53 protein-coding genes, 1 tRNA gene and 1 pseudogene (2 of these 55 running past the window's edge) are annotated in these 55,749 nt (G+C 68.0%); 29 read left to right on the top strand and 26 right to left on the bottom strand.

The annotated features are described in order from the left end of the window. From ACFTE1_RS12660 to ACFTE1_RS12640, 5 genes are all read right to left on the bottom strand, one after another. On the bottom strand, positions 1 to 30 hold the 5' portion of the coding sequence (locus tag ACFTE1_RS12660; protein WP_380622742.1) for a hypothetical protein. It extends 690 nt beyond the left edge of the window; the window shows 30 of its 720 coding nt (coding positions 1–30); its start codon is at positions 28 to 30; its stop codon lies beyond the left edge, outside the window. 40 nt (positions 31 to 70) lie between these two features. Continuing rightward, positions 71 to 481 (bottom strand): hypothetical protein, encoded by a 411-nt coding sequence (locus ACFTE1_RS12655; RefSeq protein ID WP_380622744.1) that lies wholly within the window; start codon positions 479 to 481, stop codon positions 71 to 73. Continuing rightward, positions 478 to 1,587: a hypothetical protein gene (locus ACFTE1_RS12650; RefSeq protein WP_380622746.1), complete on the bottom strand. Its 1,110-nt coding sequence runs from the start codon at positions 1,585 to 1,587 to the stop codon at positions 478 to 480. The genes ACFTE1_RS12655 and ACFTE1_RS12650 overlap by 4 nt, the downstream gene beginning before the upstream one ends. 80 nt (positions 1,588 to 1,667) lie before the next feature. Beyond that, the gene (locus tag ACFTE1_RS12645; RefSeq protein ID WP_380622748.1) at positions 1,668 to 2,900 is read right to left on the bottom strand and encodes a class I SAM-dependent RNA methyltransferase; all 1,233 of its coding nucleotides are present in this window, start codon (positions 2,898 to 2,900) and stop codon (positions 1,668 to 1,670) included. A 38-nt stretch (positions 2,901 to 2,938) separates the two neighbouring features. Next, positions 2,939 to 4,906 carry an APC family permease gene (locus ACFTE1_RS12640; protein ID WP_380622749.1) on the bottom strand — a complete coding sequence of 656 codons (1,968 nt, stop codon included), beginning with the start codon at positions 4,904 to 4,906 and terminating at the stop codon, positions 2,939 to 2,941. A gap of 108 nt (positions 4,907 to 5,014) precedes the next feature. Between ACFTE1_RS12640 and ACFTE1_RS12635 the strand changes: the two genes are divergently transcribed. Both ACFTE1_RS12635 and ACFTE1_RS12630 read left to right on the top strand, forming a co-directional pair. After that, entirely contained in the window at positions 5,015 to 5,683 is a 669-nt protein-coding gene (locus tag ACFTE1_RS12635; RefSeq protein WP_380622750.1) for a potassium channel family protein, read from the top strand. Between the two features lie 34 nt (positions 5,684 to 5,717). Next, entirely contained in the window at positions 5,718 to 6,401 is a 684-nt protein-coding gene (locus ACFTE1_RS12630; RefSeq protein WP_380622752.1) for a potassium channel family protein, read from the top strand. Positions 6,402 to 6,525: 124 nt separating this feature from the next. On the opposite strand, the gene ACFTE1_RS12625 is transcribed toward ACFTE1_RS12630, so the two are convergent. Together ACFTE1_RS12625 and ACFTE1_RS12620 are read right to left on the bottom strand one after the other, a co-directional pair. Then, positions 6,526 to 7,215, bottom strand: a complete 690-nt coding sequence (locus ACFTE1_RS12625) for a hypothetical protein (protein WP_380622754.1) — start codon at positions 7,213 to 7,215, stop codon at positions 6,526 to 6,528. A 136-nt stretch (positions 7,216 to 7,351) separates the two neighbouring features. Beyond that, positions 7,352 to 8,365 (bottom strand): hypothetical protein, encoded by a 1,014-nt coding sequence (locus ACFTE1_RS12620; RefSeq protein WP_380622756.1) that lies wholly within the window; start codon positions 8,363 to 8,365, stop codon positions 7,352 to 7,354. 218 nt (positions 8,366 to 8,583) lie between these two features. On the opposite strand from ACFTE1_RS12620, the gene argS reads away from it, so the two are divergent. From argS to ACFTE1_RS12605, 3 genes are all read left to right on the top strand, one after another. Then, positions 8,584 to 10,221: an arginine--tRNA ligase gene (argS, locus tag ACFTE1_RS12615; RefSeq protein ID WP_380622758.1), complete on the top strand. Its 1,638-nt coding sequence runs from the start codon at positions 8,584 to 8,586 to the stop codon at positions 10,219 to 10,221. 297 nt (positions 10,222 to 10,518) lie between these two features. Beyond that, positions 10,519 to 11,661 (top strand): NAD(P)-dependent malic enzyme, encoded by a 1,143-nt coding sequence (locus tag ACFTE1_RS12610; RefSeq protein WP_380622760.1) that lies wholly within the window; start codon positions 10,519 to 10,521, stop codon positions 11,659 to 11,661. Positions 11,662 to 11,772: 111 nt separating this feature from the next. Then, complete coding sequence (locus ACFTE1_RS12605; RefSeq protein WP_380622762.1) at positions 11,773 to 12,393, top strand: TVP38/TMEM64 family protein; 621 nt, start codon at positions 11,773 to 11,775, stop codon at positions 12,391 to 12,393. On the opposite strand, the gene ACFTE1_RS12600 is transcribed toward ACFTE1_RS12605, so the two are convergent. Continuing rightward, positions 12,351 to 12,881, bottom strand: coding sequence for a GNAT family N-acetyltransferase (locus tag ACFTE1_RS12600; protein WP_380622764.1), 531 nt, complete (start codon positions 12,879 to 12,881; stop codon positions 12,351 to 12,353). The genes ACFTE1_RS12605 and ACFTE1_RS12600 overlap by 43 nt on opposite strands. Before the next feature lie 202 nt (positions 12,882 to 13,083). On the opposite strand from ACFTE1_RS12600, the gene ACFTE1_RS12595 reads away from it, so the two are divergent. From ACFTE1_RS12595 to ACFTE1_RS12565, 7 genes are all read left to right on the top strand, one after another. Beyond that, the gene (locus ACFTE1_RS12595) at positions 13,084 to 13,560 is read left to right on the top strand and encodes a hypothetical protein (protein ID WP_380622766.1); all 477 of its coding nucleotides are present in this window, start codon (positions 13,084 to 13,086) and stop codon (positions 13,558 to 13,560) included. A 3-nt stretch (positions 13,561 to 13,563) separates the two neighbouring features. Further along, positions 13,564 to 14,277: a class F sortase gene (locus ACFTE1_RS12590; protein WP_380622768.1), complete on the top strand. Its 714-nt coding sequence runs from the start codon at positions 13,564 to 13,566 to the stop codon at positions 14,275 to 14,277. A 9-nt stretch (positions 14,278 to 14,286) separates the two neighbouring features. Continuing rightward, positions 14,287 to 14,748 (top strand): PaaI family thioesterase, encoded by a 462-nt coding sequence (locus ACFTE1_RS12585; protein WP_380622770.1) that lies wholly within the window; start codon positions 14,287 to 14,289, stop codon positions 14,746 to 14,748. Positions 14,749 to 14,849: 101 nt separating this feature from the next. Continuing rightward, a complete protein-coding gene (locus tag ACFTE1_RS12580) occupies positions 14,850 to 15,308 on the top strand; it encodes a hypothetical protein (RefSeq protein WP_380622772.1) in 459 nt (152 codons plus the stop codon). A gap of 126 nt (positions 15,309 to 15,434) precedes the next feature. Further along, positions 15,435 to 16,421, top strand: coding sequence for a magnesium and cobalt transport protein CorA (locus ACFTE1_RS12575; RefSeq protein ID WP_380622774.1), 987 nt, complete (start codon positions 15,435 to 15,437; stop codon positions 16,419 to 16,421). Positions 16,422 to 16,802: 381 nt separating this feature from the next. Beyond that, on the top strand, positions 16,803 to 17,318 hold the full coding sequence (locus ACFTE1_RS12570) for a hypothetical protein (RefSeq protein ID WP_380622776.1): 516 nt from the start codon (positions 16,803 to 16,805) through the stop codon (positions 17,316 to 17,318). 11 nt (positions 17,319 to 17,329) lie between these two features. Then, a complete protein-coding gene (locus tag ACFTE1_RS12565; RefSeq protein WP_380623114.1) occupies positions 17,330 to 17,626 on the top strand; it encodes a winged helix-turn-helix domain-containing protein in 297 nt (98 codons plus the stop codon). Between the two features lie 322 nt (positions 17,627 to 17,948). Here ACFTE1_RS12565 and ACFTE1_RS12560 read toward each other — a convergent pair whose 3' ends face one another. From ACFTE1_RS12560 to ACFTE1_RS12535, 6 genes and pseudogenes are all read right to left on the bottom strand, one after another. After that, on the bottom strand, positions 17,949 to 18,749 hold the full coding sequence (locus ACFTE1_RS12560; RefSeq protein ID WP_380622778.1) for a family 1 encapsulin nanocompartment shell protein: 801 nt from the start codon (positions 18,747 to 18,749) through the stop codon (positions 17,949 to 17,951). Positions 18,750 to 19,102: 353 nt separating this feature from the next. Next, positions 19,103 to 20,155: pseudogene (locus tag ACFTE1_RS12555) on the bottom strand (Dyp-type peroxidase); the annotation flags it as partial. Positions 20,156 to 20,991: 836 nt separating this feature from the next. Further along, entirely contained in the window at positions 20,992 to 22,155 is a 1,164-nt protein-coding gene (locus tag ACFTE1_RS12550) for a winged helix DNA-binding domain-containing protein (RefSeq protein ID WP_380622780.1), read from the bottom strand. Positions 22,156 to 22,313: 158 nt separating this feature from the next. After that, positions 22,314 to 23,285, bottom strand: a complete 972-nt coding sequence (locus ACFTE1_RS12545; protein ID WP_380622782.1) for a helix-turn-helix transcriptional regulator — start codon at positions 23,283 to 23,285, stop codon at positions 22,314 to 22,316. Positions 23,286 to 23,356: 71 nt separating this feature from the next. Further along, the gene (locus ACFTE1_RS12540; protein WP_380622784.1) at positions 23,357 to 26,677 is read right to left on the bottom strand and encodes a S8 family peptidase; all 3,321 of its coding nucleotides are present in this window, start codon (positions 26,675 to 26,677) and stop codon (positions 23,357 to 23,359) included. 196 nt (positions 26,678 to 26,873) lie between these two features. Beyond that, positions 26,874 to 26,944 (bottom strand) — tRNA-Gly (locus ACFTE1_RS12535). Positions 26,945 to 27,317: 373 nt separating this feature from the next. On the opposite strand from ACFTE1_RS12535, the gene tig reads away from it, so the two are divergent. The 4 genes from tig to clpX all read left to right on the top strand — a co-directional run bounded on the left by tig (position 27,318) and on the right by clpX (position 31,816). Further along, positions 27,318 to 28,682, top strand: a complete 1,365-nt coding sequence (gene tig / locus ACFTE1_RS12530; protein ID WP_380622786.1) for a trigger factor — start codon at positions 27,318 to 27,320, stop codon at positions 28,680 to 28,682. A gap of 246 nt (positions 28,683 to 28,928) precedes the next feature. After that, positions 28,929 to 29,540 carry an ATP-dependent Clp protease proteolytic subunit gene (locus tag ACFTE1_RS12525; RefSeq protein WP_380622788.1) on the top strand — a complete coding sequence of 204 codons (612 nt, stop codon included), beginning with the start codon at positions 28,929 to 28,931 and terminating at the stop codon, positions 29,538 to 29,540. Positions 29,541 to 29,566: 26 nt separating this feature from the next. Further along, complete coding sequence (locus tag ACFTE1_RS12520) at positions 29,567 to 30,196, top strand: ATP-dependent Clp protease proteolytic subunit (RefSeq protein ID WP_380623116.1); 630 nt, start codon at positions 29,567 to 29,569, stop codon at positions 30,194 to 30,196. Between the two features lie 324 nt (positions 30,197 to 30,520). Next, a complete protein-coding gene (gene clpX, locus ACFTE1_RS12515; RefSeq protein ID WP_380623118.1) occupies positions 30,521 to 31,816 on the top strand; it encodes an ATP-dependent Clp protease ATP-binding subunit ClpX in 1,296 nt (431 codons plus the stop codon). A gap of 169 nt (positions 31,817 to 31,985) precedes the next feature. Here the strand turns inward: clpX and ACFTE1_RS12510 are convergent, their stop codons facing one another. After that, entirely contained in the window at positions 31,986 to 32,303 is a 318-nt protein-coding gene (locus ACFTE1_RS12510) for a PLD nuclease N-terminal domain-containing protein (protein WP_380622790.1), read from the bottom strand. A 222-nt stretch (positions 32,304 to 32,525) separates the two neighbouring features. Between ACFTE1_RS12510 and ACFTE1_RS12505 the strand changes: the two genes are divergently transcribed. The 3 genes from ACFTE1_RS12505 (at position 32,526) to ACFTE1_RS12495 (ending at position 35,028) form a co-directional block, all read left to right on the top strand. Beyond that, entirely contained in the window at positions 32,526 to 33,302 is a 777-nt protein-coding gene (locus ACFTE1_RS12505) for an electron transfer flavoprotein subunit beta/FixA family protein (protein WP_380622792.1), read from the top strand. Between the two features lie 9 nt (positions 33,303 to 33,311). After that, a complete protein-coding gene (locus tag ACFTE1_RS12500) occupies positions 33,312 to 34,241 on the top strand; it encodes an electron transfer flavoprotein subunit alpha/FixB family protein (protein WP_380622794.1) in 930 nt (309 codons plus the stop codon). A gap of 181 nt (positions 34,242 to 34,422) precedes the next feature. Next, positions 34,423 to 35,028, top strand: a complete 606-nt coding sequence (locus ACFTE1_RS12495; protein ID WP_380622796.1) for a biotin transporter BioY — start codon at positions 34,423 to 34,425, stop codon at positions 35,026 to 35,028. 74 nt (positions 35,029 to 35,102) lie between these two features. On the opposite strand, the gene ACFTE1_RS12490 is transcribed toward ACFTE1_RS12495, so the two are convergent. Then, positions 35,103 to 35,546 (bottom strand): PH domain-containing protein, encoded by a 444-nt coding sequence (locus ACFTE1_RS12490; protein WP_380622798.1) that lies wholly within the window; start codon positions 35,544 to 35,546, stop codon positions 35,103 to 35,105. A gap of 73 nt (positions 35,547 to 35,619) precedes the next feature. After that, positions 35,620 to 36,291, bottom strand: coding sequence for a DUF3159 domain-containing protein (locus ACFTE1_RS12485; protein ID WP_380622800.1), 672 nt, complete (start codon positions 36,289 to 36,291; stop codon positions 35,620 to 35,622). A 115-nt stretch (positions 36,292 to 36,406) separates the two neighbouring features. Here ACFTE1_RS12485 and ACFTE1_RS12480 point away from each other — a divergent pair, with 115 nt between their 5' ends. The 5 genes from ACFTE1_RS12480 to ACFTE1_RS12460 all read left to right on the top strand — a co-directional run bounded on the left by ACFTE1_RS12480 (position 36,407) and on the right by ACFTE1_RS12460 (position 40,695). Continuing rightward, on the top strand, positions 36,407 to 37,417 hold the full coding sequence (locus tag ACFTE1_RS12480; RefSeq protein ID WP_380622802.1) for a DUF6301 family protein: 1,011 nt from the start codon (positions 36,407 to 36,409) through the stop codon (positions 37,415 to 37,417). 35 nt (positions 37,418 to 37,452) lie between these two features. Continuing rightward, positions 37,453 to 38,463, top strand: coding sequence for a threonine aldolase family protein (locus ACFTE1_RS12475; protein ID WP_380622804.1), 1,011 nt, complete (start codon positions 37,453 to 37,455; stop codon positions 38,461 to 38,463). 105 nt (positions 38,464 to 38,568) lie between these two features. After that, complete coding sequence (locus ACFTE1_RS12470) at positions 38,569 to 38,778, top strand: (2Fe-2S)-binding protein (RefSeq protein WP_380622806.1); 210 nt, start codon at positions 38,569 to 38,571, stop codon at positions 38,776 to 38,778. Positions 38,779 to 38,905: 127 nt separating this feature from the next. Continuing rightward, a complete protein-coding gene (gene bfr, locus ACFTE1_RS12465) occupies positions 38,906 to 39,403 on the top strand; it encodes a bacterioferritin (protein ID WP_380622808.1) in 498 nt (165 codons plus the stop codon). 146 nt (positions 39,404 to 39,549) lie between these two features. After that, on the top strand, positions 39,550 to 40,695 hold the full coding sequence (locus ACFTE1_RS12460; protein ID WP_380622810.1) for an outer membrane protein assembly factor BamB family protein: 1,146 nt from the start codon (positions 39,550 to 39,552) through the stop codon (positions 40,693 to 40,695). Positions 40,696 to 40,743: 48 nt separating this feature from the next. On the opposite strand, the gene cimA is transcribed toward ACFTE1_RS12460, so the two are convergent. From cimA to ACFTE1_RS12440, 4 genes are all read right to left on the bottom strand, one after another. Further along, on the bottom strand, positions 40,744 to 42,381 hold the full coding sequence (cimA, locus tag ACFTE1_RS12455) for a citramalate synthase (protein WP_380622812.1): 1,638 nt from the start codon (positions 42,379 to 42,381) through the stop codon (positions 40,744 to 40,746). 329 nt (positions 42,382 to 42,710) lie between these two features. Beyond that, a complete protein-coding gene (locus ACFTE1_RS12450; RefSeq protein WP_380622813.1) occupies positions 42,711 to 43,409 on the bottom strand; it encodes a hypothetical protein in 699 nt (232 codons plus the stop codon). A 148-nt stretch (positions 43,410 to 43,557) separates the two neighbouring features. Next, positions 43,558 to 44,088: a hypothetical protein gene (locus ACFTE1_RS12445; protein WP_380622815.1), complete on the bottom strand. Its 531-nt coding sequence runs from the start codon at positions 44,086 to 44,088 to the stop codon at positions 43,558 to 43,560. Between the two features lie 136 nt (positions 44,089 to 44,224). Further along, positions 44,225 to 45,517 carry a D-arabinono-1,4-lactone oxidase gene (locus ACFTE1_RS12440; protein ID WP_380622817.1) on the bottom strand — a complete coding sequence of 431 codons (1,293 nt, stop codon included), beginning with the start codon at positions 45,515 to 45,517 and terminating at the stop codon, positions 44,225 to 44,227. 122 nt (positions 45,518 to 45,639) lie between these two features. On the opposite strand from ACFTE1_RS12440, the gene ACFTE1_RS12435 reads away from it, so the two are divergent. Continuing rightward, positions 45,640 to 46,830 (top strand): alanine racemase, encoded by a 1,191-nt coding sequence (locus tag ACFTE1_RS12435; protein WP_380622819.1) that lies wholly within the window; start codon positions 45,640 to 45,642, stop codon positions 46,828 to 46,830. Between the two features lie 75 nt (positions 46,831 to 46,905). Further along, entirely contained in the window at positions 46,906 to 47,280 is a 375-nt protein-coding gene (locus tag ACFTE1_RS12430; RefSeq protein WP_380622821.1) for a hypothetical protein, read from the top strand. Between the two features lie 58 nt (positions 47,281 to 47,338). Here ACFTE1_RS12430 and ACFTE1_RS12425 read toward each other — a convergent pair whose 3' ends face one another. Then, the gene (locus ACFTE1_RS12425) at positions 47,339 to 49,000 is read right to left on the bottom strand and encodes an FAD-binding dehydrogenase (protein WP_380622823.1); all 1,662 of its coding nucleotides are present in this window, start codon (positions 48,998 to 49,000) and stop codon (positions 47,339 to 47,341) included. A gap of 161 nt (positions 49,001 to 49,161) precedes the next feature. On the opposite strand from ACFTE1_RS12425, the gene ACFTE1_RS12420 reads away from it, so the two are divergent. Continuing rightward, positions 49,162 to 49,947, top strand: coding sequence for a VOC family protein (locus tag ACFTE1_RS12420; RefSeq protein WP_380622825.1), 786 nt, complete (start codon positions 49,162 to 49,164; stop codon positions 49,945 to 49,947). Positions 49,948 to 50,011: 64 nt separating this feature from the next. On the opposite strand, the gene ACFTE1_RS12415 is transcribed toward ACFTE1_RS12420, so the two are convergent. Next, positions 50,012 to 50,860 (bottom strand): hypothetical protein, encoded by an 849-nt coding sequence (locus ACFTE1_RS12415; RefSeq protein WP_380622827.1) that lies wholly within the window; start codon positions 50,858 to 50,860, stop codon positions 50,012 to 50,014. Positions 50,861 to 51,050: 190 nt separating this feature from the next. Here ACFTE1_RS12415 and ACFTE1_RS12410 point away from each other — a divergent pair, with 190 nt between their 5' ends. Then, positions 51,051 to 51,494, top strand: coding sequence for a hypothetical protein (locus ACFTE1_RS12410; RefSeq protein WP_380622829.1), 444 nt, complete (start codon positions 51,051 to 51,053; stop codon positions 51,492 to 51,494). 79 nt (positions 51,495 to 51,573) lie between these two features. Here ACFTE1_RS12410 and sucB read toward each other — a convergent pair whose 3' ends face one another. Together sucB and lpdA are read right to left on the bottom strand one after the other, a co-directional pair. Then, positions 51,574 to 53,250 (bottom strand): 2-oxoglutarate dehydrogenase, E2 component, dihydrolipoamide succinyltransferase, encoded by a 1,677-nt coding sequence (gene sucB, locus ACFTE1_RS12405; protein ID WP_380622831.1) that lies wholly within the window; start codon positions 53,248 to 53,250, stop codon positions 51,574 to 51,576. A gap of 134 nt (positions 53,251 to 53,384) precedes the next feature. Continuing rightward, the gene (lpdA, locus tag ACFTE1_RS12400) at positions 53,385 to 54,770 is read right to left on the bottom strand and encodes a dihydrolipoyl dehydrogenase (protein WP_380622833.1); all 1,386 of its coding nucleotides are present in this window, start codon (positions 54,768 to 54,770) and stop codon (positions 53,385 to 53,387) included. A 216-nt stretch (positions 54,771 to 54,986) separates the two neighbouring features. Between lpdA and ACFTE1_RS12395 the strand changes: the two genes are divergently transcribed. Continuing rightward, positions 54,987 to 55,322, top strand: coding sequence for an oxidoreductase (locus ACFTE1_RS12395; RefSeq protein ID WP_380622835.1), 336 nt, complete (start codon positions 54,987 to 54,989; stop codon positions 55,320 to 55,322). Positions 55,323 to 55,611: 289 nt separating this feature from the next. Here ACFTE1_RS12395 and ACFTE1_RS12390 read toward each other — a convergent pair whose 3' ends face one another. Then, positions 55,612 to 55,749 carry the 3' end of a leucyl aminopeptidase gene (locus ACFTE1_RS12390; protein WP_380622837.1) on the bottom strand. It continues 1,320 nt past the right edge of the window, so the window shows 138 of its 1,458 coding nt (coding positions 1,321–1,458); its start codon lies off the right edge, out of view; the stop codon is at positions 55,612 to 55,614.

Genomic DNA, 55,749 nt, shown 5'->3' with positions numbered 1-55,749 from the left:
TTTGAACAGGCGATCGCGTGTCGTATTCATAACGGTTCCACTATAGGAACCCTCCGCAACCGGGCGCCCCTCACGACCGGCCGGACCGGAACGGCCTGTCGGCGTAGCGCAGGCTGTCCGGGCGTGCCAGGTAGAAGAGGGGGCAGGAGTAGAAGAGCACGGTCAGGAGACCACCGACGAGCGAACCGCCCTCCGCCAGAAAGGCCCAGACCACGGTTCCGACCGTCAACGCGCTCACCGCCAGAGCGGTCCAGTAGGCCCACCGCTCCCTCCGGTGCAGTCCGATCCCGACGGTCAGCAGCACCGCCCCCGCGGCGGGGATCAGCCACTGCCACCAGTGCTCGACCCCGTCGACGAGGAAGATGAACAGCGGGACGACCGACATGAGGGAGCCGAACACCAGATAGAGGCCGGAGGCCTTCTTCACGGCCGCCCTCCCCTTCTCCCGGGAGGCCTCCTCCGTGCTCGCGACAGGGCTCACTGCGGCCTCCGCTCCGTCGGACTCCGCAGTGCCGGAACCTCTTTGCCGAACCGGGCGCAGTGGTCCTCGAAGCCCTCCGGCAGCCATTCGTGGCGGGCCCACCCCGGGTGGTTGGGGAACGAGGAGCCCGCCGCCAGCACGAACGCCAGCGGCGCCCAGAACCCGTTGAGCTGCAGGTGGACGTCCCTCCCGTCGTCGGAGTTGTAGCGCAGGTAGATGTTCTCCTCATTGACGAGGTCGACGGTGTCCAACGCCCCGTAGTAGACCGAGTAGTTGTAGTCGGCACTGAGGAGGTGGATCCGCCGGTCGGTGATCAGGACCTCCCCGTAGCCCTCGTAGACCCACCTCGGCTTGGCGTTCTCCTTCGCCTCCCACTTGGCGGCGGCGTTGCCCAGGGCGGTCAGAGCCTGCTGGGTCGCCACGAAGCCCGTATCGCCGATCGCGATCGACGACCGGTGCATGTAGGTGCCGTCCCCGACGGGACGGAAGGTCCACGGATTGACGGGCGTCTCCATCAGCGGAATCTCGCCGGGGTCGGTGCGCTTCCTCGTCGGAATCGGACGCCACTCGTGCAGGCGCTCCTCAACCAGGTGCGTGGCCAGGGCCGCCGTATAGTGCATCCGCTCGTCGCCCTCGGTCCACTGCGGCTGCGCGGGGACGGACGACCCGTTCCCGGACCGCTTCCTCCAGGCCAGGAACGGACGGTCCGCCCTGCGGTGACTCGAGGGCCGCACCAGCAGCGCGACCGGCACCGCGTAGATCAGGACGGAGACGATCGCACCGCTTCCAGTCCGAAGCCCGTCCACCAGGGTCACTATCGCCAAGGCGGCGCTCATGCCCAGGCATGTCCAGTAGGCCCAGCGCTCGCGCAGGATCAGGGCCAGCCCCGCCAGAGCGAAGCCCAGGCCGACGAGGACGACGAGCGCCCCTCCCAGCAAGGCCCCGATCCCGCCGTCCTCCAGGGCACTGGGAATCGAGACGGCGGCGAGCAGCAGGCCGGTGCCGATGGCGAAACCGCCCGCCGTGGCCACACGGGCCCTTCCCTGGCGAACGGGCGGCGGCGCGGCGGCGGAACCGCCGACGGGAACCGAATCAGGTTGGCGCATGGGGAGACTCCTGAGGGACTCGGAACGGGACCCTCCCTTTATAGCAAGGGGCCGCCAGGGAACCCGACGGCCCGAACCCGCTACTCGCCCTTCTCGAACAGGGCGATCGTCTCGAAGTGCTGCGTCATGGGGAAGGCGTCGAAGGCCCTCATGCGAGTCAGGTCGTAACCCAGGCCCCGCAGCGTCTGCGCGTCCCGCGCCAGCGCGGCGGCGTCGCAGGCGACGTAGCAGACCGCACGCGGCCCGGCCTCCGCCACCCGCTCGACGACCTCGCGTCCCGCTCCCGCGCGCGTGGGGTCCAGCACGACAACGTCGACACCGCCCAGCGCGCCGACCGTCGCGGCCACATCGCCCACGATGGCGCCGGCGTTGTCGAAGTCGGCCAGGTTGGCGGCCGTCCTCGCCGCCTCGTTGTTCTCCACGGCCACCACTCGGCCGCCGCGGCCCACCTCGTCGGCGAGCGCCGCCGCGTACAGGCCCGCGCCGGCGTAGAGGTCCCAGGCCGCCTCGCCCGACTGCGGCCGAGTGAACTCCAGGACGCAGTCCAGGAACGCGCCGGCCGCCTCCGGGTGCACCTGCCAGAAGCCGTCGTAGTTCATGTCGAACTGGTGGTCCCCGACGTGTTGGAAGATCTCCTTGGGGCCTTTCACCAGGCGCGTCGCGGCGGTTCGCGAGCGCTGGGTGTAGACGCTCAGGTCGTCCTCGTCCGAGTCGACCACTCCCACTGCGCCGATCTGGTTGTCCCGGCGCCCGCGGGACTCCTTGCCGGAGGAGCGGTACCACTTCTTCTCCAGCACGTCGGACTCGCTGATGCGCTCCGAGGCGATCAGGCAGTCGTCGATGTGGACGATGTTCGACGAACGGTGCGACCGCAGGCCAGCGCGTCCGTCCTTGCCCACCGCGTACTGCATGCGGGTGCGCCAGCGCAGGGGCCCGCCCGGCAGCTCCTCCACGGTGAGCTCCTCGTGGCCCTCGGCCTTCGCCAGCGCGGCCAGCAGCTCCGGTTCCACCTTGCCGATGCGCTCCATCTGCTGCGTCAGCACCCTGGCCTTCAGACGCCGCTGGGCGCCGGGCTCGACATGCTGGAAGTCGCAGCCGCCGCAGCGGCCCGGGCCGGCCCACTGGCAGGGCGCCTCCACCCGGTCGGGGGAGGGCTCCAGGATCTCCACCGCGTCGGCGAAGGCGATCTTCTTCTTCCGCTCGAGGACGTTGATGCGGACTTTCTCCCCTGGCAGCGCGTGCCGGACGAAGTACACCTCGCCGTCCACTCGCGCCACGCAGTGGCCGCCGGCGGCGATGTCGTCTACAGTCACAATCACAAAAATGCTCCCTTTTCGGATACAGGCCCGGCTCACCGGCGGCGCCGGATGTCCTTGTCGAGTCGGTCGAGGTCGCGGTTCTCGCTCGAGGCCAGCTGCCAGGGCACCGTGGTGACCATGACGCCCGGCTCGTAGCGCAGCCGCGTGCGGATCTTCTTGGCCGATTGATTGTGCAGGATGCGCTCGTACCAGCGGCCGACGACGTATTCAGGTAGGTATACCGTCACCACGTCCCTCGGCGATTCGCGCCGCAGCTTCTTCACGTAGTCGATGATCGGGCCCGTGATCTCCCGGTACGGCGAGTCGAGCACCGTCAGCGGGACCTTCATGCGCCTCGCCTCCCAGTCCGAGACGACGTTGCGCGTGTCGGCGTTGTCCACGTTGACCGTCAGCGCCGTCAGAGTGTCGGGGCGCGTGGCCTGCGCATAGGCGATCATTCGCAACGCGGGCCGGTTCAAGTGCGAGACGAGCACCACGGCGTGGTTGCGGGCCGGGTTCCGACTCTTGCCGACCGGAACGGCCAACTCGTCGGCCACCTCTCCGTAGTGGCGAGAGATGAACCACATGAGGGCCACGTTCGCCGCGATCACGACCAGCGCGATCCACGACATCCTTCGGAACTCGCCCACCGTGACCACGAACAGGATGAGCCCTGCCATCACCGTGGTGACCAGGGCGATGGCCCGTGCCCGCTTCGCCCTCGACCGCCTCCTCGGATCCCGCTCCACCGTCAGGATCCGGCTCCAGTGGCGGTTCATCGCCGCGTTGGTCAGCATGATCGACAGGAACACGCCCACCACGTACAGGGCCATCAACCGGTACGAACTGGCCGAGAAGATCGCCGTCAGGGCCGCCGCGGTCACCGCGAGCACCAGGATCCCGTTCGAGTAGACCAACCGGTCGCCGCGCTTGTGCAGCTGCCTCGGCAGCAGCGAGTCGGACGCCAGGATGGACGCCAGCCTCGGAAAGCCCACGAACGCCGTGTTCGCCGCGAGCACCAGCACGCCACCGATGGCGAACATGGACACGTCGGCGATCCACCCGTAGGGGAAGAACACCGCCGAGGCCAACTGTCCTATCAGTGTGGTCTGGACGAAGTCCTCCGGAATCCCCGTCAACTGCGCGTGCGGGTCGCTCGACTGCTGGGCCCCCACCAGGTAGGCCAGGTACACCAGGCCCACGAACAACAGGATCGTCGTGGCGCCCACGATACTGAGCGCGATGGCCGCGTTGCGGCCCTTCGGCGGGCGGAAGAACGCCACGCGGTTGGTGTATGTCTCCACACCCGACACCGCGATCGAGCCGGTCGCGAACGCCCTGGCCGCCAGGACGAAGATCGCCGCCCCTGACCAGTGGGCCGCCTCCCCCACCGAGACGTAGGCCGCCGAGGGGGGTTCCAGCTGCTCTCCCATCGCCAGGCGGGTGAAGCCCACCGCGATGATCCCCACGATCGCGACCATGAACAGCAGCGTCAGGGGCGCCGCCAGCTTGCCCGACACGCGCCACCCGCGCAGGTTGAACGCCGTCAGCGCGGCGATGATGAGAACGCACATCAGCACCCGGTGGTCCCGGATCGACGGCCAGATGAAGGCGAAGTTGCTCACCGCCGCCGCCGTCGAGACCGCCACCGTCAGCACGTAGTCGAGGACTTGCGCCGCCGCCGCGAGGTAGCCCGCTCCGGGGCCGAAGTTCGCGCGCACCACGCGGTAGTCCCCACCGCCCCCCGGGTACGCCTGGACCGTGTACCTGTACGAGGCGATGACGGACAGCATCACCACCGCCACCGCCAGTCCGATCCAGATGGTGAAGGTGTAGGCGGCCGAGCCGGCCACCGCCAGCACGAGGAAGATCTGCTCGGGGGCGTAGGCGAGCGACGAGATCGGATTGACCGCCAGCAGGGGGATGGCGTACCGCTTGGACAAGGACAGGGAGCTGTCTCGGTCGCTGCGCAGAGGCAGGCCGATTATGAGCCGTTTGAACATTGATAGGGACCGGGCCACGCTCCACAGATTAGCCCGTAACATTGAGTGGACGACACCGTATGTTGTCATTTCCGACATCGACCGTTCGAGCGAGGGGCCCGGCCCCTCGGAAAGTGGGGGCGCTCAGTGCACGTGGTGATCCTCGGCTGCGGTCGCGTGGGGGCCAGCCTCGCGCGCAGCCTCGCCGAACGCGAGCACACCGTGGCGATCATCGACAAGGACCCCAACGCGTTCCAGCGCCTGGGTCCGGACTTCGATCAGATCACCGTCCGCGGCAACGGCTTCGACCGCGAGGTCCTCGCCAAGGCCGGAGCGGCCCGGGCCGACGCCTTCGTGGCCGTCTCCTCCGGCGACAACTCCAACATCATCGCCACCCGCGTCGCCCGCGAGCACTTCGGCGTCAAGAACGTCGTCGCCCGCATCTACGACTCCAAACGCGCACTGGTGTTCGAGCGACTCGGCATCCCCACCATCGCCACCGTCCGCTGGGCCGCCGACCGCCTCCTGCGTCAACTCCTGCCCCGCGAACAGAGCCACCTCTGGCGCGACCCCTCCGCCACCCTCTCCCTCGTCGAACTCCAGTTCCACGAGGACTGGATCGGGCACCCCGTAGCCGACCTCGAACGCTCCACCGGACACCGCGTCTCCTATGTGCAGCGTTTCGGTAAGGCCACCCTCCCTACAGCCTCCATGGTCCTCCAGGACGGCGACAAGGTCTGCCTCTTCGTCGGCGACGCCGAGGCCGGCCAAGTCGAGGCCATCGCCGCCGCGCCCCCGCCCGGAGGAGAGCAGTGAACGACCAGCACCGCACCAGCCGAGGAGGAACGGCATGAGAGTCGCCATCGCCGGAGCCGGCAACGTGGGCCGCTCCATCGCGTCCGAGCTCATCGAGAACGGCCACCAGGTTCTTCTCATGGAGAAGCGCCGCTCCGTCCTTAAACCCGAGCGCGTCCCCGAGGCCGAGTGGATGCTCGCCGACGCCTGCGAGCTCGAGAGCCTCCAGCAGGCCGCCCTCGAAACCTGCGACGTCGCCGTCGCCGCCACTGGGGACGACAAGGTCAACCTCGTCGTCAGCCTCCTCGCCAAGACCGAGTTCGCCGTTCCCCGCGTCGTCGCCCGCGTCAACCGCGCCGAGAACGAGTGGCTCTTCAACAAGGAGTGGGGCGTGGACGTCTCCGTCTCCAAGCCCCGCCTCCTCGCCGCCCTCGTCGAAGAGGCCGTCAGCATCGGCGACCTCGTCCGGCTCATGACCTTCCGCCAGTCCCAGGCCAACCTCGTCGAGTTCACCCTTGCCCCCGACAATCCCCACGTCGGCTCCACCGTCGACGAACTGGACCTGCCCGGCGACGCCGCCCTCGTGGCGATCCTCCGCGGCGCTCGCGTCATCGCGCCCTCTCCGGCCGACACGCTCGAGCCGCGCGACGAGCTGGTCTTCGTCTGCCATGAGGATGTCGAGGACGGTATCCGCCGCCTGTTGGCCGGGGACGAGGACAACGGCGACAAGAGCTGGTGACCCGCCTTCGGTCCGGGGCGCCATCGCGTCCTGAACCGTCGGCGTCTACCGTTCTTGTCCGGAGATCCATCGGCGCTCCGAACCACCAGCGGCCCACTCCTCGTTCTTCCACCGGCCGTGGCCCTCAACTGCCGGCGGAAGTCCCCTCAGCTACCCGCACCGACTCGGTGAAGTCACTCCACCAAGCCTTCCATACGGGTACTGTTCCGATCGCTTCCGTCAACTCCATGACTTGGTCCACATCGGCCTCGATCTCCTCGGAGCCCATCGTGTACCAGACGACCGAGACCGCCGATCCGTCCCGCAGGAACTTCACCGCCTGGATGTGCCACTTCGTCTCCACGTATGCCCAGCGGTACTCCTGTCGCACGCCCTTCTCGCACGTCACCTCGTATTCCGCGTCCGGACAGTGGATCAGGCGCGACGGGTCCCATTCCCCGTACTTGACCCCCGGCTTCCATCCTCCCGGTAGGACCGTGAAGACACCCACCGCCTCGGGCCGCCCCTCCACGACCCAGTCGCCGTAGAACATCCGGATGACCCTGTTGTCCCGGTCCGGGTCGGTGTACTGCTGTGCCCGGTGCACCGTCGATCCCGGCGTGAACTCCAAGTCGGGGTTCATCTTCTCTAGCAGGTCTTCCTGCTCGGCTTGTGCCGCCTTCGTGTGCTCGTCCTCGACCCAGTCCCACGTCTCGGTCCATTCCCACCCCTCCGACGGCATCTCCGGGTTCTGTGCCGAACCGGGAGCCGAAAGGAGCAGTGAGGTCAGTACCGCTGCGGCGATTGCCGCCATCATCGACGTTCGATGGAACATGTCTGCCGGCCTCTCTGAATCCTGGCCGGGGGGCCTTTGGACATCATGTCATGCAAGCGTGTCGCTGTCTGTCTACATTGTAATTATTTGCCTCCAAGGTTGTTTGTCCAACCTCTATTTTCTTGTACGAGGGTGATTACGTGATATTTGGGGACTGGCCCGAGTTTATGCGTTCGAACGAATTATCATCTTCATATACTACGTCTACTCCAACCTGATGAGCGAGATCTATCAGGTCATCGATTGGTCGGCTGGGGAGAAGAATGCAAAGTCGTTCAGCATGAACGGTACGCTGATAATCCAAGAGCTGAATGACCGCTTCCCTAACGTGCTTTCGCGATGTTCCACTCTTGGCCTCGTAGAGCGTGTCTTCAGTTGCATCAAAGATATCGGCCCGAAGCGTTCCATTGGCACCGGGTATCTTGATGATTTTGGAGCCAACTTCATGGTCTTTCTGTTCGAGCTGTCTTCCGAACCGGTGGACAAGGAGCGTCTCGTTCCTATAGGCTACCGTCGCACCTGGAGACCTTCTATGGACCTTGTGGGCGTTGGCTTGCTCGACGGGAGAGTTCTTGACTTCAGCCTTATCTGGGCCTGGGATCGTGAGGGGAAGCGGAATATCAGCAGTGTCAAGACCTTCGCTGTCAGGCTTCGTGAGATCAATTCCATTATAATAGTCCCCTACGGGATGAAGCAAGAATGCGATGCTGGTTCGAGGTATTCCATCTTTGTCCTTGCTTCGTGCGTAACGGAATCGCAGTTCCTCTTCGGGATCAAGCTCAAACTCTCCAATAAAACAGTGAGTCCGTGTTGCAGTTCCGTTGTGATAACCTACCGCTCGAAAGAGAAAAAGTCGAAGTCCGTATTCTCGGTGGTGCAACACATATTTGTTTCCTCGAACGAAAGTTTGATCTCCGGTCTGGCCGTCACCAGAGTATTCAAAGATGAGCTCCTCGTGGGGGTTATTGATTGCGCCATCGATATAGCCACTTTTCTCGCCTTTGATCGGATCTGAGAAGAGCATGATGACATCGGTCTTAGGCGTTGTCGCTATGCCATTGATGGCACCGCCTCCGTAGAGAGCGTTGAGTTCACTGCGGATCGCCGTGGAGCCCAGCTCAGGGGCAGGGGGTGAGGTTCGTTTGCTCATGAGAGCGATCATATATCGAACAGTCCACGGATACGAGGGATGCAGAGAGTGATCTACCTACTTCTTGATTGAGACATATGAGTATGAAGGCTACCTGGAGGCATGGATTCATGGCAGAGAAATGACATGACTTGAGGAGCGATTGGTCGCTAAGCTGGTCGGAACCTTAGGGTCTTGCCTAGGGTGATGTAGCTTGGTCGAGTTTGAAAGGCGACATCGTGAACGTAGTACCGCTGTCCGACCTGGTCGAAGCCGTTGTGGTGGAGGCCCTCCGGAAGTCCGTCCCGAGCGGGGCGGAGGCGGTGGTGCGACGAAGCGAGTTCGCGGACTTCCAGGCGAACGGCGCACTTCCGGCGGCGAAGAAGGCTGGACGGAACCCTCGGGAGGTGGCCGCGGATGCCGTGGAGGCGATGGCCGGCGACCTGTTCGAAGCCGTCGAGGTCTCCGGTCCGGGCTTCATCAATCTGAACCTGCCTACGAAGGCGTTGTGGCGGCAGGTCGCCGAGCAAGGTGCAGGTGTGCCGCAGGCGTGGGCGGGCAAAAAGGTCTACATCGACTACTCGGCACCCAACGTGGCGAAGGAAATGCACGTAGGCCATCTGCGGTCGACCTGTATCGGTGACGCACTGGCGCACATGGCGGAAGCGGTGGGCGCCGAGGTCGTCCGCAAGAACCACGTGGGCGACTGGGGCACCCAGTTCGGCATGCTCATCCAGTACCTGGAGGAGAATTCGGGAGCCGAGTGGCATGAAGGCATCTCGCAGCTGAACGCGCTGTACAAGAAGGCGGTGCGGGTGTTCGATGAGGAGGCCGAGTTCGCGGCGCGGGCGCGTGACCGTGTGTCATTGCTGCAGAAGGGCGACGAGTCGACGCTGGCGGTTTGGCGAGAGCTGGTCGACGTGTCGGCCCGGGCCTTCCAGGAGACCTACGACCGCCTGGGAGTGAGCCTGCGCCCCGAACACCTGGCAGGCGAGTCGACTTACAACGACCACCTGGACGCCGTGGTCGACGAGCTGCTGGAGAAGGGAATCCTGGAGGAGTCCGATGGGGCGATCGTCGGGTACGTGGAGGGAGAGAAGGGCCCCGACGGCAACCCGGTCCCCCTCATAGTGCGCAAGGCCAACGGCAGCTACGGCTATGGGGCGACGGACCTGGCCACGATCCGGCAGCGCTCCATCGAAGGCGCGGACCTCGTGCTCTACGTGGTGGACCACCGCCAGGCACTGCACTTCAGGCAGGTCTTCGCGATCGCGCGCCGGGCCGGATGGCTCGAGTCCTGTCGGCCGGTGCACGTTCCGTTCGGCACGGTCATGGGCCCCGACGGTAAACCGTTCAAGACGAGGGCCGGCAAGTCGGTTACGTTGAACAGCCTGCTCGACGAGGCCGAAGAGGCCGCCGGCAGGATCGGAATCGACGCGGTCAAGTACGCGGACCTGTCGACGTCGAGGGTGAAGGACTATGTCTTCGATGTGGAGAGAATGACGGAATTGCAGGGAAACACCAGTGTTTACCTCCAATACTCCCACGCGCGGATATGCTCGATCCTGGCCCGGGCGGGAGAGGCCGGCAAGGTCAGTACGGGCATCGTTATGAGCGCCGAGGAACGGGCGCTCATCTTGCGCCTGGACGACTTCGGACGCGTGGTCGCCGAGGCCGCGGAGGCGAGTGAACCGCACCGGATCGCCGAGTACCTCTTCACGCTGGCGAAGGAGTTCACCGCATTCTACGGGGCGAACCCGGTCCTGAAAGCGGACCCGGAGGCGCGGGGCAACAGGATCGCGCTTCTCGAATGGGCGAAGGCGACGCTGGCGAAAGGCCTTGAGCTGTTGGGAATCGAGGCTCCGGACCAAATGTAGGATGATCGTACGTCTACATGCTGGTATGCGGGAGTGACTTCGCGCCCGAATTCCCGTATGATGGGCGACCTGGCTGAAAACGGCCATGGCCGCCATTGCGGTCGAGCCGGTACACGCGACCGCGTTCTCTCCGGTTACCACTGGAATCACGGTCGCGGGCCTAGGCTGGGTGGCGACACACGCACCCGGAGGATCACCGGATCGAATCTGGAACTCTCCCGAACTCGGAGCGGCGGTATTCGCCCAGGAGAAGCGGGTACCGCGTCGTGTTCCACTGCACTCATCTGAGAGACAACCATGAACATAGAGAAGGACGAGATCTTCCGTGCCCACAAGGGCGGGAAGATTAGAACCCAGACCACCGTCGAACTGGAGACCGTCGAGGACCTCTCCATCGCCTACACCCCGGGCGTCGCCCAGGTGTCGGAGGCGATCGCGCAGGACGAGAAGCTCGCCGACACCTACACGTGGCGTTCCAACACGGTGGCCGTCGTGACCGACGGAACCGCAGTCCTCGGCCTCGGGGACATCGGCCCGGCCGCGTCGCTGCCGGTCATGGAGGGGAAGTCCGGCCTCTTCCGCAAGTTCGCGGACGTCGACTCCATCCCCATCTGCCTCGGTACCAAGGACGTCGACGAGATCGTCGCGGCCGTCAAGGCCATCGCACCGTCGTTCGGCGGCATCAACCTGGAGGACATCGCGGCGCCCCGCTGTTTCGAGATCGAGCGCAGGCTCGACGCCGAGGTCGACATCCCCGTGTTCCACGACGACCAGCACGGCACGGCGATCGTGGTGCTGGCGGCACTCCGGAACGCCCTCAAACTACAGGGCCGTGAGCTCGGGGACGTCCGAGCGGCCGTCGTGGGAGCCGGAGCGGCCGGCACGGCCATCACCAAGATCCTGCTCGCGGCGGGCATCGGCGACGTCGCCGTCCTCGACTCCCGGGGCATCCTCGGCCTCGACAGGGAGGGCCTGAAAGGCATGAAGGCCGAACTCGCCGAGGAGTCGAACAAGGCCGGGCTGACCGGCGGAATCGACGAGGCCCTCGACGGTGCCGACCTGCTCGTCGGCGTCTCGGGCGGCAGCATCCCGGAAGAGGCCGTCGCGAGGATGGCGGACGGAGCGATCGTCTTCGCCCTCGCGAACCCGACCCCGGAGGTGGAGCCCGACGTCGCCCACCGCCACGCGGCGATCGTGGCGACCGGCCGCAGCGACTACCCCAACCAGATCAACAACGTCCTCGCGTTCCCCGGCCTGTTCCGCGGCGCGCTCGACGCCGGAGCGACGACGTTCACCGACGAGATGAAGCTGGCGGCTTCGCAGGCGATCGCCGACGTCGTGGGCGACGACCTGGCGGAGGGCAAGATCGTCCCCTCGCCTCTTGACCCGCGCGTGGCCCCGAACGTGGCCGCGGCTGTCCGCCAGGCGGCGCAAACGTAGACCGCGCGTCCGGGTGGTGGACAGCCGCCGCCCGGGCTGTGAGGGCGGGAGAGCGGCCCGGATAATGACTGGGTGCGCCTCCCGCTTTCCTACGTCAAATTCGCCGCCCTAGTGGTGGTAGTCGTTGCCGCCGCACTCGGGGCATGGACGTTCGGCCCGCCCGACTTGGCCGAGCTTCGCGGCAGCGGCTGGGAGTCGGCCGCTGTGGCGGGCGGTCTGACGGCCTTTCTGGTTCTCGGCCTGGTCCCGCGCTCGCTGCTCGCCGCCGGAGGCGGCCTCCTGCTCGGGCCCGCGGTGGGGACCGTGGCGATACTGGCGGGAGCACTCGTCGGCGGCGTCGCGGCTTTCGCGGCGGCCCGCTTGCTGGGCCGGGAGCTCGCCTCGTCGCAACGGTGGACGCGTTCCGGGGGAGAGAAGCTCGCCGAATGGGGGCTCGTAGGAGTGGTTGCCGCCCGGCTGCTCCCGGTGGCGCCGTTCGGCTTGGTCAGCTATGCGTACGGATTGAGCACGATGCGGTTGGGTACCTTCTCGTCGGGTACTGCGATCGGAGCTGCTCCGAGCACTGCCGTGTACGCGACGCTGGGGGCTAAGGCCCTGGAACCGGGGACGGCGGGTTTCTGGATCTCGCTGGTCGTCGCGTTGGCCTTCGCCGGCGGAGGGGCGGCGGCAGTGCGGTGGACCCGGAAGGGTCAGTCCCTGAAACCTACGGAATCGGTCTCCCAGAACGCCTGAGAGTAGACCACGCGTCCGGTCATCCAGGTCCGGTACTCGGCCAGTTCGCGGACTTGGAAGGCCTGTTCGGGGATCCTCTTCGACGGCCGTTTGAGGAAGAGTTCCGATGCCGCGCGGAAGCCTCTGAGACGGTAGTAGCGGGGATCGCCTTCCAGCGCGACGAGTGGGATCCCTTGTTCTGTCAGTTCTTTGACACCTTCTTCGATGAGCGCGGCGCCGACGCCTTCGCGCTGCCGGTCGGGAAGGACTCCGATCGGGCTGAGTACCTTGACGGCCACCAGTTCTCTGTCGGCGTCGATCCATCCGGTGGAGAACATGACGTGTCCGATGACGCGGTCGCCGTCGGCGGCGACCAGGGAGAGCGGTTCCTCCAGCTCGCGAACGCGTTCGACGATGCGGTTGACCACTGTCCCGTGTTCTCCGAACGCGGCGAGGTGCAGGTCGGCGATGGCGTCGGCGTCGTCGGGCCGCTCATGGCGTATCAGCATGGCCTAGAAGCTACGCGGTGCCCGACCGGCTGTCAAAGCGGTATCCGGGTTTACGTGATTACAGGTGTGTTCGATTCAGCGGGTTCTGTCCTTGATGGAGAAGGGTAGTCGGCGACGCTTTCGGCAAAGCGCTGCAACGCGCAAGGAGTCCCTTTAGGTTCGAACGTGGTTATCAAACTACAACCGAGGAAGGGGCTTCGACGTGAAAGCCAAGCATACCCTCACCGCCGCGGCCGCAGGCGGAGCTATGGCGCTGGTGCTCTCCAGTCCGGCTTCGGCGGGGGCCATAGGCATGGTCATCTCGCCCAACACGGCGGCGCCGGGAACCGTCGTCAATATTACGGCGCTGACCTGCAGCACGGACGGGACGGCCACGGTCGGCGGCCAGACCGTGACCCTCGAGCACGTCAAGGGCGAGACCAGTTCGTCGGGGTCCTATACGATTCCGCAGGGCATGACCGCGGGGACCTACACGGTCACCGTCAAGTGCGGTGACGACACAGGTTCGGACAACCTGGTCGTGACCGGCGGTGGCGGTTCCGAGGCCGGCGGCGGCGGAGCCCTCGCCCTGGCGGAGGGCGACCCCGCCATGGTCGGCGCTGGAGCCGCGGCGGTCGGCGCCGGAGGGCTGCTGGCCTACTACGCGCTGAGGAGGCGCAAGGCGCAGCCGGAGGCGTGACCCATGGGAGTCAAGCGAGTCGGCGGCCGGCGCGGGGGAGGCTCCCGCGCCGGCGCCCTGATAGTGGCGGTCTCCCTGGTGGCCATGGGGCTGTTCGCGGTGGTGCGCAATGTCGACCTCTCGGGCCCCGAATGGGGCATCGACAGGCCGCGCGACCAAGCGATGTCCCAGGAGGAACTGGAGGAGCACGTGGCGAAGGGGAAGGACTTGACCCTGCCTCCCTCGACTCCGAAGCGGATCGCGATCGACTCGATCGGAGTGGACGCCGAAGTGGGGCGGGTGGGGCTCGACCGGCACGGGAACATAGGCGCGCCGCCCCTGTTCAGGTCGAACCAGACCGCCTGGTTCAACAAGAGCTCCTACCCGGGCGCCGAGGGCATCTCGGTCGTCGTGGGGCACGTGGACTCCGAGCGCAGGGGCCCGGCGGTCTTCTACGACCTGCGCCACCTCGACGTAGGTGATACCGTCTCCGTCGACAGGCGCGACGGGACGGAAGCCTCCTTCACGGTCACCGAGATCGCCAGTTATCCGAAGGAGTCCTTCCCCTATGAGGAGGTCTTCGAACCCGGTCCCGGTTCCGAGATCCGCCTCATCACCTGCGGCGGGGCCTTCGACTACGACGCGGACAGCTATGTGGAGAACACGGTGGTCTACGGTGTTTTGACCGGAGCCGAGCTGCGGAGCGGTGCCTTATCAGCGGGTGTTACCGCTTGGTAGGCTGATGCGGTGGAAACCAATGCCAACGGAATCTTCCCCGACTTCGTGCTCCAGGAATGGAAGGAAGCGGGCTTTGACCTGAACGAACTGTTCAGCGCCGGCGAGCTCGGTGCGCGTCTCGGTATCGACATTGAGTGGGCCGAGCCGGGGCGCGTCGTGGGGCGTATGCCCGTCGAGGGCAATACGCAGCCGTACCTGCTTCTGCACGGTGGCGCGACCGCGGCCCTGGCGGAGACCGTCGGCTCGGTCGCGGCCATGCTACACGCCGGGCCCGGCAAGGGAGCGGTGGGCGTGGACCTCAACATCACCCACCACCGCTCGGCGCGGGACGGTTACGTGACCGCCGTGGCCACGCCCGCTCGCGAGGGCCGCACCGTCGCCACCTACGAGATCGCCGTGACAGACGAGAACGACAAGCGCTTGGCCACCGCACGGTTGACCTGCGCGATCATGGCGCCCGACCAGGCTTGAGCGATTACTTCGCCCTTCCCGTCAATCATTGTGAGCATCATCACTAACTAGGTGTGTTCCTCCTGTTACGTTGAGAATTGAGGACTGACACGGGAGGAAACATGACTACAGCTAGTCCCAGTATGCCCGTCGCTCATCCGGGCGTGATCGGGCGGACGGTCACCGGCGGCTTCGCCGGTGTCGCGGGCGGTGTGTTCTTCGGCGTGCTCATGCAGATAGAGGGCATGATCCCGCTGGTCGCGCAGTTGGTCGGCAGTCAGTCGACCGCGGTGGGCTGGATCGTCCACCTGGTGATCTCCGCGTTCATCGGCGGTGCCTTCGGCCTGCTGTTCGGGGTCGCCGCACGCGGTTTGACCCGGTCGACGATCATGGGCATGATGTGGGGAGCCGTCTGGTGGGTGCTGGGCGGACTGATCCTCATGCCGGCCTTTCTGAGCATGCCCGACATGATCTTCGAGGTGGGGGCGATGCAGTGGAAATCGCTGATGGGCCACCTCATCTTCGGCATCGTGGCGGGCTTCGTCTACGGATTGGCGCAGCAGAGACACACCCACGAGTAAAGGAGGCGGGGCCGGCATCGACCGACCCCGTCCGACTGCCGTGCGGGAGGGCCGACGAACGATTCAGCGGCAATGGCCCACCCGACGGCGACAGCGCTCTTAGACTCTTCGGAGAAAGGGGGCGCTGTGGGTAGGAGAGACCGCATTCCGTACTCGGTGGTCGGCCCCGATGGCCTCGATGAAGGGGAAGGCGGCCTCGACGACCTGCGAAGAGCGACGGAGACGCTGCCCGGCGCCGGGTTTCTCTGGGTGAGGCTGAACGACCCGGACGGGTCCACTGTCGCCGAGGCGCTCGAGCTTCTCGGCCTGTCCACGGACGGGGTGGAGGCGGCCGTCGAACCCCACCGCAGGCCCTCCGTCGAGATTCAAGGGAACACGTGGCGCTTCGTATTCAAGACCCTCTGGTACGTCGAGGACACGCGGCAGGTCGAGACCGGGGACTTCGTCTGCTACACCGACGGGCGCATGGTCCTGACGGTGCGGCACGGCGGTTCGGACCCGACCGGGGCGGTCGTCAACCGGATCAGCTCCGATGAAGAGGTCCGTGCCGAGGCCGGGTGGGGTGTCCTGTACGGATTGCTGGACAACATCGTAGACCGTTACCAGGTGGCGGTGGAGGACTTCGAAGACGACGTCCAGGATTTGGAGAAGGAGGTGTTCTCCGAGGAGCGCACCGAGCTCATCGCTCCCATCTACATGCTCATGAGGGAGGGGCTCGAGTTCACTTCGGTGGTCAGGCCCCTGGTACCGTTCGCGCGTCAGGTGATCCGGGGCAACGTCCGCGTCGACGAATTGGCCCGGCCGGGGTTTCGCGACGTCGCCGAGCACATCCTCCGGGTGAGCACCACGCTGGACTCGACCATGAGTCTCCTCCAGGCGGTCCTGCAGGCCCACAACAGCCAGATCTCCCTGTGGCAGAACAATGACATGCGCAAGATCTCCGCCTGGGCTGGCATCATCGCCGTACCCACCGCGGTGGCCGGGGTCTACGGAATGAACTTCACCAACCTGCCCGGGTTGCACTGGGCCTTCGGGTATCCGCTGGTCTTGGCGGTGATGGTGGTGATATGCCTCTTCATGTACCGCGGCTTCAAGCGCAGTGGTTGGCTTTGAGACGAGGGGCGTTTCCCCGGACGCAGCGCGCGTTCCCGATGCGCCTCCCTTCGGTACCGGCCCTGGCGCAACCCTTTGCGACTCCGGCGGCGTCTATGAGGTGAACTGCCACGTCGTCAGCCGATTGTCGTTCGACCGTCGTTCGGCAGTTTCTCGGTCGTTCCCGGGGGCGTCTTCGTGGCGGGTGCTCATTGGCACGGGCGGTCTACCCTGGTTTCGGTCGGCACAGAAGCCTTCTTCGAAATAGTGCGGGGTGCGCGTTCCGGAAGGGACATCGGGGCGCGCACCCCTTTTCTATGCCCGCCGTGTCAACTGGACGGCAAGTATTTTCCCTTCGCTCACTACTTGCCAACCAGGAAAGTGACTGATAGCCTCTAGGGCATGGATGAGAACACCGGTGAGATGCCCACGCCCGAGCAGGCGATCGCGGCGCTCGACGACAGCAGGCGCCGCGAACGCGCGGCGGTCAACGCCGCCTTCGACACGCCTTGGTGGTACTTCGCCAGCCTGTCCGGCGCCCTGATCACATGCGGGGGCTTGATCGCGCTTTCCGAACCGATCGGCGAGAGCTATGGCTTCCCGCTCGAGGTCAGTACTGTCTTCGCCGCCATTATCGCCTTTGCGGCCATTTTCGGGATCGTGGTCCGCAAGGTCACGCAACGGCAGACGGCCGCCGCCAGGCCGACGTACGCCACGAAGAGAGAAGGATGGGCCTACGTAGGGGGTGCGATCTTCGTGGCCCTGAGCGTCTACCTGGGCGCCAAGATCGCCTTCGACTCCAACTTCGTGGCGATGTCGCTGTTGGCGGTGGTGATCGCGGTCGGCGGGGTGCCTTTTCAGGCCATGGTCCGGCGACGGGCGCTGCGGCGGCTGGGCAGTGACGGGGCGCCCGCGTGACGGCCGCCGGGATGGGTCCGGGGTTCGACCCCCTGATCCACGCTCCCACTCGCTTGTCGCTGGTGTCCTTCCTCGCTCCGTTGGACTGGGCGGAATTCCGCTTGGTCCGAGAGGAGCTGGGGCTTTCGGACTCGGCGCTCTCCAAACAACTGTCGACCCTGGAAGACGCTGGATACCTGGAGGTCAAACGGGAGTTCGTCGGGCGTCGGCCGCGAACGTCGGTGAGACTGACCGACGAGGGTATACGAGCGTTCAAGGGGCATGTGGCCGCCTTGCGAGAACTGATCGGAGAGGAGATGGCCGAATGAGCTTATGGAGCATCCGGATGACGGCTAGGGGAGTCCGTACGACGCGCATGACGAAGGGATTGTTCGTATGAGGTAAGGGCAATCGCAGGCTGTCGAGGCGATTCCGCGCCTGCTCCGCATCGCACGCTGGAGCCGAGCCTGTGGCCGGCCGAGTTTGTTAGCGGCCGAGCCTGTGACCGGCGAGGTGGAGGTAGTGACCGGCCGAGCCGGCGGTTGACGGAGCGGAGCCTGTGTCCGGCGGAGCGGAGGCCGTGACCGGCGGAGCGGCACAGAAACTCCGTGACGAGCCGTCGCGGAGCCCCGTACCGCGCGCAGCAGTGGGTCACCGGAAGGAAACGGAGGCTTCCGAGGTGAAGGACTGGAAGGTCAGCGTCTCGGTGAAGTACAGTTCGACGTTCTCCGAGTCATGGGAGAGGTATCCGATGGAGACCTCCTGTCCCAGAGTCAGTGCGAAATCGCCGCCGCGGGCACTGAGCAGCAGCGCGCCTGAGATGGCGGGCGCCCAGAGGATTTCCCCCTTGGTCATGCGTTTGACGTGATCGAGGATCGGATTGCCCTCGTCGGTGGTCTCTGAGACCGCCGTGTAGGCCTCGGCGCTCAGCAGCAGCGTGTAAGGTCCGCCGACTCCGTCCAGACGCAAACGGCTCACCGCCTGCGCCACGGCATTGGGGTATTCGGTGACCCTCTCCGGGAGGGCGATCGCCTCGTTGGAGGAGTCCCGCCGAATTCCGGTAATGCCGGCGGGGTCGTAACCGTCCACGACGAGCCGGTCTTCGGTGAACGCCAGGCGTTTCGCGGCGTCCATGACGGGCGACCAGTCCGAGTCCTCCGCGCCGCGCTCGACGTTGTCGATCTCCTGACGGGCCACCTTGAACGGAACGCGGAGCTCGGCGAGCGGTTGGGCCTCTCGGAGAAAGGCCTGTACGCCCTCGGCGGGCGGGTCGATCCGGTGCTCATGGCCTGTGGTGACGGAAGCGGACGCCGTACCTTTGGGGCCGTTCACATCTACCACTCTGCGGCAGGAGACGTGGCGGGCGAAGGTGCGAGTGGCCTCCTCTTCGATCGACTGCCAGGCGGCGTTGCTGATCGGGGCCAGTTCGCGGTGCAGGTTGTCGACGGTCATGACTCTCTCGCTTTCAAGTCGCCTATGGGGAGCGAATGATCGTGTGCGGTGGCATTCGCCGTGGACGAGGTCTCCTCGGAACAACGTGCCGCGTTATGAAAGAGCTCCGGTGTGGAATCTGCTCCGGAGTCCGTGGAGGCGACTACGGAGTCGGCGGGGGACTCGCCGCCGGTAGCCGCGCTGAAGGCGTCGGGTGTGGGTTCTGCGCCGGTCGCGGCACTGTAGTTGCTGGATTTGGGTTGTTCGTCCGACGCCGTACTGAAGGCACCGGCGGTGATCCCTTCGTCGTGGGCCGCGCTGAAGATACCGGCCGTGCGTTCTGCACCGGAGACTGCGCCGTCGGCACCGGCCGCCCTCCCTTCACCGGAAGCCGCACCGACGGCGATGGCCTCGGTTCCGGCCGGAACCGCGGGGTCCGCTGCGGAGCTGTCTCCGATCGCCGTGACCACCGCGTCGGCAGTGCCCGGCGCTGGAAGTGGCGGTGGATCGTCCATGAAGTCCTGCGAAGGAGCGAAGAACTGGGTTCCCGTCAACGCGATCGAGAAGTCCAGCACCCTGTCGTGGTTGCCGGGCGGGTCGCCGACGAACATATTGCGCAGCATGGTGTCCGTGACGTCAGGCGTTGCGGAATAGCCGATGAAGTAGAGGCCGAACTCGTCGCGACCGGGCGAGCCGAAGGGCATGTTGAACCGGACGATGTCCCGTTCTTCTCCGTTGTCGTCGGTGACGGTCGTCAGAGCCACGTGGGAATTGGAGGGTTTGACGTCGTCGGGCAGTTCGATGTCGGACAGCTTGGTGCGTCCGATGACGCGCTCTTGTTCTTCGACGGGAAGGGCGTTCCATTCGCCCATGGTGTGGAGGTACTTCTGGACGGCGACGTACGACCCGCCTGCGAAGGCGCCTCCTTGGACCAGGGCGGCGCTGTCGGCCGACGCCCCGGTGGGATTCTCGGTGCCGTCGACGAATCCCAGTAGGTCCCGCTGCTCGAAATACCTGAAGGCCTGCACTTCGTCGACAATGTCGACGGCACCGGCCAGACGTTCGGAGAGCGCGGCTACGAATTCGAAGCAGAGATGCTGATGGTCGGCACGTATGTGGAAGAGCAGGTCGCCGGGAGTGGACGGGGCCTGGTGCACGGAACCTTGGAGGGGCGTGAAGGGCCTGAGCTGAGAGGGGCGGGGTCCGGAGAAGAGGCGATCCCAGACTTCGGAGCCGAATCCGGTGACGCAGGTCAGGGACTGCGGAGCCGAGCGGAATCCGACTGAACGCTGCAGCGCGGACACATCGGCAACCAGGTTGTGGATCTGGCGCTCGCCTCCGGGGCGAACCGTCGCCACGAGGAACAGCGCGGAAGAGGTCAACGGTGTGAGAACCCCCTGGGGTTCGGCGCTTCCTCCGAAGGCCATGTACTGCCCACCTTTCCCTGCGAGTCGGGATACGCGCGACCGCCTCTTCGTTGCGGCGAATCGTTCATCTCGAGCACAGCTTAACGACACGATCGCCTGTCCGCTGGCCGTTGCGCGGTTAGGTCGACGGTCGGACGGTCGGACGGTCGGACGGTCGGACGGTCGGACGGTCGGACGGTCGGACGGTCACACGGTTTTGCGTGACGAGGGCGGTAGGCGGAAAGAGCGGAAGAGCGCCTGCTGGAATCGGCCAACGTCGACAGGGAGAATGTGGCCGACCTTTGCCGCCTCTGCGAGCTTCTGAGACGGTGCATATTCCCTAGAGTCCGTCAGTGCTCCTCCAGTCGGGGGAAGCCGAGCGCGAACGGTTGAGGAGGCGCTTTGGGGACCCGTGTTCCTCCGTCATCCTGCAGTTGCAGGGAAGACGTTGAATTCGCGCGAAGGAAACCGTGCAAGCCCGCTTTGCCGGTGGTGGTACCGCCTCGAGTAGACCGACCGCGCCACGGCAGGCCAATCCTGTTCGGGATCAGATTTTGGCACCGAGCCGCACAAGATTTGGACGGTTGGGAGGCGTCCGAGCGGGAGCCGGCAGGAGCCAGTGAGCCTAAGGGCGCGGCCCGCACCATGGGCTAGCTCTCGAGTCGGACCTGGAGCCAGTGCGCCTACGGGTGCGACGGCGAGTCGGCGGAGTCTCCGGGCGCAGTCGTGCTCGGCGGGCGCAGGCTCCGGCGTTCGGCCTCGGCAAGGCCTCGTTCGGGAGTCGAGCGGACGCACGGCGGCGCGGCGGTGTGCGCGAGCGTGGCCGCGTTTCTGAGCCAGTGCCGTGCGCACTTGTGTCAGGCTTTGGCGAGTTCCTTTTCGAGCGGTGTGCGGAAGCGCGGGGTGATCCGTTCCGGACCGATGAACGCGGCGATCCGTTCGGCCTCGGAGGCCACGGCGGCCTCGGCCTCAGCTCCGATATCGGCCAGGGCCCTCCAGACGACCTCTCCGTCGGGTCGCTGGGCCCAGCCGCCGACGACCGCGCCGTCCCACCAGACGGTGGGGCCGATATTGCCGTTCCTGTCGAACAAAGGCGCCTTGACCTCCTCCGCCAGGTACCAGTCCCGCTCCTTCCACCCCATGGGAGTCGGATCGAGAGCGGGTAGCAGCGCCGCGGACGGCGGCGTCTCGTCGTCGAGGGCGTCAAGGGTCTCCGGAAGCGCGAATCCCGCCCCGACGCCGAGCTCGACGGGTACGGCGCTGGCAGAAGACAGGGCCTTGCGGGTGTCGGCGACGGTCCACGCGGTCCACCATTTCAAGTCCGCCTCGGTGCCCGGGCCGAAGGACCTGAGCCAGTGTCGCGCCAGCTCGGCCTGGGCCTCCGCGCGGTCCTGCGGTCCGGGCTCATCGCCGACCATCCAGGTGAACAGGCTCCCGGTCCACGAACCCCGGGGACGGCCGCGGACCAGCACTCCCTCGATGCCGAGGCTGCGCACGACTCGGGAACCGAGCGACTGCCTGCTCTCGTAGCTCTTGCCACGAGCGCTCAGGAGGGGAGTGCGGAGCACGGCATCGGTCTTGACCAGTTCCGCACCGGTCATCGGCCCCTTTTCCAGGGCTTTCAGGACGGCGTCGCGGGCCTCGTCGACGATGGAGAGCGGCAGGCCGTTGTCCTCCACGAGTTTGGCCAGGGCACGGCGCTCGCGGGAGGCGACGTTGTGGGCGGTGGACCGGTAGGCGTTCCGGGCGACGTCACCGGGGAACACGAACACGGTGTGGCGCATTGCGTGGAGGCGGGTGAGGGCGCCCGAGCGGTAGAGGGCGTGATCGATGGCGTTCAGATCCGGCTCGCGGAGGCGCGCGGCCAGGCTGAGGTAGACGCTCGCGGGGTCGGTGGCGTGGAGGGCGACGAGGCTGTCGGCCACTTCCTCCGGGGTGGCGGCGCGCCGGTCGGGGGCGAGGCGGTGCCGGACGGTGAGCAGCCGGCGGCGCTGTTCGTCGGAGATGCGGGCGGCGGTCATGGTGTCAGGCTACAGCGGCGGACCGACATCGGTCCCGGTCTCAGGCCTCCTGGCCCCGGCCGGTGCTCGCCGTAGGGGCGCGACGCGGTCGCCGTCGGACCCGGGAACCGTCGCCCCCGAAGGGCGGGTCGGTCGTGTTCGGCGGGCGGGTGAGGACGTCAGGTGCTGGAGTCCGCGGCGTGGTCTCCGGCTTGCCGGCCCACCCACAGGCCGAGTTGGAAGCGGGTGGAGGCCCCGGCGGTGTCCATCAACTGCCGGAGGCGCCGCTGCACTGTCCGCGGTGAGACTTCCAGCTGGCGCGCGATCTGCTTGTCCCCGAGCCCCTGTCCCAGGAGCGTGATGATCCCCTGGTCGAGTGCGTCATGTTCGGTACCCTGTCCGGCAGGGTCCAGGGCCAGGTCGTAGCCGCGGTCCCAGGTGGACTCGAAGAGCGCCACGAGGGCGTCTAGCAGTCCTCCCGCATGGACGACGACGGCTCCGGGTTCACCCACCGCGGAGAGCGGTACGAGGGCCAGCGACCGGTCGGCGATGACCATGCGCAGGGGTAGCGAGTCGACGGCCCTGATCCGCTCTCCGGCGGCTATGGTCTCGCGTATGTCGGTGACGACGCCCGGACGGTCCAACATGGTTCGTTCGACGACCACGCGGTACTCGACGCCGCGTTCCAGCGCCTCGCCCTCGGCGCTGTTGTCGGCGGCGGAGATGGCGACGTGCTCCGGTTTGACGAAGGCCTGCAGGAGGTCCTCGGCGCTGCGCTGCACCTGGATGAACCGCTGCCGTACGGCGTCGGTCCCGCTGACGACTTCGACGAGGTCGCGGATGGAACCCGCCGAGGGCGAGTGCCGGAACGCCTCGGCCAGGCGGGCCACCGCCTCTTCCGCCCGGCTCAGGGCGTCGCGCCGGTTGTTGAGGAGCGCCCGCAGGGCGGGCTCGGGAGCGGAGGCGGCCCAGCGGCCGTCGTGGGGGAGGACCAGTCCGAGGTCGGAGAGCCTGCCGAGGGAGGGGGAGATGTCGTCCTCGGTGAGGGAGAGGCGGTCGGCCAGGAGCGTGGAGGTGTGGGGGCCGACGTCCACCAGGGTCCGGTAGAGGCGTTCCTGGAGGGGTGAGAGGCCGAGGGCAGACAGTTCCATGTCAAAGGAGTATGGCGGATGGGAACTGAGCAGGAGCGGGCGGCCGCCGAAGCGGCCGCCCTCGAGGGGTGTCACTGTGCGGCGATTCCGAACAGGTGCGAGGTGCGTTCCTCGACGCTGTTGCCGTCCGCGTCGGTCAGGGTGACGTGGAAGTTGGCGAACTCGCCGGCATGGTCGGTCGTGTCGAGCACGGCCGTCCACTCGCCGTCGCGGTTCTCCACCGGGACGGACTGCCATTCGCAGCCGTCCCATCCGTCGCCGCCCGTCAGGTCGATCTCGCCGTAGCAGACCTCTGCCTCGGCGGCGACGATCTCGGGCGTGTAGCCGTCCTGGACCTGGGCGCCGAGCACTGCCTCCACTCCGGACCCGGCGGGAACGCGGTTGTCCATTCCCACCGGCAGGCGGTAGTCGGGGAGGAAGACGGGCAGCGGTTCGGCGGCCCCGTCCTCGGTCGGCGCGTGGTCGAACGAGAACGTCGCCTCCGTGGCGCGGGCGAGGTTCTGGCCCGGGAAGTCCCGCATCCTCAGCTGGGTGACGGTGGCGTCGACCCGGGCGGTGCCCTCCGGGACCTGGAACTGGCCGCTGGGCCAGGCGTTGGAGCCGAACTGCTCACCGTCGGCGTAGACGCGAATGTTGCCCACGTCACCGAAGCCGCCGATGCCGTGGCGGCCCTCTGAGTCGCGGAACTGCGGGAAGGCGAACCCGATGACATCGCCCTGGCGTTCGGCCACCCGCTGGGGAGCGCCGTGGTCGTCGGCGAAGACGCCCGTGTTGACTATCGTCCTGTTCCAGTCGGTCTCATACGACTTCCCGGCCTCGTAGTCGCGCGTGGGGTCGAACATGATGTCGGAGCCCAGGCGGTCGTCGGAGCCGATTCCCAGCTGGCGCCAGTCGAGGTCGGCCAGGTAGTAGGCGGTGCGGGTGGCGGGCGTGTTGACCGGGGTCATGCCCGCGCCGGCGAAGAAGAAGTCCAGGCCCTCCGGGACGGCTCGCATGGAGTCCCAGTACACCGCGTCCTCGCCCTGCGAGTGGAAGCGCTCCGTGACCTCGGCGAGGTCGCTCCCGTCGACCTCGTAGGACTGGTCGGTCTCCACGCGGCCCTCGTTGGCGAATCCGACGTTGTAGACGAACGGCGAGTCGGCCACGGCGGTGGAGTCGTCGTAGAGGCGCCAGAAGTGGTGGAAGGCGAACTCGCCCTGGTCGATCTTCTCGTCGACGGGCACGGCGTACATGGGAGCGTTCTCGGTGCCGGCGTACACCGCCGCCCGGGTCAGCCACCTGTCGTCGGACCTGGTGTAGGCGAGGGTGCTTCCGCCGGATTTGCTCGCCTTCGGGGTGTCGACCGTGATCTCCTCACCCTCGCGGGCGTCGAGGACGATCTCGGTGTCCTCCTCGAGCGTCAGCGCCGGGTGCGAGATGAAGGTGTAGGAGCCGTCGGGGCTCTGCACGAAGGCGTTGAGGGACACCGTTCCGGCGCGCACGCGCAGGGTCTCGGACTGCCCGGTGAAGTAGTAGCCGGCGTAGTAGTCGGTGTCCATGACGAACAACTCGGCCATACCGTACGCGGCGTCGTCGCCGTCGCGGTCGAGCGCCGTGAGCGTCAGGTCCACCGTATGCGCTTCCAGCCAGTAGCCGACCGAAGTGGTGGCGGTCCGTCCCTCGCGGTCGGTCGCCACGACGCGGGCCCCGATCTCGCCGTAGGAGTCGGCCGCGACCTTCTTGGTGCGGTCCGTGGCGGTCACGGTGACCGTCTCGTTGCCCCCGGCGGGGACGGTGATCTTCTTGGCCGACAGTCTCAGCGCCTGTTTGGGCATGTCGCCGCCGTTGGCCCCCTGGAAGTCGGTGACCGAGACCTTCATCGACACGTCCTCGTCGGTCGGGTTGGTGTAGACGATCTCCCCGACGGCGGTCTCGTCGCCGCTGTGCGGCCAGTCGAACGTTCCGAGGTAGACGCTGCCGGTCGTCTGCAGGGGAGTGTCGATGGCGTCGGGCACCCGGATCTCTCCGGACCCGTAGGCGTAGACGCTGCCGTCGGTGTCCTTCACCGACGAGGTGAGCGCCTGTTTGATCTGCTGCGCGCTCCAGTCGGGGCGGGCGTCGCGAATGAGCGCGGCGGCGCCGGCGACGTGCGGAGTCGCCATGGAGGTTCCCGACATGGCGCGGTAGTCCTCCGTGCCGGCGGCGGCTCCCATGATGTCGACGCCCGGGGCCGAGAGGTCGGGCTTGACGGCGTGGGTGTCGAGGACGGGCCCGCGGCTGGAGAAGTCCGCGATCCCGCCGTCGAAGTCGACCGCTCCGACCGTCAGTGCCATGTCGGCGCAGCCGGGGGAGGAGACTGTCTCGCGCAGGGCCGCGTTGCCGGCGGCGATCACGAAGAGAGTGTCGTGGGCGGCGCTGATCTCGTTGACGGCCTGTGCCATCGGGTCGGAGCAGTCGGTCGGCGAGTTGGAGCCGAGACTCATGTTGATCACGTCGGCGCCCTGCTCTGCGGCCCATTCCATGCCGGAGATGATCCAGGAGGCCTGCCCTCCGTTGGGACCGAGAACGCGCCCGTTCAACAGGTCGGCGTCGTAGGCCATGCCGGCCCGGCTGCCGTCGGAGGCGGCACCGGTCCCGGCGACGGTCGAGGCGACGTGGGTGCCGTGGCCGGCCCCGTCGGACGGGTCGCCCGTTCCGGTGAAGTCCCGTTCGCCGACGACTCGGTCGGCGAGGTCCGGGTGGGCGGCGTCGACACCGGTGTCGAGGACCGCGACGGTGACTCCCTCACCGGTATGGCCCTCCTCCCAGGCCTCGGGCGCCCCGGTCTGCGGAACGCCGGTGGCGGGGTCGAGCTCGCCGTAGCCCTCCACGGGAGCGTCCAGCCAGATCTTCGCGCTCGAGGAGCGGGCGGTGGCGAGACCGTCCCACCAGTCCTCCGCACCCTCCTTGTCGAGGTCCATGGCGCTGGCGCCGATGGACTCGAGACGGGCGCCGGGCGTGACGGCGCTGCTGCGGGGAGCCGGCCCGGTCGTGATGAGCGGCAGGGTGTCGCGGGAGGCGTCGTCGTATCCGGCGCGGACGAGGCCGGTCGCGTTGAACAGCTCGGGGTCGAGGGTGCCGTTCTCGATCAGGCCGGCGGCCTCGACCGGGACGACGTAGGTGTCCCCGGCGATCTCACGGGTGTAGAAGTCCTCGTCCGGAGAGGCCAGGCCCGCGGACACGGTGCCGTCGGGCCCCGTCTCCACTATGGCGCGGTCTCCGGTGATGAGCGTCACTGAGGTGGACGCGGTGTAATCGCCGCCCGTCAGCGGGCTCGGGGTCGCCGAGGCCGGGGCGGCGGCTGTGAGGAGGGCGCCGCCGACCGCGGCGGCGGAGAGTGCCGCCCTGGCGTAGGGCGGTTTTCGTCTTTGCATGGTGTTCCTCCCAGGCTGGGTCATTTGCACTGAACCTAGCAGGGACGGAAGGCTGGGGGATAGCCCTGACCTGCGGCGATAATGCGCCATGGCGGTTTGTCGCCACATTCCGGCGGGAAACGGCGGGCCGGGGCCGATACGGGGAACGCTTGTCGCGCAAAGAAAAAGGCCCGGTCGCGGGGACCGGGCCTGTCGGAGCGGGCGACGAGAATCGAACTCGCGTCATCAGTTTGGAAGACTGAGGCTTTACCATTAAGCTACGCCCGCACACCACTGTGCGTCGTGGACGTTGACCATATTAGCGTGCCCGCTCGGGGGATGTCGAACGGGGTCGCCCCTATCTCGTGGCTCACACCGCCGACGGGCGGTCCCGGGAGGTCGCGGACTGTGAGCCACAAGCGTCCGGACGGCGGGAGACGGGCCAGTGGAGGGGCAGAGCGTTAAATTGGTCGAAGAGCGTTCGGGCGGTCACGGTATCCGTCCGTGAGACCGCACCGCGCCGTCCCGCCGGTGCGCGAGTTATGCCACACCGCGGCGGACATGCCGAGAGGTAGGGCCTACACTCGTACTTCGGGGTGGTCTAGTGGTGAAGCCACCCTCTGGAATCCCGACTGACGTCATTGATATTAGGAGTACGCCTGTGAAAAGTACCGTCGAGACCCTGAATCCGACCAGGGTACGGCTAACGGTGGAAGTGCCTTTCGAAGACCTGGCACCCTTCATCAACGAGGCGTACAAGCAGGTTGGCCAGCAGGTTCGCGTCCCCGGCTTCCGCCCGGGCAAGGCCCCTCGCGCGGTCATCGACCAGCGCGTCGGCCGTGAGTCGGTCTACGCCCAGGCGATGGACCCCGCCGTCCAGGCCAACCTCACCAAGGCCGTGAGCGAGAACGAGCTCAACCTCCTGGGCCGCCCGGACCTGGTCGACGTCAAGCCGATCGAGGCCGACAAGCCCTTCGAGTTCACCGTCGAGACCGACGTCGCGCCCGAGTACGACCTGCCGGAGTTCTCCGAGCTCAAGGTCGAGGTCGAGTCCGGCAAGGTCACCGAGGAGTCGATCGACGCCGACCTGGAGCAGCAGCGCCTGCGCTTCTCCAGCCTCAAGACCGTCGAGCGCGCCGCGGCCGAGGGCGACTTCGTCGTCATCGACCTGACGGCCACCCGCGACGGCGAGGAGGTCGAGGGCGGCTCGGTCACCGGCATGAGCCACGAGGTCGGATCCGGCAACCTGCTCGACGGCCTGGACGAGGCCCTCGTCGGCATGAGCGCCGGCGACGAGAAGCGCATCCAGTCCAGCCTGGTCTCCGGCGACTCCGCCGGCGAGGAGGCCGACATCGACATCAAGGTCGAGAAGGTCAAGGAGCGCGAGCTTCCGGAGCTGGACGACGAGTTCGCCGAGATGAGCGCTTCGGTCGACACGCTGGACGAGCTGCGCGAGGACACCCGCAAGCGCCTCGAGGGCCAGGCCCAGAACGACATCCGCACCGAGGCTCGCGAGAAGGTCCTCGACGCGCTCCTGGAGGCCGTGGACATCCCGCTGCCGGAGGGCACCGTGGAGTCCGAGGTGGAGCACACCAAGAGCCACCTCGGCGAGCAGGTCGCCCCGATGGGCGGCATGGACGCTTACCTGGAGCAGATCGGCAAGTCCGCCGAGGAGTTCGAGGCCGACCTCCGCAAGGACGTCGAGCAGAACCTCAAGCAGTCGATCATCCTGGGCCGCATCGCCAACGAGAAGGAGGTCGAGCCGAACAGCGACCTGCTGCTGGGCGAGGCCGCCCGCATGGCGCAGATGAGCGGCGTTCCGCAGGAGCAGTTCCCGCAGTTCATCGAGCAGCTGCGCTCGAACGGCCAGCTGCAGCAGATCGCCGTCCAGACCCGCCAGAAGATGGCGCTGGAGGAGGTCCTCGGCGAGGCCTCCGTGGTCGACGCCGACGGCAACACCCTCGACCGCGTCGCCCTGTTCGGCGAGGAGCCGAAGGGTGAGGACGAGGAGAAGGGCGAGGAGTAGACCTCCCCACCGACTCGGGGCCGCGTCCGCTTGGGCGCGGCCCTTTCTCGTATCCGCGCGCCGCCGGAGCCCTGCGGGGCGCGCGGTCTCTCTGGGCCCGCCCCAACGGAGGAGCCCGGGGAGGGCCGCTATTCCATGCTCCGCTGGGAGCGAACAGGGGCCCGATCGGCGACCGCCCGGGCCGTTCGCGGGATAAGGTCTATAACAGCTAAGCGCAGGGTCTGATTCGAAACAGAGAGGACGATGATGGCGGAAAACAATCCATTCCTGCCGACCAGTCGGCGAGGAGGGAACGGTGCGAGCGCCGGACTCGACGACATGGTATACGACCGCCTGCTCAAGGAGCGGGTGATCTTCCTCGGCAGCGAGGTGACCTCTGAGGTGGCCAACCGCCTGAGCGCCCAGCTCCTGCTGCTGGAGGCCGAGGACCCGGAGCGGGACATCAAGCTCTACATCAACTCGCCGGGCGGTTCGGTATACGACGGCATGGCCATCTACGACACCATGCAGTACATCAAGAACGACGTGATCACGGTGGGCATGGGCATGGCCGCGTCGATGGGCCAGCTGCTGCTGTGCGCCGGCGCGTCGGGCAAGCGCTTCGCCCTGCCGCACGCGAAGGTCATGATGCACCAGCCCTCGGGCGGCATCGGCGGCACGGCTTCGGACGTGGCGATCCTGGCCGAGCAGATGATGTACACCAAGACCATGTTCCTGAACCTGATCTCGGAGCACACCGGACAGACGGTGGAGACCATCGAGAAGGACTCCGACCGCGACCGCTGGTTCACCGCCGAGCAGGCCAAGGAATACGGATTCATCGACCACGTGGTCGAGCGCGTCACGGACGCTGGTTAGTTCAGAAAGGAAGAGCAGAAGTGGAAATGCAGTTCCCCGGCTCCTACCGGCCCGAGGCCCGCTACATCGTCCCCTCGTTCACCGAGAAGACCTCGTACGGCGTCAAGGAGATGAACCCGTACAACAAGATGTTCGAGGACCGGATCATCTTCCTCGGGTCCCCCGTGGACGACACCTCGGCCAACGACATCATGAGCCAGTTGATCGTGCTGGAGGGCAACGACCCCGAGCGCGACATCATCATGTACATCAACTCGCCCGGCGGGTCGCTGACGGCCCTGACGGCCATCTACGACACGATGCAGTACGTGCGCCCCGACATCCAGACCGTCTGCATGGGACAGGCCGCCTCGGCCGCCGCCGTGCTGCTGGCCGCCGGCACGCCGGGCAAGCGCACCGCGCTTCCCAACTCGCGTGTCATCATCCACCAGCCGGCCACCGAGGGCACCTTCGGCCAGGCCTCCGACATGGAGATCCAGGCCCGCGAGATCGTCCGCATGCGCGAGCAGCTGGAGCAGATCCTCTCCAAGCACACCGGGCAAGACGTGGAGAAGGTGCGCAAGGACATCGAGCGCGACAAGATCTTCACCGCCGACGAGGCCGTGGAGTACGGCCTGGTGGACAACGTCCTCGCCTACCGCAAGAAGAACGCCTGAGTCCGGTTCGGACTCGATTTCGCGCGGAGGGCTTCGGCGGAGCCAGTTCGAGAGGGCGGCCGGACCGGCCGCCCTCTCGGCGTATCAGCGCTGGTCGCGGACTCCATAGGGTGGAATGCGTTTCGCTTGTCGCAGTGAGGCGGTACTCTGGTCCACGGCACCGCCCGGCGTCCGGTCTGGTCCATTTCGGGACCGGGTTTGGCATTGCGGCGGAGTTTGCGAAATAATGAGAAGCGCGCCCGGCGGCCCGGCCGGCGCGCCGGGGGTTCGCCCGAGAACGCTTGAGGCTGTTTAGGACTGCACAGGAACAGGAGCGCGGCAATGGTGGCACGTCTGGGACAGGACGACGTTCTGAAATGCTCCTTCTGCGGTAAGACCCAGCGGCAGGTGGGGCGGCTGATCGCGGGGCCCAACGTCTACATCTGCGTCGAGTGCATCGACTTGTGCAACGAGATCATCGAGGAGGAGCTCATCGAGGACGCCGAGGCGGCCCTCTCCGAGCTCCCCAAGCCCAAGGAGATCGTCGACTTCCTGGACGGCTACGTGGTCGGGCAGGACAAGGCGAAGCGGACGCTCGCCGTGGCCGTCTACAACCACTACAAGCGCATCCAGGTCGACCAGTCGGCGACCTCGAGCCTGCGCGACGAGGTGGAGCTGCAGAAGTCCAACATCCTCATGGTCGGCCCGACCGGTTCGGGCAAGACCCATCTGGCGCAGACTCTGGCGCGGATGCTGGACGTCCCCTTCGCCATCGCCGACGCCACGACGCTCACCGAGGCCGGCTATGTCGGCGACGACGTCGAGAACATCCTCCTGAAGCTCATCCAGGCCGCCGACTTCGACCTCAAGCGGGCCGAGACGGGCATCCTCTACATCGACGAGATCGACAAGGTGGGCCGGAAGGCCCCCAACCCGTCGATCACCCGCGACGTCTCGGGCGAGGGCGTGCAGCAGTCGCTGCTGAAGATCCTCGAGGGGACGGTCGCCTCCGTTCCGCCGCAGGGCGGACGCAAGCATCCCCAGACCGAGCACTACCAGATCGACACGACCAACGTCCTGTTCATCTGCGGCGGCGCCTTCGACGGCCTCGACGAGTTCGTCGAGCAGCGCCTCGGGCGCCGGACCGTCGGCTTCACCTCCGAGGTGGAGGAGGAGCGCCCCTTCCAGGACTCCGGCCCGATGCCGGAGGACCTCTTGAAGTACGGCCTGATCCCCGAGATCGTCGGCAGGCTCCCGGTGCTGGCCTCCGTCGAGGAGCTCGACGAGGAGGCCCTCCTGCGAATCCTCTCCGAACCCAAGAACGCCCTGGTCAAGCAGTATCAGCGCCTGTTCGAGCTGGACGGCGTGGAGCTGGAGTTCGAGGAGGGCGCGCTGGAGCCGATCGTGGAGCAGGCGCAACTGCGCGGCACCGGCGCGCGGGGTCTGCGGGCCATCCTAGAAGAGGTCCTGCAGCCGATGATGTTCGAGATCCCCTCGCGCACCGAGGACATCGAGAAGGTCAAGATCACCTCCGACGTGGTGCGCCGCAATGTCAGTCCTACTCTCGTCCCCCGTTCGGAGAAGGCCGCGCGGCTGCGCCGGCAGGGCGGCGGCCGACACGACAAGAGGGCGACCGCCTAGACGGCGCCGGGCGCGCCCGGCGAACTCCGGCGATACTCTGACTCCGCGTGCGTTCGCGCGGCGTTCTGTCGGTGACGGTGCCGCCCGGTTCGGTGCCTCTGATTCCGCACGCGCCCGCGGGGCGTGTTCCGCGGCCGCGCGGTGAATCCCGTCGGGCGGCTTCCTCTCGTCAGTCGTCGCGCTTCTTGTCGTCGCGGTCGCGCAGGCGCTTGTCGAGGTCCCTGAGGAAGTCCGGGTCGTCGTCGGGGGCGATGGGGCCCGTGGAGCCTCCCTGGGGACGTGCGGGGCCTCCGGGGCCCTCGGGCTTGGCGGGGCGCCCGAGCCAGAACCACAGGATCGCCCCGGCGATCGGGAGCAGGAGGATGACGGCGCTCCAGGCGCCCTTTCCGAGCCGCCGCGGATCCTCCTCGCTGCCCAGGCAGTCGGCGAGAGCGGCGATCACCAGGGCGAGGTAGGCGAGGAACGTGAAAATCAAGACTCGGACCATGACTCAATTGTGCCTTGCTGTCGGGAACGGTGAGAAACGACCCACCGGTATTACCGGTTGGTAACTTAGCGATGTATAGTGGCGTCCAAGACACCGGTTCAAGGTCACTGCGACCTCCGCGACAGGAGTAGTGGACCCTTGAACCACCGCCGTAGACGTCGGGGCCCCTGGTCCGGCGTTTGGGCAATGCAGGCCAGACCATAGATAGTGGAGGTTGCGCCGATGGACATTGTGGTCCTGGTAAAACAGGTACCCGACTCCGGGCTTGAGAGAAACCTGAACGCCGAGAAGCGGGTCGACCGCGACGGTTCCAACAACGTCATGGGAGAGCTGGACGAGTACGCCGTCGAGGCCGCTCTGCAGCTCAAAGAACAGCACGATGGCACGGTCACCGTCCTCACCGTGGGACCCGACCAGGCCACCGAGACCATCCGCAAGGTCCTCGCCATGGGCGCCGACCAGGCGGTCCACGTCAGCGACGAGGCCGTCGCCGGTTCGGACGCCCTGGCCACCGCCCAGATCCTCGCCGCCGCCCTCGGCCGCGCGAACTGGGACCTGGTCCTCGCCGGCGCCGAGTCCACCGACTCGGGCATGGGCGTCATGACGCACCTGCTGAGTGCGCACACCGGCGCCGCGGCCCTCACCGGGGCCCGCAAGATCGAGATCGACGGATCCACCGTGACCGTCGAGCACCAGAAGGACAACGGCTACTCCAAGCTGCAGGCGCAGCTGCCGGCCATCGTCTCGGTGTGGGACACGATCAACACTCCGCGCTACCCGTCGCTCAAGGGCATCATGGCGGCCAAGCGCAAGAAGATCGAGGTCCTCTCGCTGTCCGACCTGGGCGTGGACGCCTCCGCCGTGGGAGCGGCCGGAGCCTCCACCGAGGTCCTGACCGTCGAGTCCCGTCCGGAGCGCAGCGCCGGAACGATCGTCACCGACGAGGGCGAGGGCGGCCGTTCCCTCGCCGAGTTCCTTGCCAGCGAGAAGTTCATCTAGGAGCGCGCCATGTCCCAGATTCTTGTCTACGTTCCCGACAATTCCCGCCACTCCGCCGAGGTCCTCACCCTGGCCCGCGGACTGGGCGAGGTGGCCGCCGCCGCGTTCGGCGACGAGGCGGCCTCCCTGGCCGCCGAGTACGGTGCCGCCTCGCTGTACAAGGTCGACGCCGACGGCCTCGACGACTACTTCGTGGCCCCCAAGGCCGAGGCCCTGGCCTCGATCGCCGAGGGCAAGGAGTGGCAGGCCGTCCTGGTGCCCAGCACCGACGAGGGCAAGGCCGTCGCGGCCCGCCTCGCCGTCAAGCTCGGCACCGGCTTCCTGACCGACGTCAGCGCCCTCGACGGCGAAGGCGTCGGCACCCAGGAGATCTTCGCCGGCTCCCGCATCGTCACCTCCAAGGTGGCCAAGGGCGTCACCGTGGCGACGGTCAAGGCCGGATCGGTCGCGGCCGAGGCCGCCCCGTCCGAGCCGGCCGCCGAGGCCGTCGACTACACCGTCGGCGACGACGCGAAGAAGGTCGCCGTCCTGGAGACGGTCGAGGAGCCCCCGGGGGACCGCCCGGGCCTGACCGAGGCCGACATTGTCGTCTCCGGCGGCCGCGGCGTGGGCTCGGCCGAGAACTTCTCGCTCATCGAGAAGGTCGCCGACGCGTTCGGCGGCGCCGTGGGCGCCTCGCGCGCCGCGGTGGACTCCGGCTACTACCCGCACAAGTTCCAGGTCGGCCAGACCGGCACGACGGTCAGCCCGCAGCTGTACGTCGCGGCCGGCATCTCCGGCGCGATCCAGCACCGCGCGGGCATGCAGACCTCGAAGACGATCGTGGCCGTCAACAAGGACTCCGACGCGCCCATCTTCTCGATGGCCGACTACGGGGTCGTGGGCGACCTGTTCAACGTCCTGCCGCAGCTGCTCGAGGAAGTCGAGAAGCGCAAGTAGGGCTTGAAGGAAGACCGCTGCGACGGGCCGGGGCACCGCCCCGGCCCGTCGGTCATGCGGGGTCCGGTTCTGTGGCGCCTGTCCGAACGGCGGGGGACGCGGGAACGGGCCGCCGGAGGCATGAGTTACCCTCGAGTCACTGTTTTGTAGACTTCGGCAAAAGACTTTGGAGGAACTCCACATGGCCGTTCTTGCCGCCGACACCCGGTCCCACGTCCTGGCCGACCTGATCCCCGCGGTCGACGGGCGCGTCAAGACCGCCGCCCGCGAGTCCGCCCTGGCGCTCGCCGGAGCGGGATTCGTCGGCCTCACCGCGCTCATCTCCTTCACGATCCCGGTCGTCAGCCCGGTTCCGTTCACCCTCCAGACCTTCGGAGTCCTCCTGGTCGGCACCGCCTTCGGGCCCGTGCGCGCCCTGGCGGCGATGGCGCTGTACATGGTCGCCGGAGTGGCCGGAATGCCGTGGTTCGCGGAAGGGGCCTCCGGCGCGGCCGGAGCGACCTTCGGATACGTGCTGGCCTTCCTCGCGGCCGCCCCGCTGGCCGGCCACCTGGCCCGCCGCGGCTGGGACCGCAGCGTCCGCGGCACCGTCGGCCTGATGGTCCTCGGCAACGTCGTCATGTACGCCATCGGAGCCTCCTACCTGGCCGTGGCGCTGGGCCTGACCGCCTCGGAGGCGCTGGGAGCCGGCGTCCTGCCCTTCCTGGCCGGAGACGCCGTCAAGATCGCCTTCGCCGCCGGGCTGCTGCCCGCCGCCTGGTGGACGGTCAAGAAGATCAAGGGCTGAGCCCGAGAACGCGAGAAGGGCCCGCCCGGTGGCGCACACCGGGCGGGCCCTTCGCCGTGAGAATGAGGTCCGGCCTAGGACTCGGAACCGCCCGACGCGGGCGAGTCGGCCATCTCCTGCCCGCCGACCTCGATCACCTGCGGGAGGGAAGCGGCGCGCATCGGCTTGAGCGAGACCTGCGACTGGTCGGAGAGGATGGCCTGCACCCCGTCGCGGTCGGTCGCGAAACCGTCGATCGATCTCCACGGAAGCCGGCGGCCGCCGAACAGCCCCTTGACGGTGATGCCCTCGGCATCGACGTCCACGCCGGAGTTCCACGCCCAGTAGGCGATGACCAGCGGCACGCCGAGGACCACCACGCCCAGCGGGATCGTCCCCCACTTCCAGGCCGAGTCCACGAGGAAAAGGCCGATGCCCAGCGGCCAGGCGCACAGCCAGGCCATCATGGCCGTGGCCGTCAGAGTGCCGGGGCGGCGGATCTTCAGTCGGGCGGAGCTCGCCGGGGCTTTGACAGACATACCATGATCCTGACATACGCCGTGAACAGCGCCGATCCAACCGGCTCCGATGTGGCCCGGAGCGGGCCGACCCCTAAAAGTCCCCGGACGCGGCGCGGGGGTGCCGGATGCCCGGATGGTCCTCGGGCAGCACGGCCTTGATGATCCAGCCGGACCCCACCAGGCAGAGGGCGAGCAGCGGCCAGGAGAGCAGGACTTGGAAGAACCCGCCCCACAGCAGTCCCACGGCCGCGTCGTCGGTCGACCAGAACGGAGTCAGAATGATCACCCGCACCGTGTACATCGCCACCCACAGCCAAGAGGCGCAGGCGTAGGCGCGGACCAGGTCGGGATCCCGGCGCCACCGCGTCTTCTGCCCGAGCACGGCCCCGACGACGAGCCCCAGGAGTGGACGGCGGAAGACGATGAACCCCGCCCACACCAGCGCGCTCGCGGCATTGGACAGGATGCGCGGCAACAGGATGTCGGTCGGGTTGTCCGTGTAGAAGACGATCATCGCCGCCACCACGACGCTCAGGAGCCCGAGGACGACCGCCCGCGGCCTCCCGCCGCGCAGCAGCCGCCACACCGCGATCGCCAAGGCCGCCACCAGGGCCGAAGCCGTCGCCCAAGCGATGGATTCGCCGGCGGCGAACCAGGCGGCTATGAAGATCACCAAAGGAGCGCAGGCGTCGAACGCGCCCCGCTTGCCACCTAGTAGGCTAATAAGCGTGTCTTGCTGCACAGCTCTGCTCTCGCCGGCCACGCGTTCTCCTTCGGGCATTGCGGGGGATAAGTGAGGTAAGGCTACGCTAAGAAGTATATCCTGGGGGGACTCGCTACTCCCCAGTGAAATCTAGCACCACTAGACGGGACTCCGCATGCTCGGTACACATCGGATCAGCGATTACCAGCTCGTCGATCTGCTCCGCCGCGCCCGTCAGACCGACTTCGGGCGGTGGACCAAACCCGACCTCCACCGAGCGCTCCAGAACCTGGGCTGGAACCCGAGGACCACGGAAGTCGACATCGGGATGTGGCGGGCAGAGACCGACTACGAGACGGGCCAGGCGATCATCGACACCTTCCCGGCGGGAATGGCCTCGCCGACCGGCGCCGAGTTCTGCTCCATCGAGGTGATGGTCCTCCGCTCCGCCGAGAGGGGCCGCCAGGGCGAACAGCACCGGACCCAGATCTTCAAGGAGTCGCTGCGCCTGCTCGTCCACGAGCTGGGCCAGCCCGAGGTCCGCGGAGGGGACGGCGGGCCGTGGGTCCGCTGGTACCGCGACGACCTCGTCTTCGAACTGCACCTCAAGCGGTTCCACGGCGGCGTCATGCTGCGGCTGCTCTCCCCGGACGACTCCGAGCACCTGAACGCCTTCAACATCCGCCGCGGCGACGTCTCCGGATGGTCGGCCTTCTCCAAGGCCTGGGAACACCCCATGGAGCCGTCCGTCACCGACTTCGACGAGTTCACCGACCGCCTGGGCGTCCTCATGACCGACCTGGCCGCCGACGCCGCCGTCTTCGAGACCGGCGGCTCGGTAGTCCTGCGCACCAACGACTGGTCGGCCCGTTACGTGGCCGCCACCGTCGACGACCACCTCCAGGTGGAGGCCTCCGCGGCCGTCGGGACGACCTGGCGCAACGCCTACGCGCAGCTGCCGGCCCTCGGCTTCCGCGCTCCGGCGGGGCCGGTGCCCACCTGGAACCGCGTCTACGCCAAGTCCGACCGGACGAACACGGCCCAGGCCGCGCACATGATGGTCGACGCGCTGCGGGCCTTCGGGATCGGCGACCTCTTCGACATCGTCTACGAGGGCTTCACCCGCGACGGCGAGCGGATGTACCTGCCGGTCCTGGGGATCGGCAACGGCTTCACCGCCTACTGAGGCGGGTCTCCCCGCCGCTCGGCTAGGCTGTCGTCATGCAGGTTGATCTACGCTCTGACACAGTGACCCGCCCGAACCCCGAGATGCTGGGCGCCATGTCCCACGCGGAGGTGGGCGACGACGTCTTCGGCGACGACCCGACCGTCAACGAACTGGAACGCCGAGTCGCGGAGCTGTTCGGCTTCGACGCGGCCGTTTTCACCCCGACCGGCAGCATGGCCAACCAGATCGCCCTCCAGCTCTCCGCCTCCCCGGGCGAGGAGATCCTGGCCGAGACCCGGGCCCACGTGGTGAACAACGAGGTCGGTGCGCTCGCGGCCTACGGGGGCGTCTCCAGCCGCACGTTCTGGTCCGAGGGCGGCCGGGTGAACGCCGAGGAGGTCGCCTCCCTGGTCAACGGTCCCGGCGCCTACGCCACTCCGACGGCGGTGATCGCCGTGGAGAACACGCACAACGCCGCCGGCGGCACGGTGCAGCAACTGGGCGAGGTCGAGAGGCTGGGGCGGCTGGCGCACGAGCGCGGGGTCGCGCTCCACATGGACGGGGCGCGGATCTGGAACGCCCGGGCGGCGACGAACATCGGTTTCCGCAAGTGGGCGGAGCCGGTGGACACTCTGTCGGTCTGCCTGTCCAAGGGGCTCGGCGCCCCGGCGGGCTCGCTCGTGCTGTGCTCGGCGGAGAAGGAGGCCAGGGCGCGCACGGTCCGCAAGAGGATGGGCGGCACGATGCGCCAGTCCGGCTACCTGGCGGCCGCCGGCCTCTATGCCCTGGACCACAATCTCGCCCGCCTGTGGCAGGACCACGCCCGGGCCCGGTTCCTGGCCGACGAACTGGCCGCCTACGGCGTCTGCGAGCCCGAAGAGGTGGAGACCAACATCCTCATGCTCACCGGCGAGGGTATGGACCGCATTGCGGCGCAGGCGGAGGAGCGGGGCGTGCGCTTCCTGGCCTTCAGCGCGACCCGCGCCCGGCTCATCACGCACCTCGACGTGGACGACGCCGGTATCGAGTACACGGCGAAGGTTCTGTCCGAACTGCTTCGTTAGTCCGTTTTGACAGCGGGGGAGGACTCCGGATACGGTTAGGGGAACCTAAGTAAGTGGAGCCTTAGTCCTCTGGGCCGGCTCCCCGACCCACCCGGAGCTCTCTGAATGTTCGCGTGTATCTGCATGGGCGTCTCCGAGGAGGAGGTGCACGAGTGCGCCGCCTCCGGAGCCGACACCGTCGAGGCCGTGGGCGACGCCTGTGGTGCCGGGACCAGCTGCGGCAACTGCCACAGCCGCCTGCGCGGGATGATCGAGTCCCACTTCGAGCAGAGCGTCCCCGCCCAGGCCGGCCCCGGTGCCCTGGCCTCGGCCTGATTCCCCTTCTCCCTTGCCGTCCTTAGGGAAGGCTGTCTTGATTTAGGGTTTCCTGGCTGGATACCTGTGAGTGGACGCACTATTCTATGGAATAGAAGCGTACTCAAGGTAGTCAGGAGACCACGAAATGTATGGAGACGAGCGCGTCATCGAGTTCCTCAACGATCAGTTGACGGCCGAACTCACCGCCATCAACCAGTACTTCCTCCACGCCAAGCTGCAGGCGCACCGGGGCTGGACGAAGCTGGCCTCCGCCAGCCGCAAGGAGTCCTTCGAGGAGATGACCCACGCCGAGCTGCTGGCCGACAGGATCCTCTGGCTCGACGGCCTCCCGAACTTCCAGCGGCTCTTCCCGCTGCGCATCGGTCAGACCGTCACCGAGATGTACCAGTCCGACCGCGAACTCGAGGCCGAGGCCATCGACCGCCTGCGCGACGGCATCGAGTACATGGAGTCGGCCAAGGACTACACCTCCCGCGACCTGTTCGCCCAGATCCTGAGGGACGAGGAGGAGCACATCGAGCACATCGACACCCAGCTGGAGCTGATAGAGAAGCTCGGCGAGCCGATGTACATCCAAACCCTCATGACCAGCCCGGACGAGCCCCACGACACGAACGTCTGAGACGAGTGGCCGACGGCGCCGCACCGGGAGGGCGGCGCCTTCGCGCGGCGCCGCCGCGAAGGCGAACGGCGCGCCCGCCGCGACACGCGGGCGCGACTCGCCGGACGTCCTGACGTTTTCTCCGGCGGGGGCAGCATCCTCATAGGATGCGACGAATCTTTTCAATGGCGATCCTGGCCGCTTCGCTCGTGCTGGCCTCCGCGCCGGCGGGCGCCTTCGAGGGCGACCTGCCCGAGAAGGGGGCCTCGGTCGACGGAGAGGTCCACGAGGTCGCCTACCACGGCGACACCCTCTACGCGGGCGGCTCCTTCGGGGCGGCCCGGGACGGCGACGGAACCGCGCACCCGCGCGGCAACCTGGCGGCGGTCAACGCGGCGACAGGCGCTCTGGAGGACTTTGCCCCCGACGTCGACGGCACGGTATACGCGGTGGCCGTCGAAGGCGACTGGCTTTACATCGGCGGGGCGTTCCGCAAGGTCGACGGCGCCTACCTCCCCAACCTCGCCCGGTTCGACCTCGCGACGGGCCAGGCGGACAGGTCCTTCTCACCGCGCCCCTCCGCCACGGTCTACAGCCTGGAAACACATGGCGAGACCCTCTATCTGGGCGGTCACTTCGCCAGTGTCGGGGACTTCCAACAGCACGGGCTCGCGGCCGTGCGCACCTCCGACGGGACCCCGGTCGAGGAGTTCGCGCCCAGAGTCGGAAGAGGCTCGGTGCGCGACATCGAAGTGGCCAACGGCCGCGTCTACTTCGCCGGCGGCTTCCTCGGAGTGGACGGGGCGGAGAGCTACGCCGCCCTCGCTGCGGTGGACCCCGCCGACGGATCGCTCTTCATGGACTTCCGCGCCGGAATGTTCGTCCTGATCCGCCAGATCGCCGTCGACGGCGACCGCGTCTACGGAGCCCTCGACGGTCGCGGCGGAGAGGTGCGCGCCTTCGACGCCCGCACCGGCTCGACCCGCTGGTCCGTGCCCGTGGACGGCGGCGTCCAGGCGGTCACGGTCTACAACGGCCTCGTCATCGGCGGGGGACACTTCGACCGCGTCTGCAACAGCAGCCAGTCGGGCCCCAACGGCGAGTGCGTCGACGGGGTCAAGGAGAGGCGGGGCAAGCTCTTCGCCGTCGACACCGACGGAAGGGTCCTCGACTGGAACCCCGGCGCCAACACCCCAATAGGCGTCAACACCCTTCGCACCCAGCCGGACGGGGCGAGCTTCGCCGCCGGAGGCACCTTCACCGCCTTCGGGGGAGGCCGGATGGAGCAGCAGGGCATCGCCGTGTTTCGATAGGGCGGAGAGGGGGCCGTCCCGCGGGACGGCCCCCTCTCAACGTCCGCTCTACCGCAGGCGGTAGGTCAGCGCGTCGATGAGCGCCTGCCAAGAGGCCTCGACGATGTTGTCGTCGACGCCGACCGTCGTCCACTCCTGCTCGCCGTCGTACAGTGTCGTCAGCACGCGCGTGATCGCGTCGGTGCCCGACGCGCCCGCGAGTATGCGGACCTTGTAGTCCGACAGGTTGATCGACCCGAGGGCGGGAAACCGCTCCACCAGGGCCTGGCGCAGGGCCGCGTCCAAGGCGTTGACCGGTCCGCGCGACTGCGCCGTGGTGATGGTGCGCTCGCCGTCCACCTCAAGGCGGACCGTCGCCTCGCAGACCACCGATCCGTCGCTCGTGTGGTCGATGATGACGCGGTAGGACCCGACGGTGAAGGGCCGCACCCGGTTCTTCGACGGCAGCTCCTCGTCCAGCAGCAGCTCGAAGGAGGCGTCGGCGGCTTCGAATGACCAGCCCTGCGCTTCGAGGTCCTTGACCCGCTTGGTGACGCGGTCCAGCACGTCCTTCTGCCCGGAGAGCTCGACGCCCAGCTCGCGGCTCTTCAGCTCGATCGAGGCGCGCCCGGCCATCTCGGTGACGAGGATGCGCATGTCATTGCCCACCAGACGCGGGTCGATGTGGTTGTACAGCGCCGGGTCGGTCTTGATCGCCGAGGCGTGCAGTCCGGCCTTGTGGGCGAACGCCGCGTGTCCCACGTAGGGGGCGTGCTCGTCGGGCTGGAGGTTGGCTATCGAGGCGATGGCGTGCGCGGTGTGGGTCATCTTCTCCAGGCAGCCCTCGGGCAGCACGGGGAGGCCCATCTTGGTCTGCAGCCCGCCTATGACGCTGAAGATGTCGGCGTTGCCGGGCCGCTCGCCGTAGCCGTTGGCGGTGCCCTGGACGTGCATCACCCCGGACTCGACGGCCGTCAGGGAGTTGGCGACCGCGCAGCCGGTGTCGTTCTGCGCGTGGATGCCCAGGCGGATGTCCTCGGGCCTCATGGTGTCGGACAGGCGGCTGCGGAGGTCGCCTATGGCGCGGGCGATGTCCGAGGGCAGCGCCCCGCCGTTGGTGTCGCACAGGATCACCACGTCGGCGCCGGCGTCGAAGGCGGTCTTGACGACCGTCGTCGCGTAGTCGGGGGAGTGGCGGAACCCGTCGAAGAAGTGCTCGCAGTCGATGAGGACCTCTCGTCCGGCCTCGCGGCCGGTCTCCACCGAGTCGCGGACCATGGCGAGGTTCTCGCTCGGGGAGGCCTTGAGAGCGTGGCGGACGTGGCGGATGTCGGACTTGGCGACCAGGCACAGCACCGGGGCGAGCGAGTCGATGAGCGCCTGGAATCCGGGGTCCTCGGCGGCGGTCGTGCCCGCGCGGCGGGTCATTCCGAACGCCACGAGCTTGGCGTGCTTGAAGTTGATCTCTTCGGCGGCCCTGGCGAAGAACTCCGTGTCGGAGGGCAGGGCTCCGGGCCAGCCCCCCTCGATGTGGGTGACGCCCAGGTCGTCGATGAGCCGGGCGACGGCGAGCTTGTCGGCCACGGAATAGCGCAGGCCCTCCATCTGGGCGCCGTCCCGGAGTGTCGTGTCGAAAATATGGAATTCGCTCGGACGTGACGGCGATGCGGTGGGGCCGGCGTCTGGCGTGCTTTGCGAATTGCTCACGGATTGCTCCCGCCTTGGGTGAGCGAGGCGTTCGTCCTCCGGCGCTGCCGGGCCGGGACCTGTGGGCCCCGTCCGGCCTCCGTCGGCCTCCCGCCTCCTGTCGTCTCGGTCTACTTTCCGACTGGTGGTCGAGGTGTTCTCCTGACCCAAACAAAAAGACCTTCCGCAGGGTGCGGAAGGTCTAGCGCGTGTCGGGCTGAGGACTGGTCCTAGCCGTCCGCCACGCGCTTGGCGCACATAATCATTACGTGCCATTGAGTCATGCGAGAATTATGACACCTTGTGTGATGTAAGCCAAGGGCATCCCGTCATGTGGACCGTGCGAAGTGTCACTGAAAGTGCTCGCGTTCGGGACGGCGTGTGGCGATGAACGCGACCGCTCCGACTATGAAGGCCACTACCACGGCAAATATCGGAATTAGGCGGCTCGTTCCCGTGACTGGAAGAGGTGCGGCCGCCGCGGCGGCGGGCTCCGCGTCGGCCTCCTCGGCCGCGTCATCGCGTCCGGAATGTGGGAAGCGGATGCGCCATTCCTCGTCGTGCAGGCCGGTCGCGTCCCGGAGGACGACCTTCCCCTCCGAGCGGACCCCGTCGTCCCCGGGGCCGAGGCGGCGGTCCCGGGAGTCGATGACGCGCAGGTCGACCGGGTCCTTGGTCCAGTCCGGCTCGATCTTCCACGGAGCGGTCTCCCCGCAGTCGTCCAGGCGGGCCGCGGTCTCGTCGCCGCCGACCACGCCCGGAGCGAGGCACAGGGCGGACTCGTCGTGGACGATGCGTTCGACGGTGAAGGAGAGGCCTTCGGCAGTCACGCCCTCGAACCGCCACCGATCGCCTTCCTCGGAGAAGAGGACTCCCTCGTCGCTCCAGGCGATCGGGAGGCCGGGGTGGTCCTTGGGGAAGATCTCGAGTGCGACGCCCTCGGGCACGGGCCCCTCCGGGACCGGGGTCTCGGCGCGGGCGGACCCGGCCGGCGCCGCGAGGAATGCCGCCAGGGCGAACGCGGCGATCCTTCTGATGTGTCTGTCCATGACGGGATTAGATCAAATGAGGCCCGCTCGCTTACGCTAAGTGGGTGCTCCGTCGCCCGGTGCCGGACGGTGCCGGGGCCGTCCGATCGGCGGTGCCGAGGAGGTTCGCGCGGCCTCCTCGGCACCGTGGTGCCTTACGCGCGGCGCCTCACGCCGATTCCGGGGCCCGGACGCGCCACTCCTCTTTGTGCCACCCCTTGGGCTCCTCCAGGATGACCTGGTCTCCGGGGAAGGAGTAGTTCCGCTCGGTCCCGAGGTGCAGGCCGCGGGAATCGATGATCCGGAAGTCGACGGGGTCCTTGTGCCAGTCGACGTGCACGCGCCACGGCTCGGCGTACGCGCAGTACGTCAGGCGCGGTGCGGTGCTGGGGCCGATGCCGGCCGCCGAGGCCAGGCAGCGGCCCGACGAGACGTGGACGATGCGCTCGAGGGTGAACTCGCGTCCGTCCCGCTCGACGCCCTCGAAGCGCCAGAGGCTCGGCCGCTCGTCGAGGACGGCGCCGTTGCCGGACCACCGCAATGGGATGTCGGGATGGTCCTTCAGATATACCTCGACCAACTCGCCCTCGTGGAGGAAGGACGGGTCCCCTACGGGGACGGCCTGGGCGCCTGCGGCCGCCGAGGCTCCGACGAAGGCGGCGAGGGCGGCGCTGGCGATGCTTCTCGTAACTCTGCTCATGGAGGGGATTACATCAAATGAGGAATCCTTGGATACGCTCTGTCCAGTCATTATCGACTCAGAGTGATCATGCGTGAGGATCGGGGGAGCGAAATTCACCCTGTCGCTTCCTTCGGACGGGTGAGGACCCGGCGGTCTACGCGCCCAGGACCTTCTCCAGATACGCGTTGGAGAAGACGCGTTCGGGGTCGCACTCGTCGCGCAGCGCCAGGAAGTCGGGGTGCCGCGGATACTGCTCGGCGAGGTAGCCGGCGTCGCGCGTGTGCATCTTCCCCCAGTGCGGGCGGCCGCCGAACGAGGTGAAGACGTCTTCGGCGCCCGCGAAGAACCTCTCGTGCGGGTTGCGGTGGTACTGGTGCACGGCGAGGTATACGGTGTCGCGCTCGTAGGCCGTCGAGAGCCAGTTGCCGTCGGCGCCCGCAAAGCGGACCTCGAGGGGGAAGGAGACGCCCTCTTCACACCGGTCCACCCACCGCGTCAGCTCGCGGACGGCCGCCCTCGCCTCGCTCCTGGGGAGGGCGTACTCCATCTCGCGGAACACGACCTTGCGGGGCGAGGTGAACACCCGGTGGGACCGGTCGGTGTAGGTGCGGGGGCTGAGGAACTTCGTCGAGAGGCCGTTGATGGCGGGGATCTTCGACTTCCACTTGCTGCCGACCCGGTTGGCGGCGCTGAAGAGGATGTTCTCGGTGAACGACTCGTTCCACCAGTAGTGCAGGGCCGAGGGCGGCTTCGCCGCGCCGTCCCCGACGCGCCGGTTGCGCTTGGTCAGGGTCCTGTCGGTGTTGGGAAACCAGTAGAACTCGAAGTGGTCGGTCTCGTCGCAGAACTCGTCCAGGCGCGAGAGCACCTCGTCGAGGGGGAGCGGCGCCTCGACCGCTTCGAGCCGGAACGCCGGCACGCACTGGAGGGTGACGGACAGGATGACGCCCAGCGCGCCCAGGGACACGACGGCGCCGCGCAGCATCGGGTCGTGTTCGTCGAGCCGGAGGACCTCGCCGGTTCCGGTGAGGATCTCCACGGCCCTCACCTGCGTCGCCAGCCCGCCGAAGCCCGCTCCGGTGCCGTGCGTTCCGGTCGACAGCGCGCCGGTGATCGACTGGCGGTCGATGTCGCCCATGTTCTCCAGCGCTAGGCCGTGCGCGCCGAGGGCCTCGTTGAGGTGCCGCATCTTTATGCCGCCCTCGACGGTGGCGCGACCCGTCTCGCGGTCGACGCTCACCACCCGGTCGAGGAGGGACAGGTCCACCGCCAGGTCCACCGGCTCTCCCACGGCGCTGAAGGAGTGGCCGCTTCCGAGCGGGCGGATCCGGCGTCCGGCCGCGATCGCCTCCGCGGCCAGTGCCGTGAGCTCGTCCCTGGTTGCCGGGCGGGCGATCTCGACATCGTCGGCCGTCGCGGTGGACGCCCAATTCGACCAGTGCGCCATGGCGGTGTACCCCCGAGTAATACGAAGTCAATGTGAGTAGCACTATAGTGGGCAAGGACTTGCATCGATCATTGGGTCCCGGGCCTCGGCCGCGAGGCCGGACAGAAGAAGAGGACGAGGACATGAGCATGCCCGACTTCGCCGAGCTCAACACACTGACGGCCGACATCCCGGCGCCCTTCGCCCTGTGCGACCTCAGCGCTTTCGACACCAACGCCGCGATCATGAGGCGGCAGGCGGAGGGGAAGCCGATCCGCGTGGCCTCCAAGTCCCTCCGCAACCGCACCCTCCTGCGCCGCGCGCTGAGCCAGCCCGGATTCGAGGGCGTCATGGCCTTCACCCTGCCCGAGGCGCTATGGCTGGCCGAGGAGTTCGACGACGTGCTCGTCGCCTACCCCTCCACCGATCGGGCCTCCCTGAGGGAACTGGCCGGATCGGGTCTGTTCGATCGGATCACGCTCACCGTCGACTCGGACGAACACCTCGACTACCTCCAGCGCACGGTCCGCCCGACGGCGGCCGAGCCCCTCCGGCTATGCGTCGACCTCGACATGTCGCTGCGACTCTTCGGCGGACGGGTCCACCTGGGCCCGCTGCGCTCGCCCGTCCACACTCCCGACCAGGCGCTGTCGCTGGCCCGCCAGATCGAGAAGCGGCCCGGAATGGAGCTGGTCGGCCTGCTCGCCTACGAGGGCCAGATCGCCGGGGTGACCGACCGGGTGCCGGGGCAGGCCATGAACAACGCCGCCGTTCGGGCCGTGAAGTGGTTGTCCGGTCGGGAGCTGCGCGAGCGCCGTGCGGCCATCGTCGAGAGGGTGTCCGAGTTCAGCACTGTCGAGTTCGTCAACGGCGGCGGGACGGGGTCGCTCGGGTTCACCGCCGCATCGTCGGGCGTCACGGAGCTGACGGCCGGCTCGGGGTTCTACGGTCCGGGGCTGTTCGACGGCTACCGCTCCATACGGCCGCTCAATGCGCTGCACTTCGCGTTCGACCTCGTCCGGCGCCCCAGGTCGGGGGCCGTCACAGCGTTGGGAGGCGGGTGGATCGCCTCCGGCGCGCCGGGCAAGGACCGCCTTCCCCACCTGATCCACCCGGCCGGACTGCGTTACACGGGGATGGAGGGGGCCGGAGAGGTGCAGACCCCGTTGGTCGGGAAGGGCGCGGACAGCGTCGCGCTCGGGTCGCGCGTCTGGACGCGGCACGCGAAGGCCGGCGAGCCGGCCGAGCGGTTGAACGCGTTCCAGCTCTTCGACGGCCGTGCCATGGCGGGGGAGGCGCCGACGTACCGCGGGGAGGGCAAGGCGTTCCTGTAAGCCTGGCGTAAGTGGAAGCGCCTGTGCGACAATGACCTCGGACTGCCCTACCTCCCCCCTCGAAAGGCGTCCCCGATGTCAGACGACCCCACTCCTCGAGCGCCGCGCACCGCCGACACCGTCCTCTACGTCTCCATAGCGCTGTGGGTGCTCGCGTTGGCGGTCCTGCTTCCGTCCGCCTTCCGAACGGTCCTCGCGAGGCCGACCGACGACCGGGCCCTGGTGCTCTTCGAGTGGGTCCTGATAAGCGGTCCTGCCGTCATTGCCCTGCTCGCCTTCCTCCTGCGGTCCAGGACCATAGCGCGGGCGTTTCTCATGGCCGCCGCCGTCCTCCTGCTGACGAAGACGGCCTTGGCGGGAGCGGCCTACCTGGACCGGGACGGCCCGCCCGAGCGCCCGTCCGAAGAAGAGGAATACTATGAGCAGTTCGACGAATCCCCGGGAGGTTAGGCCGGCGCGGTGGCCCTGGTGGTCGAAGGCTTCGCGAGGGCGTTCGCCGACCGCCCCGTCAGAGATCCTCGCTGACGCCTCGGGCGGCCTGCCGCCCTGAGAACAGGCAGCCGCCCAGGAACGTCCCCTCCAGCGACCGGTACCCGTGCACTCCGCCGCCGCCGAAACCGGCGGCCTCCCCCGCGGCGAACAGCCCGGGAAAGACCTCGCCCCCGGGTGTGAGCACCCGGCCGCCGAGATCGGTGTGCAGCCCGCCCAGCGTCTTGCGCGTCAAGATGTTCAACCGCACCGCGATCAGCGGCCCGGCCTTGGGATCCAGCAGACGGTGAGGCTTGGCCGTCCGGATCCTCCGGTCGCCGAAGTAGTTGCGCGAGGTGCGGATCATGGACACCTGGGTGTCCTTGGTGAACTTGTTGGTGAACTCCCTGTCGCGCGCCTCCACCGCGGTCCTGACTCTGCCGGCGTCCAAACGCGGCCCGCGGGCGATGGCGTTCATTCCCGACACCAGTTCCTCCAGCGTGTCGGCCACGACGAAGTCCTCGCCGCGCTCCATGAACGCCGCCACCGGATCCGGGGCGCCCGGCAGCGCGCGCTTCAGCACCTGCTTGACGTTCTTGCCGGTCAGGTCCGGATTCTGCTCCGAACCGGAGAGGGCGAACTCCTTCTCGATGATCTTGCGGGTCAGCACGAACCAGGTGTAGTCGTACCCGGTGGAGCAGATGTGCTCCAAGGTGCCCAGCGAGTCGAAGCCCGGATACAGGGGCACCGGCAGCCTCCTGCCCTCGGCGTCCAGCCACAGCGACGAGGGCCCCGGCAGGACGCGGATGCCGTGGTCCGGCCAGATCGGGTCCCAGTTGGCCAGCCCCTCCGTGTAGTGCCACATCCGGTCCTCGTTGATCAGCCCGGCCCCCGCCCCTCGGGCGATCTCCAGCATCCGCCCGTCGACGTGGGCGGGCACTCCGCACACCATGGACTCGGGCGCGGGCCCCATGCGCTCGGGCCAGTTGCGCCGCACCGCGTCGACGTTCCCGCCGAGTCCGCCGCTGCAGACGACGACCGCTCCGGCCTCGATCCGGAAGTCCTCCACCTCGTCGCGGTTGGTGGACGTGCCGCGCTCGCTGTCGTCGGGCGCCAGCACCCGTCCGGCGACGCCCGAGGCGCGGACGGTCCCATCGGAGTCGGCCTCCGTGAGGATCTCGTCGACGCGGTGCCGGTACAGCGTCCGTATCCGGCCGGCCTCGACCGCTTCGCCCAGTGCCCGGGCGAAGGGCTCCACGACGCCCGGACCGGTGCCCCAGGTGATATGGAAGCGCGGCACGGAGTTTCCCGGTCCCTCGGCCGTGTATCCGCCGCGCTCCGCCCATCCCACGACGGGGAAGAAGCGCACGCCCTTCTGCCGCAGCCACGACCTCTTCTCGCCGGCGGCGAACTCCACGTAGGCTCGGGCCCAGCGGCGGGGCCACTCGTCCTCCTCGCGGTCGAAGCCGGCCGTGCCCAGCCAGTCCTGCCAGGCGAGGTCGAAGGAGTCCTTGACTCCCATGCGCCGCTGCTCGGGCGAGTCGACCAGGAACAGCCCGCCGAAGGACCAGAAGGCCTGCCCTCCGAGCGATTGGGGCCCCTCCTGGTCGACCAGGACGACGCTCTTGCCCGCCTCGGCCAGCTCGGTGGCGGCCACCAGGCCCGCCAGGCCGGCCCCCACGACGACGACGTCGGTGTCCATCGCTCGCTCCCCTCATCGATTACTGAACGGTAGAGAACAGATTAATGGACGGACATGGATATCGTTGAGGCGGGCGGACCTACGCGAACGCCGGTGCGTGTCGGTGCCCGGCCCGATAATGGGCGGAGCAGCACCGCACGCCGTTTTTCAGGAGGACCACCGTGCTCACGAATCATTTCCTCGACGGACAGCCCTCATGGGCGGACGTCTCGGGCGAGGACGTGCCCGCCCTCGCCGCCTTCTACGAGAAGGTGTTCGGCTGGCAGTTCATATCCGGCGGCCCCGAGGCCGGCGGCTACGGCATGTTCACGCTCGACGGCAAGACCGTCGCGGCCGCCGGGCCCTGCCAGGAGAACGGGCCGAACTGGATGCTCTACTTCCAGACCTCGGACGCCGACGAGACCGTCGCCCGGATCGAGGAGGCCGGAGGGACGGTCCGCCAACCGGTCATGCAGGTCTTCGACGCGGGCCGGCTGGCCCAGGCGACCGATCCGACCGGAGCGGACTTCGCCGTCTGGGAGCCCATGGAGGTCAAGGGCCTCGACCTGGTGACCCACCCCGGCGCGTTCTTCTGGACGGAGCTGTACACCGGCGACGCCCGGAAGGCCAAGGACTTCTACCAGTCGGTGTTCGGCTGGCGGTACAACGACCAGCAGATGGCGCCCGAGGACCCGATGGACGTCTACTCCATCGTGTCGGTCGACGGCGACGAGGACAAGGCGCAGGGAGGCCTGGTGCAGCTGCCGGAGTCCATGCTCGCCGAGTCCGGCCCGTATTGGCAGCCGTACTTCTTCGTGACCGACTGCGACGCCGTGGCCCGGGCCGCGACGGAGGCGGGCGGGCAGATCCTCATGGGGCCCTTGTCCATGCCCGGCGTCGGGAGGCTCGCCTCCCTGACCGATCCCCAGGGCGCGTTGTTCTCGGTCATCACGCCGAGCCCGGAGTAGGGGAGCCGGACCCCGGCGGGCGCGGGCCGCGGTGGGAAGCCCGCCGCGGCCCGCAACGCCTGTGTTATCCGACCTGGTAGTTGTAGTAGCCCTGTCCGGATGAGGCGATCGCTATGAGGATCACGATGGAGATGACCGTGGCGAGGATGCCCAGGACGAGGCCTGTGATCGACATGCCCTTGTTGGCCGCCTCGCCCTTGTTGTTGAAGGAGACGCCCAGGCCGCCGAAGATGACGGCGATGATGCCGAGCGGGCCGCCCAGGCACCAGATCCAACTGAGGACGATGCCGACGAGCCCGCAGACGAGGCTGGTCACGCCCGCCCAGTTCTTGAGCCGGGGCTGCGGGGCGACCGGCGCCTGCCGGTAGGGGTCGTAGGGGCCGCCGTGGGGCGGGTATCCCGGTGCCGCGCCGGGCTGCTGGTATCCGGCCTGCCCGTAACCCTGCGGGGCTCCGCCGGGCGCTGCCTGTCCCGGTTGCGGACCGCCCATGGGCGGCTGGCCCGGGTGGGGACCGCCGGGCGGGGGCGCCGCCCCGGCCTGTCCGTAGGCCGCCGGATCGGATCCCGGCATCGGCGGCAATTGCGGGTCGGGCTGTCCGGGCCCGGCCGGTCCGCCGGCGTGGCCCGCCCCTTCTCCCGCCGCGTTCTCCTGCCCCTGAGGAGCGGGAGGGGTCATCTCCGGCCCCGAGGGGGCCGCTGGGGCAGGACCGGAACCCGGCTTGAGTTTCATGGTGTCCGAACCGCCCGTCAGCTTCATCGTGCTGTCGGAGTCGGAATCGTCCCGGTCCTTGTCGAACGCCGACTCCGGAGCCGGCGGTTCGGGGGACTGCTCGGTGCCGGCGGCCTCGTCGTCGGACTCGGACGGCCGCTTTCCGCCGTCCTCGGAGCCGGGCTGGGGCTCGTTGCTGCTCATGGTGCTGCCTTCCGTTATGCGGTTCTCAGGGCGGGCATCGGCTTCATTGTAGGCGTGCCGCGCGCCGCACGTGCCCCTTAGCCGCGCGGGAAGTCCGCGAACCGCTCTTGCGCGGCCGGATCCGGCTTGCGGGTTGACGGGCGTTCCGCGCGGTGTTCTCCTGATTCCCAGCCGATACGGGAGGTATTCCATGACGGGGACTCACACGGTTCGGATGGCCCGCCCCGCGGCGCGGGCGGGGGCGTACGCGGCCATGGCGGGCATCGTCCTGGCGCTCGCGGCCACGTTCCTGCCTTGGGAGCAGGCGGGCGTGCGGCGCAGCGACTTCTGGCATCTCGGGGCGTCGCCCGGGCTGAGCGGCGACCACGGCGTGTACCTGCTGGCCGCGGCCATGACCTTGATCCTGTCCGTCTGGGCCCTCTCCTACTTCGCCTGGCGCGGGACCGTGGGCAAGGCCGCGTGGGCGTCGGGCCTGTTCGTGGGGGCGGCGCTCCTGTACGGAGCGGACCTGAGGGTCTACACCGACCTCGCGGCGAGCGCGCACGGACTGGGCGAGGTCGTGGCGGCCGTGGGGATCACGGCCCTGTTGGCGGGAAGCACCCTCGGACTCGCCGCGCGCATCGCCGAGTCGTAGCGGCCGCGAGGTTCCGCGGCCGGGAACGAGAGAACCGCGGGGTGCCCGGCACCCCGCGGTTCGGATCGGCGTCAGGAGCTTAGAGCCCCAGAGCGCCCTCGAAGTTGCCCTCTTCGACGCGCTTCTTTACCGTCTGCAGGTAGCGGGCGGCGTCGGCGCCGTCGATGAGACGGTGGTCGTAGGACAGCGTCAGGTTCATGATCTGGCGCGCGGCGACGACCTCGCCGAGCTCCGGGTCGTCCACGAACACCGGGCGCTTGACGATCGCCGCGGTGCCGAGGATCGCCGACTGCCCCAGCGGAACGATCGGCGTGTCGAACAGCGCGCCGACCGAACCGGTGTTGGTGATGGTGAACGTGCCGCCGGACAGGTCGTCCGGGCCGAGGCCGCCGTCGCGGGCCTTGCCGGCCAGCTCGGCGATGTGCTTGGCCAGACCCGGGATGTTGAGGTCTCCCGCGTCCTTGACGACGGGCACGATCAGGCCCTTCGGCGTGTCCACCGCGAAGCCGACGTTCTCGGCCTCGGGGTAGGTGATCGTCTTCTCCTCCATGTTCAAGGAGGCGTTGATGACCGGGTACTGGCGCAGGGCCTCGATGGCGGCCAGCGCGAAGAACGGCAGCGGCGACAGCTTGACGCCGTGGCGGGCGAAGAACTCGTCCTTCTTGGCGGAGCGCAGTCGCATGACCTTGGTGACGTCGACCTCGACGACCGTGGTCAGCTGGGCCATCGACTGGAGCGACTCGTGCAGGGCCTTGGCGGCGACGAGGCGGAGGCGGCTGGCCTTCTCGGTGCGGCCGCGCAGCGGGCTCGGCTCCACCGGAGCGGCGGGGGCCGCGGCCGGGGCGGACGAGGCGGCGGGCGCGGCGGCCTTGCGGGCCTCCACGACGGCCTCGACGTCCTGGCGGCGGATGCGTCCGCCCACGCCGGTGCCCTGGACCTCGGCGAGGTCCACGTTGTTCTCCGCGGCGAACTTGCGGATGATCGGCGTGATGTAGGAGGAGGCCGTCGGCTTCTCGGCCGGAGCCGCCGGAGCGGCGGGGGCCGCGGCCGGGGCGGACGGAGCCGGTGCGGGAGCGGCCGGAGCGGCGGCGGGCTCAGCCGGGGCGGCCGGGGCCTCGGGGGCCTTCGGCGCCTCGGGAGCGGGGGCCGCGGCGGGGGCGGCGCCCGAGCCGATGACGGCGAGCACGGCGCCGACGTCGGCGGTCTCGTCCTCGGGAACGCGGATCTCCAAAAGCGTGCCGGCGGCCGGCGACGGGATCTCGGTGTCGACCTTGTCGGTCGAGACCTCGAGGAGCGGCTCGTCGGCTTCGACGGTGTCGCCGACGGCCTTGAGCCACTGGGTCACAGTACCCTCGGTGACCGACTCGCCCAGCTCGGGCAGCGGCACCTCGACGCCCTCGGCGGCAACCGGGGCCTCGGCCGGAGCGGACTCGGCGGCGGGGGCCGGGGCCTCTTCGGCGGCGGGAGCCGGGGCGGCCTCGGGCTCGGCGGGGGCCGCCGGAGCGGACGGAGCCTCGCCGGCCTCGCCGATGACGGCCAGTTCGCCGCCGACCTCGATCTCGTCGTCCTCAGCGGCGACGATCTTCAGGAGCACACCGGAGACAGGGGAGGGAACCTCGGTGTCGACCTTGTCGGTCGACACTTCGAGGAGCGGCTCGTCGGCTTCGACGGTGTCGCCCTCCTGCTTCAGCCATTGAGTAACAGTGCCCTCGGTGACGGACTCACCGAGAGCCGGCATCGTTACCGATGTAGGCATGTTGAACTTCCTTGTCTAATGGTTATAAGGCTTTATTGGGCTTCAGGGCCGCACGCGATGAGGGTCCAGCGCAGACAACCCTATCGCAAAAAGCGATCCGAGGGGCCTGAGCTGGACCTCTTCCCAGACGACTCTTAGTCGTGGACGTGCAGCGGCTTGCCCGCCAGCGCCATCGCGGCCTCGCCCAGAGCCTCGTTCTGGGTCGGGTGCATGTGGATGAGCTTGGCGACGTCGTCGGCGTAGGCCTCCCAGTTGTAGATCAGCTCGCCCTCGCCGATCTGCTCGGAGATGCGGGCGCCTACCATGTGGACACCGACGATCGGGCCGTCCTCGACGGAGACCATCTTGACGAAGCCCTGCGTCTTGAGGATGCCGGACTTGCCGTTGGCGGCCAGGCTGAGCTTGTAGGACTTGATCTTGTCCTTGCCCCACTTCTCCTGCGCCTCGTCCTCGTTGTAGCCGACCGAGGCGACCTCGGGCTCGGTGAAGGTGACGCGCGGGATGCCCTTCTCGTCGATCGGGGCCGGCTCGAGGCCCGCGATGTGCTCGGCGATGTGGATGCCCTGCGCGAAGCCGCGGTGGGCCAGCTGGACGCCGGGGACGATGTCTCCGGCGGCGTACACGCCGGCGACGTTGGTCCGCAGGTGCTCGTCGGTGAGGACGAAGCCGCGGTCCATCTCGACGCCGACCTGCTCGTAGCCCATGCCCTCGGTGTTCGGGCCACGGCCGACGGCCACCAGGGCGACGTCGCCCTCGACGGTCTTACCGCCGGGCAGGGTGATGCGGACGCCGTCGGCGGTCGCCTCGGCCTTCTCGAAGAACTTGCCGGTGTGGAACTTGATGCCGCGCTTGCGGAAGGAGCGCTCCAGCTGCTTCGAGCTGTCGGCGTCCTCCGCGGCGATCAGGCGGGGGAGGCCCTCGACGATCTCGACCTCGGCGCCCAGGGAGCGCCACGCGGAGGCGAACTCGACGCCGATGACGCCGCCGCCGATGACGATGGCCTTCTCGGGGACCTTGTCCAGGTTGAGGGCGTGCTCGGAGGTGATGAAGCGCTCGCCGTCGATCTCGATGTTCGGCAGCGACTTCGAGTAGGAGCCGGAGGCGAGGACGATGTTCTTACCGGTGACGGTCCGGCCGTCGACCTCGATCGTGTTGGGTCCGGTCAGCTTGCCGTACCCGTTGATGACCTCGACCTTGTGGGCCTTGAAGAGTCCCTGGACGCCCTTGTACAGGCCGGAGACGATGCCGTCCTTGTACTTGTTGACGGCGCCCATGTCGACGCCCTTGAACTCGGCCTCGACGCCGAACTGGCCCGCCTCGCGGGTGGTGTCGGCGACCTCGCCGGCGTGCAGGAGCGCCTTGGTGGGGATGCAACCGCGGTGCAGACAGGTTCCACCCACTTTGTCTTTTTCAATGAGGGCGACCGACATGCCGAGTTCGGCTGCGCGGAAGGCGCAGGCGTAACCGCCGCTGCCGCCACCCAGGATCACTACGTCGTAACCTGCGTTCGGGTTGCTCATATTCTCCCCTGTGACGTTGCTATGGACTTTGTCATCGTCTCACCGGCCGCGTCCTTGTGGGAACGGAGTCGGCGTTATTGGAGTCTGGACTACACCCATTCAATCTCGGAACACCCCTTCTCGGCCATTCGGACGATGTGCCGCTGGACACATCGATATGGCCGATTGTGTACGCTGGAACGAATAGGTTTCCGTTCCGCCCTACGAGGAGGCGCCATGGCTTGGTTCAAGCGCAAGAAGAAAGCGCAGTCCAACCCCGGAACGCTCGACCGCGCCGCGGGCAAGGAGGACCTCGCCCACCTGGCCGGGTTCATATCGGCCCGGACCGGTGTGGAGGCCTACCTCGAGCCCAAGACCACTGTGACCGAGACGACGGTCATGCTCATCGCGCACGACGGGGAGTGGACGCGCCGCCGCGTCGCCGGCCGCCAGGGCGCGTTCGCGCTGGCGGAGAAGTACGACATCCCGCTCTACGAGGCCGAGAAGACCGGGTATCCGCAGCGCAAGAGGGACTTCGACGCGCGCCGCAAGGCCGCTCGTAGGAAGGGCTGAGACGTCTGCGCGGACTTCGGAGGTTTCTCCGAAGCGCCGCGGGGCGTTCCCGGGGTTCAATGAAGACGTCGAAAAGGCGCACCGAGCTCGATGGCTCGATGGCCGCGAACAAGGCCCGCAGGCGAAGCTGCGGGCCTTGTTCTCTGTCCGGGCCGTTCTCCGTGCGCCGACCGTTCCGGCGATACCCGGCGGTGGCGCCGGAACTCGGCCTCGGTGCGGTGGGACCCGGGTCCCACCGCACCGGGAGCCTCCGGTCCGACGACCGTCGGGCCGGAGGCTCCCGCGGTGCTCAGATCCAGTCCTCCACGACCGCGACGAGGGTGCGGACGGGGAAGCCGGAGGCTCCCCTCGGGATGTAGCCGAACGCCTTGTCCCCGTCCGAGGGGCCGGCGATGTCCAGGTGCGCCCACGGCGTGCCCTCGGGGAT

Source organism: Salininema proteolyticum, from assembly GCF_042685645.1.
Classification (GTDB): Bacteria; Actinomycetota; Actinomycetes; order Mycobacteriales; family Micromonosporaceae; genus Salininema; species Salininema proteolyticum.
Note: the sequence above shows the minus strand (reverse complement) of the source record. Positions and strands in the feature narration are given on the sequence as shown.

Excerpts from the sequence above, each read along its gene's own strand:
- ACFTE1_RS12650 (WP_380622746.1), bottom strand. The coding sequence starts at position 1,587 with ATGCGCCAACCTGATTCGGTTCCCGTCGGCGGTTCCGCCGCCGCGCCG.
- ACFTE1_RS12630 (WP_380622752.1), top strand. The coding sequence starts at position 5,718 with ATGAGAGTCGCCATCGCCGGAGCCGGCAACGTGGGCCGCTCCATCGCG.
- ACFTE1_RS12625 (WP_380622754.1), bottom strand. The coding sequence starts at position 7,215 with ATGTTCCATCGAACGTCGATGATGGCGGCAATCGCCGCAGCGGTACTG.
- ACFTE1_RS12620 (WP_380622756.1), bottom strand. The coding sequence starts at position 8,365 with ATGAGCAAACGAACCTCACCCCCTGCCCCTGAGCTGGGCTCCACGGCG.
- ACFTE1_RS12610 (WP_380622760.1), top strand. The coding sequence starts at position 10,519 with ATGAACATAGAGAAGGACGAGATCTTCCGTGCCCACAAGGGCGGGAAG.
- ACFTE1_RS12600 (WP_380622764.1), bottom strand. The coding sequence starts at position 12,881 with ATGCTGATACGCCATGAGCGGCCCGACGACGCCGACGCCATCGCCGAC.
- ACFTE1_RS12590 (WP_380622768.1), top strand. The coding sequence starts at position 13,564 with ATGGGAGTCAAGCGAGTCGGCGGCCGGCGCGGGGGAGGCTCCCGCGCC.
- ACFTE1_RS12580 (WP_380622772.1), top strand. The coding sequence starts at position 14,850 with ATGACTACAGCTAGTCCCAGTATGCCCGTCGCTCATCCGGGCGTGATC.
- ACFTE1_RS12570 (WP_380622776.1), top strand. The coding sequence starts at position 16,803 with ATGGATGAGAACACCGGTGAGATGCCCACGCCCGAGCAGGCGATCGCG.
- ACFTE1_RS12565 (WP_380623114.1), top strand. The coding sequence starts at position 17,330 with ATGGGTCCGGGGTTCGACCCCCTGATCCACGCTCCCACTCGCTTGTCG.
- ACFTE1_RS12560 (WP_380622778.1), bottom strand. The coding sequence starts at position 18,749 with ATGACCGTCGACAACCTGCACCGCGAACTGGCCCCGATCAGCAACGCC.
- ACFTE1_RS12550 (WP_380622780.1), bottom strand. The coding sequence starts at position 22,155 with ATGACCGCCGCCCGCATCTCCGACGAACAGCGCCGCCGGCTGCTCACC.
- ACFTE1_RS12545 (WP_380622782.1), bottom strand. The coding sequence starts at position 23,285 with ATGGAACTGTCTGCCCTCGGCCTCTCACCCCTCCAGGAACGCCTCTAC.
- ACFTE1_RS12540 (WP_380622784.1), bottom strand. The coding sequence starts at position 26,677 with ATGCAAAGACGAAAACCGCCCTACGCCAGGGCGGCACTCTCCGCCGCC.
- ACFTE1_RS12525 (WP_380622788.1), top strand. The coding sequence starts at position 28,929 with ATGGCGGAAAACAATCCATTCCTGCCGACCAGTCGGCGAGGAGGGAAC.
- ACFTE1_RS12520 (WP_380623116.1), top strand. The coding sequence starts at position 29,567 with ATGCAGTTCCCCGGCTCCTACCGGCCCGAGGCCCGCTACATCGTCCCC.
- ACFTE1_RS12510 (WP_380622790.1), bottom strand. The coding sequence starts at position 32,303 with ATGGTCCGAGTCTTGATTTTCACGTTCCTCGCCTACCTCGCCCTGGTG.
- ACFTE1_RS12505 (WP_380622792.1), top strand. The coding sequence starts at position 32,526 with ATGGACATTGTGGTCCTGGTAAAACAGGTACCCGACTCCGGGCTTGAG.
- ACFTE1_RS12500 (WP_380622794.1), top strand. The coding sequence starts at position 33,312 with ATGTCCCAGATTCTTGTCTACGTTCCCGACAATTCCCGCCACTCCGCC.
- ACFTE1_RS12495 (WP_380622796.1), top strand. The coding sequence starts at position 34,423 with ATGGCCGTTCTTGCCGCCGACACCCGGTCCCACGTCCTGGCCGACCTG.
- ACFTE1_RS12490 (WP_380622798.1), bottom strand. The coding sequence starts at position 35,546 with ATGTCTGTCAAAGCCCCGGCGAGCTCCGCCCGACTGAAGATCCGCCGC.
- ACFTE1_RS12480 (WP_380622802.1), top strand. The coding sequence starts at position 36,407 with ATGCTCGGTACACATCGGATCAGCGATTACCAGCTCGTCGATCTGCTC.
- ACFTE1_RS12475 (WP_380622804.1), top strand. The coding sequence starts at position 37,453 with ATGCAGGTTGATCTACGCTCTGACACAGTGACCCGCCCGAACCCCGAG.
- ACFTE1_RS12470 (WP_380622806.1), top strand. The coding sequence starts at position 38,569 with ATGTTCGCGTGTATCTGCATGGGCGTCTCCGAGGAGGAGGTGCACGAG.
- bfr (WP_380622808.1), top strand. The coding sequence starts at position 38,906 with ATGTATGGAGACGAGCGCGTCATCGAGTTCCTCAACGATCAGTTGACG.
- ACFTE1_RS12460 (WP_380622810.1), top strand. The coding sequence starts at position 39,550 with ATGCGACGAATCTTTTCAATGGCGATCCTGGCCGCTTCGCTCGTGCTG.
- ACFTE1_RS12450 (WP_380622813.1), bottom strand. The coding sequence starts at position 43,409 with ATGGACAGACACATCAGAAGGATCGCCGCGTTCGCCCTGGCGGCATTC.
- ACFTE1_RS12445 (WP_380622815.1), bottom strand. The coding sequence starts at position 44,088 with ATGAGCAGAGTTACGAGAAGCATCGCCAGCGCCGCCCTCGCCGCCTTC.
- ACFTE1_RS12440 (WP_380622817.1), bottom strand. The coding sequence starts at position 45,517 with ATGGCGCACTGGTCGAATTGGGCGTCCACCGCGACGGCCGACGATGTC.
- ACFTE1_RS12435 (WP_380622819.1), top strand. The coding sequence starts at position 45,640 with ATGAGCATGCCCGACTTCGCCGAGCTCAACACACTGACGGCCGACATC.
- ACFTE1_RS12430 (WP_380622821.1), top strand. The coding sequence starts at position 46,906 with ATGTCAGACGACCCCACTCCTCGAGCGCCGCGCACCGCCGACACCGTC.
- ACFTE1_RS12425 (WP_380622823.1), bottom strand. The coding sequence starts at position 49,000 with ATGGACACCGACGTCGTCGTCGTGGGGGCCGGCCTGGCGGGCCTGGTG.
- ACFTE1_RS12415 (WP_380622827.1), bottom strand. The coding sequence starts at position 50,860 with ATGAGCAGCAACGAGCCCCAGCCCGGCTCCGAGGACGGCGGAAAGCGG.
- ACFTE1_RS12410 (WP_380622829.1), top strand. The coding sequence starts at position 51,051 with ATGACGGGGACTCACACGGTTCGGATGGCCCGCCCCGCGGCGCGGGCG.
- sucB (WP_380622831.1), bottom strand. The coding sequence starts at position 53,250 with ATGCCTACATCGGTAACGATGCCGGCTCTCGGTGAGTCCGTCACCGAG.
- lpdA (WP_380622833.1), bottom strand. The coding sequence starts at position 54,770 with ATGAGCAACCCGAACGCAGGTTACGACGTAGTGATCCTGGGTGGCGGC.
- ACFTE1_RS12395 (WP_380622835.1), top strand. The coding sequence starts at position 54,987 with ATGGCTTGGTTCAAGCGCAAGAAGAAAGCGCAGTCCAACCCCGGAACG.